The following is a 47,510-nucleotide window of genomic DNA, read 5'->3' on the forward strand; positions in this document are numbered from 1 at the left end:
CAATCGTATCGGTTCTAGATCTGCTACAATAATTTCACGTGCTCCGAAAGCCTTTCCTGCAACAATCGCCATCAATCCGACTGGCCCTACGCCCATGATGGCCAAAGTAGATCCAGGCTGCATTCCCGCTCTCTTGGCGGCATGGATTCCGACTGAGAAAGGCTCATTCAACGCAGCTTCTTCAAAGGTTAGATGATCCGGGATAGGGAACAAAAAATCTTTTCTCATCTTAATGTACTGAACAAAAGCACCATCATAAGGGGGTGTCGCCAAAAAATGCACATCAGGACAAAGATTATACCTGCCCTTCTTACAGGCATCGCATCTCCCACATGTGACCCCAGGTTCAACAGCCACTCTGTCCCCCACTTTGAACTCAGTTACCGCTTTACCAAGTGCAGCAACGATACCGGAGCATTCATGTCCTAAGATAATGGGTTTTTCCACGACATAAGGACCAATTCTTCCGTGTTCGAAGTAATGGAGATCTGAACCGCAAATTCCAACAGCCATGACTTTGACCAATACTTCATCACTGCTGATTTCCGGAACTGGTATTTCTTCAATGGAGATCTGGTAAGGCTTTTGCATGACAGCCGCTCTCATTGTTCTAGGCAATGATGGATTCATAGGAGATCCTCCATTCGATTTTATACATACCGTGCTGTAACCATCTTTTTCCGTGTGTAAAATTCTACTCCATCCGACCCATTTGCATGCAAATCACCGTAAAAGGATTTTTTGAATCCGGAAAACGGAAAGAAAGCCATCGGTGCAGGGACCGCGACGTTAACTCCTAGCATGCCCGCATCAATCCCCTCGCGAAATTGACGAATGGCCTTGGCGTCGTTGGTATATATGCAAGCTCCATTTGCAAATTCAGATTGATTAGAGATTTCAATCGCTTCCACAAGTTCATTGACTTTAATGATAGAAAGAACAGGAGCAAATATTTCTTCTTTCCATATCGTCATCTCAGTTGTAACTTCCGAGAAAATCGTCGGTCCCACAAAGTAGCCCTTTTCTCCGGTCAAGTTGTGAACTCTTCCATCTCTCAACAATTGAGCTCCCTCTGCTATACCTTGGTCTATATATCCAAGCGTTCTTTCTTTATGAGATTCCCTAATGACTGGTCCAAGAAATACATCTTTGTCCATTCCATTTCCCATCTTGATTTCATTCGCCTTGTGGACAAGCATATTGCACAATTGATCCGCTATCTGGCCAACCGCGATCACAACAGAGGCGGCCATACAGCGCTCACCTGCAGAACCGAATGCAGCGTTGATAATATTGGAAGCGGTCACTTCCAAATCTGCATCCGGGAGTACAATCGAGTGATTTTTAGCTCCTGCTAGCGCTTGAACTCTTTTTCCGTATTTGGACGCTTCTACGTATACATATTCGGCAACAGGCTGCGAACCGACAAATGAAATGCCTTTGATTTCTGGATGCTCTAGCATACCGTTGACGACATCTTTGGAACCATGCACCACATTGAAAACACCAGGCGGAAGGCCTGCTTCTGTAAACAATTCCGCCAACCGATTGGCCAAATGCGGCGTTCGTTCAGAAGGTTTCAATATAAAGGTGTTTCCACATGCGATCGCCAAAGGAAACATCCAGCAAGGGACCATCATCGGAAAATTGAACGGCGTGATGCCAGCAACAACGCCCAATGGATAACGATACATCCCCGATTCAATACCGGTAGCAATATCAGGCAAGTGCTTCCCCATCATCAACGTAGGTGCCCCTGCTGCAAATTCTACACATTCAATTCCCCTTTGAACTTCTCCATATGCTTCAACAAAGCTTTTACCGTTCTCAATTGTAATCAGCTCGGCAAGCTCATCCCAGTGGTCAACCAGCAGCTGTTGGTATTTGAATAGAATTCTTGCGCGGCGCGGCACCGGCGTAGCTTGCCAACTAACAAAAGCAGCTTGGGCAACAGTAACCGCTGCCGCCAGATCTTCTGAATTGGAATGGGGAACAAAAGACAATGTTTTACCTGATGCCGGATTCATCACCTCTTCATAGTTTTGTGAGGATGAAGATACCAATTGACCCCCAATATAATTTTTTAACTGTAGTTTGCTCACTCTGACGATCATCCTCTCAATCTCATTAAAATGAATAGTCGAAGGCCTTCCTATACAGCTCAACGATTTCTCCGTGAGTTGGAATTGCTGGCGTATTTGCTGGACTACCACTATCCAGAGCATCCGATGCCATTTTATTCACCTTATGCTCCATCTGATGGCGATCGATACCCCATTGTTTCATATTGACGATTTTTAGATCCCGGAAAAGCTTATTAATCCCATAAATTGTGTCCTCGATACTCCTGGCTGCGTCATTCATGATGCTGCCTATTTTCAGCATCTTTTCCTTACAATCATCTTTCACAAATTCCATTACGGCAGGCAATAACATCGCATTAGATAACCCATGAGGCACATGGAACAAGGCTCCAATTGGGCGAGACATGCCATGCACCAAGGTAACCGAAGAATTGGAAAAGGCAATACCCGCCAACATCGAGCCCATCGCCACCTTTTCTCTTGCCTCAACATTCTGTCCATCCAAAAATGCAATTTTCAAATTATGCGAAATGAGGTCAATTGCTTTTAAAGCATACATGTCCGTAATGGGCTGGGATTTTCGCGAGATATATGCCTCTATGGCGTGACATAAAGCATCTATACCTGTTGCGGCAGTGATATTCGGAGGGCAAGATATCGTTAATATAGGATCGATTATCGCAACTGCAGGGATTAGCATCGGATCCGATATCATCATTTTTACATCCGTTTCCGTATCCGTAATAACCGTTACTTTCGTTACTTCAGAGCCAGTCCCCGCGGTTGTTGGCACGGCTACCACTGGAATGGGCTTGTTTGTAAACCGTTGCTTGCCTGGCAAATAACGATTCAATGCCCCTTCATTCGTTGCCAGAATTCCGACCGCCTTGGCTGTATCAATGCAGCTCCCACCGCCGATGGCCACTATAACATCACAATGTTCATCTCGGCATAGCTTTAGCGCTTCTTTCACGTAAATGTCTGTAGGCTCGGTGCCTACGCCAATGTACCTTACGCAAGACAACAAGGATTCACACAAATACTTTTCACATTTCCCTACCAGTTCAAGCTTCTCCATAATTGGATCACTGATAATGAGAACCTTTTTTCCTATATTTGCTACAATGGAACCAATTGACAAAAGGGCTCCCACTCCATATACAATTTTTCCCGGTATGATTAACTCATTGATCAGCAAGGTCATACTCCTTTCTGGATATCAGCTGTTATCTGGACCATACCAAATTCCTTTCTCATGCTTATACTCCCAATTGTCCAGCGGAATCTTCAACTCTTTTTGTTGCCAGCCATCGTTCATTTTAGATTTCAACACTTTCCATTCAGGAATCTCATCAACCGCTGTAATCCCGGACACACTGCACGCCCCAGTTGCAACAGCTGCGAGCATGGCTTCTTTCAGGCTTCCTTGATGCATCAAGCCAGCAAGAAACCCTGCTATTGTAGCATCTCCAGCTCCGGTCGTCCCTGTCACCTTCACGGAATAGCAAGGAGCAATCATCTCCTTATGAACCCAGTCCCATTCTTTGATCCCCAGGTTTTGTTTTAACCCGGACAATTTAGCGCCTTGTTGGGCTGTCTTCATATATAAGCCATGTTCACCTAATTTGATTCCGACAACCGTAGGACCTAAGTCCAACAGCTCATTTGCGAACTCACTGATAAGCGTCCCATTCGCTAACGAAAATACGTCCTGATTTGCTCCTTTTTTGAAATCGAGATATTCACGTTGACGTAGCATAAAGAAAATCTCTTCAAAACTAGGTACAAATATATCCACATAAGGCAGTATACGTTTCAGGAATTTCGGCCAATCTACTTGTCCCGCTTCCGTATCCGGTTCGACTAACGCCATGTCCAAGGAGATTGTTAAATTTTTCAGTTTAGCCCTGCTAAGCAGTAATTCTAACTGCTTTCCGCCATCTCTGTAGAAACACTCCAACAGTGGGGGATAGCCAAAATGAAAAAGTCGGACGCCTTCGAACATTTCATCTTTAATATCACTTTCGTCAAACGTACAATTTGCACCCATATAATGTAGAATGATACGATCTTCATTCTTCGGATGGATGAGGATTGAATAAGAGGTATTGTCTTCTTCCCCAATAATAATCTCTTTGGTCAAAGCTGCCCCTTGATTGCCAATCAACTTCAGCGTCATATCGCCGAATAGATCGCGTCCGACTTTACCGACTAATCGTGTATCGATGCCTAGTCTATGGAGTGAAACCCCTGTATTAAATACGGCACCCCCACATGTTGCAGACAAAACACCTGCTTCAATAAGCTTTCCAGGGAGAAACAGGTCCTTCACGTTTTCATTGGAATGAATTTCTGGTCTTATGTCCAAACAAAGATGTCCAGCAACTAATATGCCCCCTGGATCACGCATCATAGAACCCTCCTAGCTAAGTAAAACAGTTTGTCCGCTTTTTTGTGATTTCAATGCCGCAGTAAATAATTCATGAGCTTTAACGGTTTGTTCCGGGGTAACGCATTTGACTGATGTACTCACCTTACCATTCGCAATTTCATCGCAGAATGACGCCCACATCTGCAAGATCGAATCTGTAAAACCGAATTCAAAAATAGAGCCTGTAATAGTTTTATATGCCGATTCATAGGGCATATCCGTCTGGTTCCATGCTTGTTCCTGGCCTGGTGTATAGGTCATATACTTAATCTGTTTGGGATATTGTGTCGAGAATTCAGCAGAAAATTTCGTGCCTTTGATTCTTATAAACCAAGTGTTAGCATGTCCCGGGTCAATGCGATTCATGGTCAGTAGCATCGTAAAAACTTGATCCCCCGCTCTCGCTTCACATGCCAATGTAGCATTATCCCATGTTTCACATGGCACCATTTTCCCGGATGAATCCGGCCTTTCATCAACGATTTTGGATAATAAAGACCTGACATTTAGAATATTCCAGTTAAAGAGAAGCGGCAGATGCATAACATGCATCCCTAAATCTCCCATACACCCATATTCACCATTGGTCGCTATTCTTCTTTTCCAATTTATAGGCTTTAATGGATCGAGATCGCTACTATGCAGAAATCCGGCTTCTACTTCAATGATTTTCCCAAACCTATTCTCTTGAACCCATTGAACCAACCTGTGAGCACCTGGATAAAAAGGGAATTCAGATGTACATCTCACTATCGTATCCGGGTGTTCAGCAATCGCTTCGAGAATTTTACGATTTGCCTCCGAATCGATGCCAAATGGTTTCTCACCCAACAGATGTTTACCGCTTTGAATAATATCGCAATAGATTTTCGCATGAAGGTTGTGCGGAACTGCGCAGTAAATCGCATCAATGTCCGGGTTTTGTAACAACTCTTCATAGGTCGTGGTTGCTTGCTTAAGCGTGTGTACATTCTTAGTGAACCACTCCACCGCAGTGGCATTGGTGTCACAAACCCCAATGATTTGGGGTTCGAAATCTAAATCCAAAAGATGACACCATCTTGCAGCAGCACTTGCAAATTCACGGCCCATTAATCCAGCACCGATTATACCGAAGTTGATCTGTTTATTAGCCATCGGTTATTCCCCAATCAATATGGACTTCGCTTTTTCTACCGATACTCCGTCATGTACGATGGCCATCAATGCTTGGGTCATTCTTTCCGGATGTTGATGCTGAATAACATTACGTCCATAAACAATGCCCGAAGCACCCTGCTTCATAATTTCATGAGTACTGGATAGGACGATATCATCGGATGTTCGCCCTCCGCCCCTTACTAGTACCGGAATTCCAGACGCCGCTTCAATGACTTTGTGGTATTCTCCTACATTGTCGCAAGGATCGGCTTTGATCAAGTCAGCACCGAATTCAGCCGCCTGTCTTACAAGGGGAACGATTTTGGTGATATCGCCATCCACCATGTAGCCTCCTGCGATATCATTGGACTGCATGACCAACGGTTCAACCATCAATGGCATGCCATATTTCTCACACTCTCTTTTCAGGGCGAATACATTTTGCACGGATTGATGATATAATTCCGGTTGGTTTGGAACCAACAACAAGTTGACGACAACACAGGCGGCATCCAATGATACAGCTTGCTCCACAGCTCTATCGATTAATTGACTGAAAAGATAGGGAGGCAGTTTTTTGTTATAGAAATTTCCGGCATCCGTACGCATAACTAAGGAAGGCTTACTTTTTCCAGCAATATTTTGAAGATGTCTCGCTTGGCCTACAGTCAGTTGAATGGCATCCGGATTGGCCTCTACGATCTGATTAACGGCCTGAGCAATATTCTCAATTCCTTCCAAAAAGGATAATTCATTAAAAAATCCGTGATCAAAGGCTACGTCGAAGCATTTTCCATCAGTTGCAAACAATCTTTTCATTCTCGGTTTATGTGATATTGTCATGTTATATTTCTCCCTTATTTAATCCCATTCTCGATTAATTTTCTCAATCATTTGCGGGATGCGTAATATTTGTTGAATTTCTGGAATCGAAACGTCCGGCAATGTCGTTGACTTCTTGATCGCAAGTGCAGAGGCGACTCCTGCGGCTTCCCCCAAAGCCATCATCGTCCGAGACAATCGGCAAGAGGATGCTGCAATATGGGAGAACGATGCCCCTCTCGTTGCTACAATCAGGTTGATCATTTCTTTAGGCAGCAAACAGRCATAAGGTATTCCATATGGACCGTCCAATTCTTTGCTGAGTGGATTTGTTACACCTGTCTGTCCATGCGTGTCCAGTGAGTGATCGGCAAAAGCGATTACGGATTCTTTGTGTCTTTGATGGTTGATGCCAGCCCGAACATCCTGCTCGGTTAATACAAATCTGCCAACTAGACGATAGGATTCCCTTACCCCAACCATAGGGAAATGCATTTGAAAGCGATAATTCGTAAAATCCTGCGTGCGCTTGAACCAGTGCCAATGGGCGAGTGCCCTCGTTTCACAAATCGCTCTCGCCCGTTCAGGCGGGAGATCGTGATATTCCTTCCCCTGCATGACTGGCAAGAGATTAAAGCATAAATCGCCGTTGGGATATTCCGTAATAAATGCCGAGCGAATTTGCTCAAGCAGCCATTGTTGCGATTGTTCGTCAACAACAGATTCGTCATAACGGGCATTCTCTTGAGCAAGCTGTTTATCGGTTTTCTCCACACGATAAACAAGGGTAACACCATTTATGTAGGGTTGTGGTGAAGTAGGGGCGGAAGGCTCTTCATAAAGATCGAAAGCATCCTCGCCGAATGCCATTTCACAGCCAGCCTTACTTGCTAGAATGGCTCCCCCGGAACAATCGATATACACTTTAGCATTTATTCTGACTGTCTCTTCAGACCTGGCCTTCTTTACCGTAATGTACTGAATTCGATCCTCAGTTACCGTTGCATCGATCAACCTGGTGCGATAATGAATGCTGACATTTCCTGCATCGAGAAGCATGGACTCAATAATAGAAGCCATTTCTTCCGCTTCAAAATGAACCCTTCGCCTTCTGTCACTAGCTAAATTGCTGCGTCTCAGAGAACTCTCATAGGCTTCGTTCGGATCGATTATCGAAAGACCATAAGGCTCTTGTGGACTATAGTTGTGAACGGTTTTACCCACGCCTACGGCACCGTGCCTCATCAGGCGTTCATATAACTCGTAATGGATCCCAAGCCCGCCAATTCCTGGCTCCCAATTATTAACGCCTCCTACCGTAGAGGTGCCCCCCAGACGATCCATCGTATCGATCAGTTCGATTCGGGCTAGTGGGTTCTCCCTTGCTGCTCGGATAGCTGCTCCGAACCCAGCGGACCCTCCGCCAATAATGACAATGTCCGTATTCAATATATTCAATCGATGCACCCCCTCTGATTATCGGACTGTTCGAAGCTAATCTTCTAAATCCCCGCATTTGAAAGCCGAATCTGTTGATCATCCGATAGGTCGATTTGCAAAGTGCCCAGCGCCTCTGAGAATACTTAACGCGGAATAACTTCTTGGTCAATTCCCCATACGATTAGTTCTTCAATAAATGCTCTACTAGGTAAAGAAGCCATTAGATAAGCAGATTCAGCCACATCTTCAGGCTGCAGCCGATCGTCACCATCTTGATCCAGCACATTCATAGACGTGGCAAATTCCGTCTTTGACGATCCAGGAATCAACGACCCCACTCGAACTCCAAACGGACGAAGCTCGCCATATAAGCAACGAGTAAGTCCTAATAAACCCATCTTCGCAGCTGTATAAACGCTCCAAGAAGGCCAAGCGTGCTTAGCACATACCGACAATACATTAATAATGACTCCTGATTGTTGATTCTTCATTAACGGAATAGCAGCATGACATCCATGGATAGCTGTCATTAAATTAAGATTGATAATGTGTTGAATTTCTTCTTCCGAATAATCATCGAATGGAGTGATTCGGACTCCACCACCCGCATTGTTAATCAAGACATCAATTTTACCCCATAGCTCAACTGCCCGATCAACCACAGTATGGGCATCTTTACTGCTTGTCATGTCTGCTTGGATCCACTCCATTGATCCTTCCATCCGCATGGCTTGGACTTCCCTCATTGTGTTCCGAAGCGGTTCCTCCCGTCTTCCGGTTATAAGAACCTTACAACCAGCAGCTACGAATTTATAGGCCATCGCTCTGCCAAACCCGGTGCCTCCACCGGTAATAATCACAACCTGATCCTTCACTTCTCTCATCCCTTCTCTACCGTTGCCAGTAAGCAACCCAATAATAACAAACCAACTAATAGATTAATCTTAAAGGAGAACACTTTGTGGAAACACCCTGCATTTGTTATGTTTTACCGGAGAGATATAATGGATATCTAAATTGTGTATGAACAACGAAACGGTCACCAATCTTCACGTTTTCGTCAATCTCGACAAGACCTAGTCCCCAATCCCCGATTCATAAGGAATCTGAGCATCTCTCAGCATAGCCTTCATGTCCATTCCCTCTTTATTTTCTCGATGAATTCCGGGATCAACAACTTCTTTTGGATAAGCGGGACAGATACATCCTGGTAGGAGCATTCCGTGCCAAGTGCTATTGCCGTTGCCACTCCAGCCGCTTCGCCCAACGCGATCATGGTTCTGGACAAGCGGCAAGATGCCGCTGCGAACGCAAATAGCAAGCGCCCCCATCTGTGGAAGACTAGGGCGCTGTTATCCCGTCATGGATAAGTCCATTGACGAGGACTGCTATCGTAAGGCCATTCAGACATACGGTTTACCGGAAGCCGTCTACTGCGGCGACAAGAAGCCATTGTGGTTCGTAGATCCAGAGGATTTGGCGAATGCTTTCCTGCACTGCGAAACCCGCAAAGTGGACAAGTCTGGCTGCATCAGCTTCATGGCGGGCTTCAAGCTTATGCAGTTATCCGTACAAAGAAATAAACGGACCGGAGCTGAATTAAACGCTCGGTCCGCTTTTCACTGGTTACAATGAATATCCATCAATCCTCGATGGGCACCAAATGCATTCGCACATAGGTCTCCTGATTCATCGTTCTGCCCCACTCCAAGCGTTGATGTTCGCCGTAAAAAAGTGAGAGTCTGTTCATAATATTCTGCAACGCAATTCCGCTAGTCTCTTTATCATTTGATGTCAATTGTCTTCCAATCTTGAACCCATCTGGGAATCCGGAACCATTGTCCAGAACTTCAATAACAAGCTCCAAATCCATCCGATAAACCTTCAACAAGATCATACCCTGACTTTCGGTTTTTGCAATTCCGTGACGAATCGCATTCTCGACTAAAGGTTGAATCAACAATCTGGGAATTTGCCATTCAAGTACTCGTTCATCGATATCATAGAGCACCACAAAGGAATTTTGCTGACGGAACTGCTCGATTTCCACATAATACTTCACCTGCTCAATTTCTTGCTTTACCGTTACCATACTTTTACCGTGAATCGTTGCCCGAAGTAAACCCGATAGAGACTCAATCATTTCGACTACATCCGAATGCTTGCCTCCGTCTGCTTTCCACTTAATCACATCTAACGTATTATAGAGGAAATGGGGACGAATTTGATAGTTTAAAGCTGCAAACTCAAGCTCCTTTTTCTTCTTTTCCGATTCATAAATTTGTGTAATCTGATCATCCAATCTCCTCACCATGGTATAAAAACTGCGGTATAAGAAGGGGATTTCACCGCGGCCTTTCTGGAGATGGTCAATGAGCACCAAATTCCCCGTGTCTACCTGCTTCATCCAGGTAGCTAAATGGGTAACAGGTTTAGTGATCTTAATGAATAAATAAAATGCCAAGAATCCTCCGAGCAATATGTAGCTTATTAACAGACCAATAATTGTATTTCGAATCACGAGCAAGGAGCCCACTAACGTTGCCTCTGGTATAATACTAAGCACTCGCCAGTTGGTCCCCTTCATCGTGGCTTGTGAGATAAAATACCGTTCTCCTTTATCTGTGACCCAGTCAGATCCATCCTCATGGCCAGTTTGTTGTAAAAATTCGAATTCGACTGGTTTTTTTTCCTCTGCGAACGTATCCGCCAAAACAGTTCCTTCCTCATCAATCAGCATCAATCGCTGATTATCCAGGCTATGAGTCAATAGCATATGTTTTCTAAGCTTTGGAACCGAAACGGAGACACCTATAAAACCCAGAGGTTTAAGCGTTTCCTTATCCTTAAGCAAGCGGTATTGGGTAAGGATCTGCATCGGTTCTATCCCATACTGATAAGTGTATTCCTCAAGCCCCCAGACTGGAATCCCCTCCCTTAAGCGAGAATCATGATACCATTCCTGATTCAAGTAGTCGCGACTCGTAATCCAACCTTTGTATAGTGGATAAGCATCTGGGGTTAATGGGTACCAGTTCACCATTGTAATGTTTTCGGTCGTCTTAATTCCACTCAAAGTCTCCAATAACGTGGAAACAAACAACGTTTCCTCACCTGCATTGGAAGGCTCCATTAAAAGAAGGACAGAAATTTCTTCCGAATCAATGACGTTAAGATGAGTGTGATCAATTTCGACGAACAAAGCCTCTAGATGTTGCTTGCTTTGCCCTATAATATTATCCAACATAATGGAATTATTTTTCAAAATGACACTAGTGGAAACCTGATATTGAATCCAACCCAAGACGATTAGGGGAACGATCGTGAATAAAACGAAGACGAAGCTAACTTGTTGAAAAAGCGTCCCCCTATATCTAAGAAACCTCATGTTTGCCCCCCTAATGTCAATAAGGACCCTTATCAGAAGGATCCTTATTATCTTTATTCTATTATACGTAAAGGTGAGATCAGTTCATAGGATTTAATCTATTGATTGCTTCTGTGACCTCATCAATTTTATTTTGCTTTAACTTGTTTAAATATTCGGCAAATACCTTATCGGCATCAGCGTTTGGATCTAGAATAATTTTGGAAGCTACCTCATCTACAGCAGATGTAATTTTACCCATATTTTCTGTGATAACGGAATCATCTCTGTAAACCGCGTAATTGATATGTGCCTTAGTCTTTGCATCTTGAACGACTTTTGAAGCGTATTCGAAATCATCCGGTTGAATTTGGGCAAAATTCTCCTTGGTAAATTCCAATATCCTCGGCGGGGCAGCCCAGAACACGCGATCCAGCATATACAAATCGTACTTGGGGTTATCCTTCAACACCGCATCACGACCGCGCTTGATCTTCTGACCATCAACAATATCGTATGATTTCCCTTCAACTCCATAGAACATCGTGTCAAATCCGTCCGTGTACTGCCAATTGATCATCCGGAAAATAGCATCAGCTTGCTCCGGTGTCGTCCCCTTCGTGATCACAGTTCCAAAATCCATCGCGTTAGGAGTTACTAGAGTTCCCCCTTGAACACCGGAAGGACCCGTTAAGCTTGTAATATAGCCAATCTTCCCATTAGGATCGACTTGTTGAACTGCTTCGGTGCGAAGGTCAATAAATTGCGGCCAATCTGTCGTAGATCCGGCTGTACTGCCATAAAATTTGAACAAGCCTCTATCTTTCCCGACCATCCATTCACTATCCATAAGTCCTTCCTTACGTAATTCTCGCAAATATAGTAAGCCTTCCTTGAATTCGGGCAAAGTATTGGAAAGCACTAAACGATTCGGGTCTTCTTTAGAAGGCTGCCATGCCAGGTAATCGCTTCCAAAGGCGCTGAGGAATGGAGCTACCCATCCAATTGCATTGTTATTAGGTGTTAAAGGGACTAGCCCGTTTACTTTACCCGGATTTTTATCCTTGAAGGCTTGCAACATTGCTTTATACTCATCTGTTGTTTTGGGCTCAGCAATACCTAGCTGTTCCGCCCAATCTTTACGATACGAAATCGTAGTAGGGTAATCTGCACTCATTTTTGGAATGTAGTAAATTTTACCGTCCTTAGGATTGCGATTGTTCTCCCACATCTCTGCGGAGAATGCATTCTTAACCGCTGGATATTTATCCAAATAGCTGTCAAGCGGGAGAAGTAGTCCATCATCGACATACGTCTGATATACAGCTTCAATCGGCCTAACCGTAATAACATTAGGATAGCTTCCCGAGGCCATGATAACATTTCTTTTGTTTGCATACTCGGAACTTGTACTCTGTTGGAAATCAATCTTCGTGTTTGTCGCATTCTCAATTATTGGCAAATAAGCATTGTCCGGATCCCACGAATCCATACTAATAAAGATGGAGAATTTCACTGGAGTCTGCGGAGTATTACTTTCCTTGCTAGTGTTTGTGCTGCTGTTATCGACTGTAGAGCTAGGACTTGCTTCCTTCGAGTTTCCTCCACAGGCCGACAACAATAATGAAATGGCCAGCACGAGCATCATACCTACTTTCACATTTTTCACTTTCAACATCCCCTCAGCTTTTTTTTTTACAATCCTATATGGAAATGAATTCCCTCTATACGAGGATAATCCCATTCACCCTTTGACTGAGCCTAGCATAATTCCCTTTACAAAGTATTTCTGAAGAAATGGATACACAGCTACGATGGGAAGCGTTGCAGCGATAATTGTCGCACTTTGAATCGTAAGTACATTCAATTTGCCTCGCCCCCCATACATTTGTTGATTGGACATTCCAAGCTCACTCATGTCTGCCTGAGCAACGATGTTTCGCATCAGTACTTGCAGAGGCCATTTTTTCGAATCTGTTATATAAAAGATGCCGCGGAAAAATTCATTCCAGTGCCCAACTGCATAGAACAATCCGATTGTAGCAATTGCTGGCACAGATAACGGAATCATAATCTGGAAGAGGATTCGAAGCTCCCCAGCACCATCTATTTTGGCAGATTCCGTCAAGCTCTCAGGAACACTCCAGAAGAAATTCCTCATTAAGATCAAATTGAACGCCCCAACCATACCAGGCAATATCATTGCCCATACAGAATCAAGCAAGCCTAAGGTGCGAACTAGTAGATATCCAGGAATAATGCCGGCACTGAACAGCATTGTAATCACAATCAGCAGTAGAAATATTGATCCTCCAGGTAGATCTTTACGAGATAACACATAAGCTCCTGACGTGGTGAAAAGTAGATTTAACGCAGTTCCGACTATGGTAATGAAAACGGTGATTCCAGTGGAGCGAATCAGCACGTCGTTGCGGAGAATAAATTTATAAGAGTCCAACGTGAACCCTTTTGGCCACAACATCAAATTTGAACTAAGTACATTTGTGGAAGAACTTAACGAAACACTGAGCACATGCAAGATCGGAATYAACGTGAGCAGTGATAGAACAAACAATATCAAGTAAATGCAACCTTCGATAGCGGAAAATGAATTTCTACGATTCATAATGTTCCCAATCTCCTTACCATAGAGTAGGCTCGCCAAGCTTCTTGATGATTTGATTCGCCGTAAATATCAAGGCAAAACCTATAACACCTTTAAACATACCTACAGCAGTAGCCAAGCTATATTCCGCTTGTCCAAGTCCAACTCGGTATACATAAGTATCAATTATATCGCCTACTTCATAAACAGTCGGGTTATACATGATAAATATTTGTTCGAATCCAGCATCCATAATATGGCCTAAATCCAAGATCAACAAAAGTACAATAACCGAGCGCAAACTTGGAAGAGTTACATGCAACATTTGCCTCCAACGACTTGCTCCATCTATACGAGCTGCCTCGTATAGTGTCGGATCGATACTGGACAATGCAGCAAGATAGATGATCGAACCCCATCCGAATGCTTTCAGCACACCGGTTACAACAATGATTGAGCGGAAATAATCAGTGCTTGTCATCAGATTCGAACCATTGACATGAAATAATTCCAGTAATTTCGGAATGACCCCATTCGGTGTAAGAAAGGTCAGCATGATTCCGCCGAACACAACCCAAGATAGAAAATGTGGAAAGTAAGTAATCGTCTGAATGAATTTTTTAAAGCGAATATGTCTTACTTCATTGAGCAAGAGTGCGAAAATGATTGGCATGGGAAACCCGAATATGAGCTTGTATAAGCTGATGAGCAGTGTATTTTTGAAAACTTGATAAAATTCTGGCAATGTAAATAATTGTGTGAAGTATTTCATTCCCGCCCATGGACTTCCCCAAATCCCTTTACCTGGTGAAAAATCCTTGAAGGCGATCGCAAGACCCACATAAGGCAAATAACAGAAAATTATAAAATAGATCAGGGTAGGTGCCAGAATCAAGTAAAGCACTCTATATTTCCAAATTCGTACAAGCAAGGGTGATCGTCTGGTGCCAAAACTTTTTATATCAATACTGGTGTTCACGCGTCCACATCCGCCTCTCGATTTGATATGTTTATCTTAGCRATTGCTGAATTTTACCGAAACCCGACAGATACTAAGTTCTCCCCTGCATATACAACGACTTCCCCATTCTCAGACATCATGCCTTCTGCCCCCTCAACATCGATGGTATAATCGATAATCATGGACAAAGGATGGGTTCAATGAACAGCAATATTGCTCTGGTCGTTGATGACGAACCGGAAAGCCGCGAAGGGCTGATCCGAATTATTCCTTGGCAAGAAATTGGGTTTGACGTTGTTCTTGAAGCAAGCAATGGCATGCAGGCATTGGAATTGATAGCAGAATACAAACCGGCTCTTATTGTGACCGATCTTATTATGCCTATCTCAAACGGGATCGAACTTATGAGAGAGCTGACTAGAATGAGATTGTCAGCCAAAGTAATCGTGATCTCAGGTTATAACGAATTTCAATATGTCCGTGAGTCACTGCGTCTGGGTGCAGTAGACTATATCCTGAAGCCATTCCGTACACACGAAGTTCTTCCAGTTGTCAATCAATGTGTGGAAGAAATTCGCCTATCTCAGCTCGCCGATCTAAAGAAGCAGAAGGAGCAGGAAAAGTATATTCAAGCTCTTTCCCTACTTCAGGATAAGTTCGTCAAGGAGATCGTCACCGGCTATATGAATAATAGTGATAAAATCCGAAATACCCTTGATCAAGTATCATTAAGCTGGATGCTTCATCATCAAATTACCGTTTTATCGATGGAGATTGACAACTTCATGAGCGAATTTACACCAAGCAATAAGGAATTGATGATATTTGCAATCAGCAATGTTGCCAGAGATTCTATATCGAATCAATTGCCTTTCCATCTGTATTATAATCACTCGGGGCGTTGGATTCTCATTCTTGGAAGCGGCTACAAAGAGAAAGTGAAGTTAGTTGCAATGGAATTAATTGAGAATATTGGTCGTTTTGTAAAGCTTGCTGTTACCATTGGCGCGGGTCCAGTCTGTACTGCTGATACCCTTCCTGTATCCTATGTATCCTCCTTGGAAGCTTTGGAGTATAAAACGATTCTCGGTGGTAATCAGATTCTATTCAGTGATGAAGTGAATCTTCACCCTCTAGGCAACTCTCTACAGAGTTCGCCGAACGAGCAGGAAATGTTGTCAATTCTTAAGACAGGCGCAGTTCTGAACAAGGACGAATTCAGACCAAAGCTAATAGAGCTCCTGCACTCATGGGGAGAACACAAGAAGGATACTATTCAACAGCGGTTATTTGAATGGCTGCTCAAAATGGAGAGACAGCTGAAGATCCATAATTCTAATCTAAATGTTATAGGAAATGAGTCTCTTCTGCACTGGAAGCTCTTCTCCCAGTTCGATACTCGTGACAGTATCATCGATTACAGCTTGCATATCTTAGAGCAAATGACCGTGCAGAATTACAATGTACAAAGCAATCAACTGGGACAGATTACGTCAAGAGCGCTTTATCTAATCGAAGAAAACTGTACTACCAACGGATTGACATTAGCATCCTTGGCTGAAATGGTATTCGTGAGTCCCGTCTGGCTAAGTCATCTTTTGAAAGAAAAAACAGGTAAAACATTTCTGGAAATTTTGACAGAGCATCGGATGGAGCGTGCCAAACAATTGCTGATGGATCTGTCGTTAAAGTCGTATGAGGTAGCTGAAAAAGTTGGTTACAAAGATACGGATTATTTCACGAAACAATTCAAAAAATATACAGCTATGACGCCAGGCGAATTCCGCAATCGATCTTAACAAGTACAATCGGCTGGCGTAATCCTAAGAACGACGAATTAAAATGAGAATCCGTTCGCTAGAGTAAAGGGCTGAGTTTTTTCAGCCCCTCCTCATCAAACCGTACGTGAGGTTTTCCCTCATACGGCTTTCCGATGTTCTTCTTTCATGCGCATGAGACTCCCTTCCTGAGATAACCCATTTCACCTTTCGGGTTTATAGGGCATCTCTTTACAGTTTTTTATCCTGTGCAAGGGCGGGTCTCCCCAGTTCACTGCATTATCTTTCATACCATGCCGATCCCTCTACACCGGAGGACTCTTCACTGTTGTTCCAAGTTCTTCACAGTTTCCTTGGCCTTCATCATTATGTTGGGATTCGGCTTCCTCTTCTCCCTCTTGCGAGGCCTTTTTGACGATGCGGCAGGATTCACTTGATGTTACGGCCTGATATGTCGTTCGCCCTGTCTCTGACASGTACTTTCGTCGATGCACTTTTACGCACAGATTTCTCCATACGCAAGCATCCTAGCTACAAGAGTGTCTTAGTCCCTCTCTTGGTTGGACTTTCACCAACTAGATAATGCGTGCCTCTGGGTACGCAAAAAAGGAAAAGAAGCCTTAACGATCAAGGCTTCTCTTAATTGTAAGTTTGTTATGCTGCAGACTCTGCATTTCTTGCTCGGGGGCGAATTCTTCGCGAACGGAGTCTTGATCGTATTTGACCGGATCGGATCTAACAGCTTCCAAAAGCGAAAGTGCTTTAGCGGGATCTTCTTTTAACTCAGCAATATGTTTAGCCCAAACGCCTTGGGGACGCATCAATTCGATGGCAAATCTTCTGATATTCGCATCTTCATCGCAAACCCAATCTTTCAAAAAATCGAACGATTTCATTAATTCCTTGGAGATTGACACTCTTACGGACATCCATGCAATCTCGCGCACCCCAAACGCATCAAGTGATCCGCCGATACATCACAGCATATTCCATTGGATTAATCCCTGCATGCTTCTTAAATACTTGGCTAAAATGAGCCGGATCCTTGAAGCCCACTTCGTAGGCAACCTCAAAAGACTTCTTATCACCGGAGGAGAGAATCCCCTTCGCGACCTCAATCCGGTAGCTCCACAGCATATCACGAAACGATTTTCCGGATTTCTGTTTCAGAATCCGACTCAAATAAGAATAGTTCATATACAACCGCTCTGCGATCATCTGCAGCGTAATCTCTTCATGGTAATGGGCTTTAATCATGTATTGCACTTGCAGCACAATGCGGTACTGGGGGTCCTTCATTTGCTCCCGAATTCTTCCCGCCAGCTGCTTCAATTGCTCTTCCAAATACCGGAGTAAATCGGAGAGAACGTTGAATTGCATCGCGGTATTGTGAATTATAAACCAATTGTACTCTATCGAGTATTCTCTTGAAATACGCTCAGAAATTTCCAACAGTTGCGCAGCCATTCGCTGAACCTGCTGCCTGTTCATCCCCTTCTGTAGCGATTCCTTGTAGCATTTTCGAATGAAATCCGAAATATCTGCATCTTCTCCTGAAGTATATAGTTGCTGAAGCTCAATCAGATTCCATTCACGTTCGCCCATATTTCCCAACTTTTCCGCACCGATAATCGCTTCGTAGGAAATAATAGAGCCCTTGCCGAGCAGAACGCGATAATCCATGCATTGTCGTGTATCCACCATCGCTTCTTTGATTTGAAGAAGGGATGGGATCAAGCGGCTGATCCCAATGGACACGCTATAAGCAAATTGCTCGCTGCACAGCTTCAACAATTGCCTGGAAGCTTCGAATAACGAATTCCGAAAGGTCTCCTCTGTTAGATCAGGATCGTAAAAAGCAAATACTTGCAATCCTTCCTGAGAGATCACATTCCAGGTGGAGATCTGGTGCGAATTCATAATTTGCAATACGACTTCTCTAAGCGCCAGTTTAGAAAACGGCAACCCCTTATGATAGAGAAGCTCAATATTATCGATTTCTATTGCCAGCATTGTTACCGGTCGATGGGCCAGCCCAATGTCCGCAAGTTTTTGTGCTTTCTCATCGCAGCTCAGTTCCGGGTTCTGCAATTTCTGCACGATTTCTTCCTGCTTAATATACTCGCTGTCGCTCTCCAGGTTCCTGTTCCTGATATAACGAACGCAATCAATTAACTCAGTCGGGAGAAACGGCTTCGTAATGAAATCACTGACTCCCAGCTTCAGCGCCTGCTTGGCATAATCAAATTCGTTGTATGCGGACAGAAGAAGCACGGATAAATTCGGTTTGATCCCCTTTGCTCTCCGTATAAGCTCCAAACCATCCATTCCCGGCATGCGAATATCAGTAATGAGCAGATCGACATTGTGCTCGGCCAGCAGTCTCAGCGCTGTCAATCCATCCTCTGCCTGCCCTACAATGGAGCAGCCCAGCGACTCCCAATCAATAATCTCTACGATATGATTTCGAATCAGATGATCGTCGTCTACAATGATAACGTTCATTCCGCCCACCCCACTCTATGTATTCGAAAACATAATAGGCAAACAGAATCTGGCCACCGTATGGCCCTTCTCGTTGCGCAGCAATTCCAAGCCGTATTCATCCCCGAAGTGGAGACGAATTCTGGATCTGACATTAGCTAATCCTGTTCCAGTTCCCGTAGCCTTATAAGCCCCCTGATCTTCAGGTCCTGGTCCATTGTTCGTAATGTCGACATAAACGCGATAGTCCCTCTCGTAAGCTTCGATTGCAATTTCTCCATTGTTCGGCAAATGGTCGATCCCATGAATAAATGCATTCTCAATTACCGGCTGAAATATTAATTTGGGTACGAGAATCCCTTTTAACTCATCTGCAACTCGAATGCTGTACTTCAAACGATTTTCATACCGGTGCTGATGGATTTGCAAGTAAACCTCGCTGAATACCAACTCCAGCTCTAAAGTAACAAAGGGCTCGTCCGATGAGATAGAAAAGCGGAAAATCCGAGAGAGCTTGTGGATAATAGGAGGAATCTCTTCACTTTGCCCTTTCTGAGCCAAAATACTGACATACTCTAATGTATTGTATAGAAAATGCGGATTGAAGTGGATTCGAATGGCCTTTAGCTCCGCTTCTTTCTGCTTGATTTCGCTCTTGTACACCGTTTCAATAAGATGCTTCGTTCTCACAATTAACTTGTTGTAGCTACTAGAAAGAATGCTGACCTCATCGATAGTATTAATATTTTCGATCAATTGGTAATTCTCTTTCTTGGCAAGCTCCATGAGCCGACTTAGCTTAAGAATCGGCCTCGTAATTTTCCGAAGAATAAAAAAGGTAATGAACATAACGAGAATCCATGCCCCAATCGTGATGCTGACCGAAAACCAGGCTTGGCGGTCGATTTCACGAATCGCTGAGTCCTTCTCCTCCAGGCCGACATAGTGAAAATCGGATACTGCAGACTGGTAAATATGCTCGATCGTATTTTTATCGTTTGCCGCTCGGTACAATCGACCTATCCTCTGAGGGTCTTTGCTGTACAAAATAATATTGCTCCTCGTAATGATGTGGAAATCCCCAGGGTAATCGACAAATAGCTCGTGTACCTTCTCCATGTTCAATGCAACTGCGAGGAGTCCAATTTCATCTGTTTGCGCCTCGTATTTTTTCACGGCAGCAACCATTCTTCCCCGATCGAGAAAAAAAGCCCATTCCGGCTCTTCCAGGCTGTCATAGGGCATGAGTTCCAGTGCCGGTCTGTACTCAAGACTCCATAACGGCTCAGGCGAATAGGCATTGCCTTGCTTATTATATAAAATAACAGCATCCACTAAATCTTTAATATTCGTTCTCATATTATCATATTCGACCGCCAGCAGCTCCTTTACCGTCGTCTCCACGGAAGTCCGCTCCTGCTCGTCCAGCGGGTATCGCTCCGACATGGAAACATTGCGCAGGAGGCGAATTACAGATGCATGACTGACGATATCCTTCATCTTTTGTTCATGTTGAAGCAGCAGCCGGTCGAACATCTCGCCCAGATCAGTTACGAGCTGATTAGCCGTCTGAGACTGGATGACACCCTTCTCGACGATTTCCTTCGAGCGCAAATAAAACGTCGAGCTGACCACGATCAGCGGAACCAGGGTGAGCAAGGAGTAAACGATCACCATCTTATAAAGTAGCCTGGAACGTATGCGATGAAAGATTGTACTCACCTCCTTGTCACAACTTTAACCCTTGATCGCGCCAACGACAAGACCTCTGAAAATATATTTCTGCGTAAAAATAAACAATACGAACAAGGGGACAGATGCGATGACACTAAGCGCAAAGACTGGACCGTAATCGATGGACTGATTGTTCGCCTTGAACTGTACGATTTGCGACATCAGCGTCATCTTGTCCGGATCCTTCAAGTACAGCAGCGGACTGAACAAGTCGTTCCAAAATCCGTAAATATTCAAAATGAAGACTGTGCCCGTCGCCGGAAACAGAAGCGGAAAAATGATCTTCCAAAATGTTCTCCACCTTCCGCAGCCGTCTATGCTCGCGGACTCTTCGATTTCTCGCGGGATCGATTTCGTGAAGCCCGTATAAATAAACGCGGCGAACGGAATCGCCCCGGCCGTGTACAATAAAACCAGGAAGGTTCGGGTATCGATTAAATGCGTGGCCACTGCCAATTTGAACAAAGGAATCATGCCGGTTTGAAGTGGAATAACCATGCCGGATAAGAAGAACAGCAGCAAGCCTTGAAAAAATTTATGCCTGGAACGCGCGATCATATACCCTGCCATGGATGAAACAATCACGATCAAAATCAAGGCTCCGGATGTAACGATCACCGTATTGAAGAGCCCTTGCCATACATCGACCTTCGCGAAAGCTTTCTCGTAATGGCCCAAATAGAGCGACTTGGGCAGAGAAAGCGGATTGTAAAAATCTTTGGGCGATTTGAAGCTGGCCATGATGAGATAGAAAATCGGATAAAGGAATAAGAGAGCGACTGCGATCATGAGCAATTCAGTAGCAAGACCCGCTTTATTGCGGCCTGAAGTGGATGCTAAGCCCATTATAATTCAACCTCCTTCTTGCGGGTTATGCTCAGTTGAATAAAGGTGACGATCATAATGAAAATCATAAGTACAATACCGGCGGCCATTGAATAACCGTACGTATTTCCCCGAAAAGCGGCATTATAGATGGCCAGTGTAATCGTGTACGAAGCCGTGCCAGGCCCCCCATTCGTCATGACGTAAGGAATATCGAAAAATTTCAATCCGCCGACAATGGTCATGAATGTCACGATCGTAATTGAAGGCATAAGGAGCGGAAACGTAATATGCCTGAACTGCTTAAAGCCGCTAGCACCGTCTATCGTGGACGCTTCGTAGATATCACCAGGAATCGTTTGCAAGCCGGCAAGGTAGACAACCGCGCAATAGCCGAGCGCCTGCCACTGGGAGAGCAGCACGATAGCTGGGAAAACCGTCTTAATATTTCCAAGCCAATCCTCCGTCCAAGCTTCCAGGCCTATCGCGTTCAAGACGGCATTGATGACCCCGTCGAATTGAAACAGATTGCCCCACACGACTGACGTTACGACAAGACTGACGACCACAGGCATATAGAAGGCGACTCTCAAAAATGAGCGGGTTCGGAATGTGCGATTGAGCAGCAAGGCTAGCAACAAAGCGAGTGAGTTCTGAATCAAAATGCCGAATACGGTCAACATCAGCGTGTTTTTCGCCGCCTGCTTCATCTTGGAATCCTCAAACAGGAACGTGTAATTATCCCAACCGACGAATTTCGGCGGACGAATCGAATCCCATTCCGTAAAAGAATAATAAATACTCTGTACGAAAGGATAGTAGACGAACAAAGTAAATAAAACGGCAGCGGGCAGAACGAACAATAAACTGGTTAACCATGTTTTGCGATTCATTGCGTATGATCATCACCTTTACGGACAAGTCCGGTCAGCGGAACCGACCGGACTTGTTATTATTCATTCTGGTGGCAAGACGACGACACCCTTATCTTTCTCCAGCGTTTTCTGGGCTTCCGCCAGATCGCTTGCATTGAATTTGACGCCAGAGACGATCTTCGTAACCGTTTCGGTCAGATACGTATCGACGGAAGGTGGAATGTAAGATCCGACCCCATAGGCGGCATCGCCTTTGTTCACCGCATCCAGCAAATCGTTATAAGCCGGAATCGGATACGTCACTTCGATGCCTTTTATCGCTGGAATGTTGCCGTTTCCTACGTTATAAGGTCCGTAAATTTCCTGGCTTGCGATCGTCGCGATCAAATCCTTGGCAGGCTGCATCAATTCTGTCTTGGCATTGATCGCCAGGGAAGCATCGGCCCCAAGCGCCAAATTGTAATAACCAGAATCCGATGCGAGAGGCATATATCCCACTTCAAACGAGGCGTGCCCTTTCGTGTTGAAGTTTTCGGCTGCGGTACCTGGCATCCATGGTCCTTGCGCGATCATCGCCGCTTGTCCCGACGTGAACAACTCTGCGGACTGAGGCCAGTCGAGGCTGAGCGCCGTTTTGTTGAAATAGCCTTTTTGCGCCATTTCCTGAATGTTGTTCATAACGGCTTGCACTTCGGGACCGTCAATCTTTTTGATTCCGTCATACAGGTCTTTACCGTATGTTTTGCTGCTATCATAGCCATAGGATTGTAGCCAAAGGCCGTAGAACAGGGATGCGGTCCAAGCATCCTTGAAACCTGCCGCAACAGGTGTAATGCCCGCCGCTTTGATTTTCTCGGCCACCGCTAGAAACTCTTTCGCGTTCGTCGGTACGGAGATGCTTAAATCGGTGAATATCTTTTTGTTGTACCAAACGCCGCTCGTGGCTAGACCCATCGGCAGGGCATACGTTTTGCCCTGGTACATCGCGTCTTTTTTGCCGCCTGGCTGCAGTTGGCTAGCCCATGGCTCATTGGACAAATCGGCCAAATAACCGGCATCTACATACTGCGCAGGTCCCTGAAGGAAGATGACGTCAGGTGCAGTTTGGGAGGCGAACTCAGCTTTCAGCTTATCGAAATAAGTCGCTCCAAGCAGAATGTCCCATTGAATCGTAGCGTTCGGATATTTCGCTTTGAAGCTCTTATCGACATCTGTTTTAAATTGCTGCATGTGCGGGCGATCGTCGATAAACCATGCGCCGAGGCGAATCGTAAACGCTTCTTCGTTCGCCGTAGGGCTTTCCGGCGCTGCGGATTCGCTCGCAGATGTTGTGCTTGTAGGTGCTGTGCTCGTCGCTGCCGATTCATTTCCGTTATTGTTCCCGGCGCATCCCGCAATAACGCTGATCAGCATCATGAGCGAGAAAAACATGATTAATGATTTTTTCATCTTCTTAAAGACCTCCCAGGTTGTTTTCAAAATATAGGAAAGTATAAGTTACACGCTTATACGAATGCCTATATTTCATCGTGAAACGAGCTTTTTCCTCCAAAGGACGGCGACAGCCGTTTACACTTGTTCAGGCTCATGATCTAAGCATCATATCTACCTTATTTCTAGAATAACCCCATTTGCCCTAGCGTTGAATTCGCTCATTTTACTATTCCTAGGCTGAATTTTTCTTAATGTCTAAAATAGATTGTTCAGAAGTTTCATAGCCTTGCGGTCCTGCGTTTCCAGCCTGCTCGAGAAATCCAACCAGTCAGTCCGATGCTCCACATTCCAGACTCTCTCAACCATCGTCGGGACACGAAGATGGAGAAATTCAATCTCGTTCTTCTCTTCATTTTCCCAGGAGCAGAACATGGCTCCGATTACGTTTGCATTTTCATCCAATTGAATGGGCTTCAGATGCGCTTGCGATTTCTCCCACCAATGCTCCCAACGCCTCACGTTCCAGCCGTAAATATGCTCGGGAGACCAGCCCGCGTTCGATGTCACATAGAGCGGCTGCCACGATGCGTTGATCAATGGAYATCCTGAAGATGCCAGATCGTCTGCGGTATGATAATAAGACTCCCAGGCGACAACCGTCGTATCTTTCGGAATCTCGATCCCAGGTTCCGGAGAGAACCCTTCCCAGACGATCGGTTTCCTGCCGTTGCGCTTAACCATATCGATTGCGCGCACAAGGAAAGAACGCAGCAATCCTTCTGGATTCGCCATATTCAGTTCCTTCATCCGTTCGCAGCATACCGGGCAGTTATCGAAGATGTCCATCTTAGACTCGTCACCGCCAAGATGAATATACCGGGAGTGCTTGAACACCCCACACAGCTCGTCCATTATTTTTTCAACGGCTTCGTATACTTCTTCATTCCCCAGACAGATCGCGTTCTCATGTTCAGCACCTCTGCCAGATGTGAAGAGATCAGGTTTAGCCTGATTCAGAATCTCGGAATGTCCAGGCAGGTCGATCTCCGGAACAAGTTCAATGCCGCGTTGATGTGCGAACTCGACCAGATCCTCCAATTGCTCTTTCGTATAGTGTCTGTCGGTCGTCGCAATATTAGGAAAGCTCTCCAGCGGAAAAGTGAAAGATTGATCGTCCGTTAAATGAAGCTGCAGATGCGAAAGCCTGTAAAAACGGCATAGCTCGACGGCCTGCTTCACACAATCGATCGAATGCCAATGTCTGGCCAGATCGAGCATTAGCCCTCTGTACGGCAGATCCGGTTCGTCTTCAATGACACCATACGGCAAATCGCCGCATTCGTTCACCAGTTGAAGCAGCATTGCCGTGCCGCCCGCTACGGCCGAATAGCTTCCGCCAGTAACAACGACGTTCCCGTCAATCGCGACTCTCACCTGTTCTTCTCGAAACGTATCGTCGATCCGCAGCACTACCGTCGTATAGTGATCATCTAATTTAGTCGGGATCGCGCCTTGCAAAATTTCAAGCTCCCGTTCGAATACAGGAATGATTGCCGTTAACCGCTCATCCGCCGCCACGATGCAAGCGTTTCGCAACGAAGTCGTGCCTTGATTCTGTTGAACCGATTTTGCGACCGGGATTAAATTAAACATGTCCATCCCCCGCTTGCTCATAATATAATTTTACTTCGGCATTTCCGGTGAAATTTTCAATGCATATCACTTCCCGTTCGTCTTTATAAACGCCGCCTTCGGCATGTATCGGCTTCTTTCCTTCGGGATGAGGCAGCCGGATACTTACGGAATGCGGCTTTCTAGCGTAATCGCATTCGATTCGAGCAGTAATATACCCATCTTCGAGACGAGATTCGACATGGAGCGAAAATGCGCCGAAATAGCTTCTCACGTTCCGAATGTCGATTTTTTCGCCGTTCTTCAGCCATTTTCTTGGAATGCCGGGCAGCAACTTCAGTGTATCCGCTTCCTCCATATAAAGCATCCAGCGGGTTTGCATCAGAAACCACGCTTCCTCGTGCGTCTTGTGCGGACTCGCGTGCCAGAAATGTTCCCAGAACGTATACGTTTCACGATCAGCCAACCCGGCTACCGCGTTGTAATAAGCTTTCAGAAACGGCTTGACTTCCCCTCGCTTCAAATGCGTCCAAGGATGAACGCTGTAGTAGTGCTGGCTCAGCGCGACATTCCGAGAACACATCAACTCGTTATGGTAATTCAGCATATAGCTGACCGATGATTCGTCCGGCTTCAGCACTTCATGGAAGACTAGATAGAGAGGTCCCAACAGCGAATCCCTTGACACAGCTGATCCGTGCGTCAGCCACTTCCCGCCCCCGGCGAACAGGCTCAGAGGTCCGCGATACTCGACCCAAGGCGCTGCCGTAGGCACCCAAGTTCCGTCGCCGATCGGCACGACGGGCGATTGAATGACGTTTCGCTCGAATGCCGTTCGGATTTGTCGCTTGAAGTCTTCCGCTTCTTCAAGAATGGTTGCGGATAGGTCCGGATCGGACGTCTTGAATATTTCAGCCAAACGGCTTAATCCCATATAAGCATATCCGTTCAGCATGAAGGAGTGGAAGGGATCCTCGGGATCAGCCGTTTTGCCGTCGATCATCCCGTAGCCGCGATCGATAAAATTATCGGTTTTGTTGCGGTTTCTCCATTCGACAATGTATTCGTATGCCTTTAATAGTTTCAGTTTATATTTGTTTATCCAATTGTCGTCCCCGGTATAACGGTAATGCTCCCCTACACACCAGAGAAAAGCACCCGTTTCCAGCATATAGCCGTTAAAGTTCTGGATAAAGCCATTATCGTGCTGCTTGTCGAGGAAAAATTGCAACGATCTTGCGGCGATGTCTCCCCAACCAAAGGAGTCCATGAATTGGATGATCGGCGCGCTTTCCGAACCGATTGCCGTATAGACGCCTATCGTCGGCAATAAAGTACCTTCCGGCTCGGTTCCGTACGTTATCAAATCCAGATGAAGCAGTCCAGCCTGAATCATCTCTTCCAGCCTTTTCTCCGGAAGTCTAACTTGCGCCGCGCTGGAGAGCTTGGACTTCCAGTACTGCCGGCATTGCTCCAAGCGTTCTTCGAAAGGCTGCGCGATTAACGCGGCGGCCCTGTTCTCGGATATCGGCCGATGCGGTACGAAAAACTCGAACACAACCGTTTCCCCTGGCAGCAGCAGCACCGCCGTTTCTTCAGCGCTCAGCGGAGCCCCGTTCTGCCGGGTTACGCAATAGACGCGATCGGCCGCATGCATCGCAAACCCGGTCTCGCCCTCGAACGTGTACGGCATGCTCTGGGCAAGCACGTTCGCGTTCGGGATCGGGTTTTTGAACCACGCGTATCTCGGGACGGACGAATGATTGGTCACCTTAGCTTGGTTATAGAGCACCGTCTCTTCCTCCGCGTTCAGGACATCGTCGAGCTGCCGCAAACGCTCGGCTTTTTGCTCTTCCGTATGCATAAACCCGTGTCCGTAACCGTCGGCCACTAGATAAGGTGTGCCTTTCACGTTGGCTGCATACAGCTCCTGATATTCCAAGGAAACGAAAGATGTCGTCTCATACACCACCTCATCGTCCACGATCCGACCGTGTAATATCGGATAAACGCCCTCGTCCAATTTTCGGGATACGGCATGCTCGTGCCCGATTCCGCGTCCAAGCATGTAGTGGTATCGCACTTGCTTTCCTTCGTTCTCGGGCAAAGCTGCCGGTTCCCCATGAAATCGGGGTTGTATCCAGTCCCATAGCTTTTCCGTATCATCCACGTTCCGAAAGCCGACTTCGAAAATACGCACGTCTCTGGATAGGCCAAGCCATGTCGGAGCAGTAAGGCTTCTTGCCGTGGCGGCCGCTTCCGTGAACGACTCCTCCGGTTCCCGCTCGATCTTCTGCAAATTCGTCAGCAGCTTCTTACTCTCGATACGGCGCTCAATTTCTTCGTAAGTGCTGAAATCGCGGGCTTCGGTAACGACGACGCCGTAGTCCGGAATATAGATGGGGTAGTCACCGTTCACGTCTTGCGCGAAAAAACTGAACGAATGGCGATCGGCAATAAAAGTGATGATCGGTTTATCCGATGCCACACCAGATGCGGATTCGACCTCTAACTCCAAGCGGAAGGAGCTTCCTTCTCCGTACAAAAGCCGGCCGTCCGCGAATTTCGCGTCGCCCTTTGTAAACTTCCCGCGTAGGATCTTCCCCGAAAGAAATAGAATTTCGCCTTTAACCGGATTGTAATTCCATTCGATGGCGATTTTGCTATTCATAGATATTGCCTCCCTTGACTCTGATCCTCATGCATATACAATGATCAGCTTATAACATGCCGACAAAATAAAGAATCGCTGCGTTTTACTACATCTAGGCTCTTTTTTGGTTTTTGACAAAGGTCAGACATCCATTTCTTGCAGGCGCCTAAGCAACAATCATCCGGAGCACAGCCTATAATTCTGAATTTGTCCGTTACGATCCTCATGTACCATGAGTATATAAACTCAGTACTTCCGCAGGGGTTAATGCTTGACCATAGACTCTTACCTGGTCGATTTTCCCCTTCAGGAATTCGGTATTGCTGCCGTACTTGTACCCGAGCCGGATAGGCGACGTTTCGTTCACGATGCTGCCGGAAATCGGCTGCGTACCCGTGCCTTCCAACTGCCCGTTGACGTACACCTTTACACTCGATCCATCATAAACACCGACCAGATGGACCCAAGTATTCGGAGTCAAGGCGGTCGTGAAATCAGCCACCGTGCCGACGCTGTACCAGCCATTGTTTGCCGTGGCGACGACGAAATGCCCTTGCCCCGCGGAATTGATCACGAAACGATAAGCACCGCTTATGGACGCTTTATCGACAGGGAGATAATGCGTCATTGGCAGTTGGGACAAGTTAACCCAAGCCGCGATGGTAAAGCTGCTCATACCGTCTAAGTTGCTCCCGTCCGGAATGTCAACGTAATCGTCCACGCCGTCCAAGCTTACCGCGGCGTTCCGAATGCCGGACGTCCAGGAAGCGCCGCCAACAAGCGTACCCGTATTCCCGTACCCTGACGAATCGCTTGTGGTCGCCCCCGTGCCTTCATCCAGCTTCCAATATGCGTTCGCGGGCCGCTCGCCGTATACGCGGAATTCCCTGCTCGTTGCCCAGTCGCCGGTCGAAGATTGGGTGACAATCAGCTTTACGTATCTTGCCGAGCCGTTAACACTTTCGATAATATCCGTTCCATTTACGCCCGCCCCGGTTCGGTCTACCAGCGTGAAATAAGTGATGTCGTCGAGCGAACCTTCGATCTTATACTTCCAAGTCAAATTCGGCGTATAGAAGATCTGGTTAATATAAGTCAACTCATACGTTTGACCCAAATCCACCTTCAGCCATTGCGGCATCGTTCCGCTTGTCGCGCTCCAATAAGTGACAGGATTTCCGTCCACAGCCTTTGAAGCTTCCGCCCCGGGGTTCGCGGTCGAGCTCGCGACCGTTTTGCCCTGCGAGAGAAGGATACCCGGGATTTTTTTGCCGTATAATTTGAATTCCTTACTCGAGGCCCAATCACCCGTGGACGATTGCGTGAATGTCAGCTTCACGTATCTGGCCGAGCCGCTCAGGCTTTCCGCGATTTTCGTCCCACGAACGCCGACGGCCGTACGGTCAACAAGTGTGGTATACGTCATATCGTCGAGCGAAACTTCGATTCTATATTTCCATGTTAAATAAGGAGTCACAAACGTTTGTTCTGCGAAGGAAAGATCGTAAGCCGCTCCCAAGTCGATCTTGATCCACTGCGGCATAGAGCCGCTCGCAGCCACCCAAGATGTCGACATGTTTCCATCAATCGCTTTCGAAGCCTCAGTGCCCGAGTTCGCCGACGAAGCGGTCACCGACTTGCCTTCGGACAGTAAATCCGAAGAGAGAATGATATACTTTTGTGTCATCGCCTGACTACTCGCATGGCCTCGCTTCTTCACGATCGTCTTTAAGGTCATCGTCCTGTCGATGACGATCGGCGATTGATAGTTCAATCCGTTCGTATCCGTCGGCGTGCTGCCGTCGAGCGTATAAAAGATTTGCGCATCGCTCTCGCTGGTCGATAAGGCTACAGTTTGCGCGGTCGAATAAAGGCCCCCACCAACGTTTGCCGACGGCGGCGAATCGACCCGCTTCGCATAATATTCCATCGTTACGACGCTGATCGCCATCCCCGATTTGACGGCGATCGCTTTAAGCGTCTTCGACTCGCTTATACTAATGGCCGATCCGTACGGCGTACTGCTCGTCGTAGGAGACGAACCGTCGAGTGTATAATAAATCGAAGCGCCTGAAGTCGAAGTCGTCAACGTAATCGTCGCGTTTCCGGAGAACGTTCCCCCGGAAACGCTGGCAACAGGCTGAACAACCCTGTTCGTTATTTTCTCGACGATCAGTACCCAATCTTCGGTAGCGCTAGGCTGTGCAGGAACGCTCCATTGCCCTGAACCGCTCGGTAAAAAACTTCCGTTAATCGTCGTATATTTCCCGTTCCTTGTATTGAACCATCGCGCCATATACGTGGTCGACGGGGACAACCCGCTGAGCATTCCGGTATAGGTGCCGTTATTCGAAGGCAAGTAAGCCAGTACGAGAGACCGGTCTCCGTTCGCCAACTGGGCGGGTTCTTGTGATCCCGCTGGCGCCCCGCTCCATGCGATTGCCGTTACGGGAGTAAGGGACGGCCAGTCGATGCCGGCGAACAAGTCCTTCAAATAACGCATCTGCATGCCGGCTGCGTTATCGATCGCCACGTACCATGGCGCCGGGCTATTCTGGCTCGCCTGCCATTCGTCCTCAGGGTTCCATGTTGCTTGCCAAATGCCGTTGGCGCCATAGACATATCCCGCTGCTCCGTTAAACAGCGATTTATACGCCACTTCTCTCGTATAGGAGGTCGGGAGATCCATGATGTTCTCGTAGTTGAATTCGGCTTCGATTATCGGTTTGGTCGGCGTTTCATTGTATTGGCCCAACCAGTAACTGTTTGCTTTTAAGTACCCGTGCCCGCCTTGCAGGTAATCGATATCGTAAAACGTTTCGTTGCGGTAGCGGTTGTTATTATTGGCCGTGTTATGGAGCGTAATCGCCCGATTGTAAGCATCGTTCGATCGGATATGGGACGCGACTTCTTTCCAGCCGTCGGCATATCCCAAATCGTACTCGCCAGCCGTGTACCACATGACCGGGTAAGCGCCGTAACGCGCTGCGATGTATTTTGCGATTATCTTGTAATCAACTGTGTTGGCCGCCTCCAGCATCCTTCCCCAATCTACGCCCAGAGCGGAAATCAGCCCTTTGTCCGCGAGATATTGGATCCTTAAATCGGCATTTTGCCAGAAAGAAGGATTCAGCTCCTTAAACAATCCTCCGTTATTTATCACTTGACTGGCGGAGTCGTAAACCTTCAGCTCCTTGACTGATGCGGTGGAAGCTCCAGACCCCGTAATATACAATCGGACATACCTTGCGGTTGCCGTCGTCGTGTCTGTGAACGTATCGCCGGACACGCCGACCGTTCTGTCGATGATCGTAGAGTAGGCGACGCCGTCGGACGAACCTTCTATTTTATATCTCCACGTATCGGAATTTCCGAACTGAGTTTCCACTTTGCTTAACGTCTTGTTTTGTCCCAAATCGATGTAAATCCATTGAGGAAAAGTGCCGTGCGATGCGACCCACTTCGTTCCCGTATTGCCGTCGAACGCTTTATAGGCGGTATATACCCAACCATCGGACGATGCGGAGGGCAGCTGGAACGAGAAAGAAGATTGGCCATACAGATACCCGGTACGGTTCCAAGGGTGTCCGCCTTCATTCGTCGTTCCGTTTGTGACGATATCGCCGGCTTCGCCCGAGAAGAAATTCATCTGGTATACAGTGAAGCCTTGAGCAGCTCTCGTGTCCGCCATGCCTTTGAACTCAGAAGCCCATCTTCCGTCGTTGGATGCGAACAACCTTTCCCTACCGGACAATCCCATCCAATGCGTATCACCAAGCCAAAAAAAGGGCGTCCCGTCCGCATAAGTCAAATGACGGTTACTCGAACTCTTCTTCAAGCTCCATCCGTGCTTGTAAATCGGCAGATTGCCAGAATAGGCGCTGCTCTCTACGGTTCCGGTTTGGCTATGGAGCCCTGTGTTCGTCGCATCCGAGGATGAAGTCGCATATGTCCAAGTCCCGGTCAGTGTAGGCGCAAATCTGATTTTCCACGTATTGTCCCCGTCCCAGAAGCCGGGAACGGTCATGACGGTGCTGCCAGGGCCAGTAAATGTAGCGCTTACATCCACGTCGAGATAGGGGTTTGCATACGTTTTACTGCTTGTCAGCGTAATTTCGACTGCTTTCCAGTTCTCTGTCGTGAAGGAAGCCGCATAAACGTCGGATCTGGATGTAACACTGGACACGATAAACAAGAGAGCAGCCAACAAGAGCGAGGATACAACCGTGGTGATCGTCTTCGTGAAACGTTTCATCATTCCCATCCCCTTCTGCTTTGTAAATTTAAGCAGCAATTTCTGCCTGCTTAATCTCCATTCTAGAGCGTACGCACCTATTATCAATGCAGCAATTTTACTTTGTTAGGTCTGATCTTTACTCGTAAGTTGCGGTCACTGCAATGTAATTTCTGATGTTCATGTGAATACGGCACAAACCGTCCGGGTTTTTCCCCGGACGGTTCCGCTAATGCCTTCTTAATACAAATACGTGAACAAACGATGGACCATAACGGCGGCCTGCGCTCTGCTCGCTTGGCTTTTGGGCGCAAACTTACCGTTTCCTTGCCCCTCGATCAGCCCCAATTTCTGTATCGCCTGCACCGCTTCCGAAGCATAAGGTGATATTTCGCTACCATCGGAGAACGGCGCTGCGTTCGAATTCCCACTGGCTTCGTGCTTCAAAGCTTGCAGCGCTCTGTATGAGATAACCGCCATATCCTGTCTCGTAATAGGATCGATACAGCCGAAGCTGCCGTCGGACTTGCCTTTGGCGATTCCGAGCTTATGAGCTGACGCCAGACTGTTATAGTACCACGCTCCCTCCGTAACGTCGCTGAACGTAAGCTTTTTGCCGCCATCAACGAGATCCAGAGCCTCCATCAGCATTTTCAGAAACTCTGCCCGCGTCACTTGATCGTTCGGTTTGAACTGCTGATTACCGTTGCCCGCTAACATTTCTCTTGCCGCCAGTGCTTCAATGCTGATTTTCGCCCATGAAACAGATACTGCGTCTCTGAAGATCACTTCGTTGCTCATCGCGCCATATTTGCTGAAATGTTTCGGAGAAAATACCACCTGTCCAGTCGCGGTATTGTACTTACCATTTTTCACAATTTCGAGCTTGCCGCTATCGTTAATAAAATATACGACCACTTGATGCGGATTCTCACCCGGTTTAAGTGCATAATCAATCGCAACTTTGACAGATTTAGTTTTGAATTGATCCACGGTTTTGCCATCCAGTTGTAAGCTGAAGTCATAGACCGCACGGTCTCCGAGCCGCCGCTTGACTTGCTCAGGCAGCGTGGACACGTCGACTTTGGATACGGACACTTCCAAATCACCAGAATCCGATTCCGATTGCGTCCCCACGAGAAGACTGTCAACTGCAAAAATCAGCTTCACAGAGCCGATATCTACAACAACCGTATTTACTCCGGTAAGCAAACCGGCTTTCAGCTGCTTTACGGGTATCACTACCGTTATTTGTTTGGCCGCTTCCGCACCGGACACTTCAATCGTTACTTCGCCATTGGCGGCGTGACTTACGGCATTACCGAACGTAGCGCTGTCGATCCGAATCGCTGCCGTGCCGCTTTCATCAGCCACTGCTTTAACCTTAATGATGGCCGATTGTTCCGGCGTCGATGTCGGTGTCGTCTGCTGCCCGGGATCCGGCGTCGTTGCAACGGTAAAGTTGATCTTGTACTCGGCAACCGTTGTTCCGTCTTCCGCGGTAACCGTGATAACAGCTTTTCCTGGCAAAGAAGGTGCTTGCGCGATTGAAACCTGGGCCCCGCCGTTCATCGTCGCAGCCGTAACGGTAGGACTTGCCGTCGTCCCTGTCGGCAGCACCACGTTATAGCTTGTAATGCCCGGATCAAAGCCGCTTAGCGCTTCACCACCGATGGAAATTCCGCTTAGTCTCGCATCGTGGGACTGCGCATCCCGGTATACTTCGATACTGCTAATGCGAGTGATGCCAAGCCGATCTCCCAAGTAGCAGATGACCCTGATCTTGCTTGTCGTAATATCATCTGTTAAGACCGTTGCAGATGATAGTAGATTATCTTTAACGGAATATATCGTCACCCACTCATTGCCGTTCCAGTATTGAATGTCATAATCTCTCATTTGGAAACCGTTAGGACCCGATCCAGTCGAATACACTTCGACATGATTAAAGGTCGTTGGCTGCGCAAAGTCGACTTGCAGCCATTGCGGATTGGCATATGAGGTCAACCCCATAATCGTGTCGGACGCCCAGCCTGCCCAATCGCCGTGCTGGCTCGTAATCGCTTTGGCCGGACGGTAGCCGTTGCCGTAATCCGTCGTCGATGCGGTGACTGTGGCTCCCGTTAACAACGGATTCGTGATGACGTCGTTAAACGGCGGAATGGTGAAATCATACGATGCTTTAAGGCCCGAACCGTCCAGAGCGGTTGCAATGACGCGAACCGTTCCTTCGTCAATTGGTGTAACGACACCATATTCACTAATGTGTGCCTTGTTCGTGGGCGTCTGGCCATCCGATTCGTATACTTCCCACGACACCCGCTGGTCTAACGTATTTCTTGGCTGGAAATAAGGCAACAGTTGATTGCTGACCCCATCTCGTTTGATCGTAAGGCTTTGCGCTTTCGCAGGCGGATTCGGATTGTCTTGTCTGACGATAATAACCGTTTTAGAAGCCTTCCGTCCGTCATTCGCGGTAGATGCCACCACCCTGACAATTCCGTTATTCATCGCCGTCAATAGCCCATGTTCATCGATTGCGGCGAGGTCCGTAGCCGTGCCATCCATATTTTTAACTTCCCAGGTTACATCTTCGATGTTTGCATCCGCGATCGCGGCCGACATCTGCAGCGTTCCGTCTTGTGTGAAAATCGTCGTTGCGTTGCCCTCGCTAGATACAACCAAATTTGAAACAAGCGCCGATTCGCCCGACGTAGCCAATAACACCCAGTCCTTGCGATCCGACCTTTCCGGCATACTCCACTGTCCGTTCACTGGCGTAATTTGATCGGAGATCAGCGTATATTCGCCCGTCCTTGTGTTAAACCACTGCGCTTTATAGACGGTGTCCGCCATATTTTTCAAAATACCCGTTTTCTTAGAATAGCTTGTGAAATAGGCGACGTACGTCTTGTTGCCGTCCGTAGTCACATAGGAGTTCGGGCCATCGTCCAATTCGGCATAGGTCGTATCGTTAAAAGTAGGCGTCAGCTTCCACCACGCGAGGCTGGAATAGAAATTTTTGAAATGCGTCATCTGACTTCCCGCAGGCGCATTCAACCCGTCGAACCACCGATAATAAGGCCCGTAACGGAACCAGCTATCCGGCGAATTATTGAGCGCCCATATGCCTTGTACGCCATATCCGTAGCCGAACGAGCCATTCCCGAACGCTCTATAAGCGGCTGCGCGAGCATCATCAGACGACCTATTGTTAAACTCATAACCCGTTTCATAACTGACAAACGGCTTCGTAATGGGATAGTTCCAGTAGTATTCGAACACATCCTTCGTGGTCACGACCGTTTGCCCCGCGAACCAGGAGTGATAGTCTTTATCTCCCCATGCGGTAACGGGCGTTAAAAGCGTCTGCATATGCGCGCTAAGCGGATGATTATACGCGTCGCTATCATGCAGCGCTTCCGCTAGCGTCTGCCAATATTGCGGATCGATTTCGCCGTAAAAGTTCGGATCGCTTTCCTGGGCGACCGTCCATAGTACCGGATAAGCCCCGTATCTCGCTTGCCAATATCGGCCGAGCTTCTTAAGCAGTTCATGATCCGTCACATTGAGCACTGGCGTGAACGTATACGAAGCATTGGCATGAACAAGCCCGGCATCAGCCACGTATTGAAACTTCCTGTCGATATTGTGAAGGAACGCAAGATCTCCCTCGCGTATGCCTTGCGTAACGTCCATTCCGATGCTCGTCATATTAAGCGGCTCCGATTGATAAACCGTATACCCTTGGCTTGCGCGATGGTCAACTCCGTATTTGAATTGCGAGTCGATGCCTTCCACGTTGGAGGCTTCAAAATCCTCTGCAGGCATAAACCAGTGCGTATCCCCCAAATAGAAGAAGGGTGTTCCATCTTGATAAGAGAAATGATGCTCGCCGGGCACGGTCTGAATAAAACCTTTCTTGTAAATGTCCAGCGCTCCGCCGTAAGGTACACTTTCGAAAGCGATCGGCGCGCTGACGTTCAGTCCGGTGTCGGTTTCATCGGTCGCTTGCGTTGTGACTGTCCAATTCCCGACAGCCGTCGGCGCAAAACGCACCTTCCACGCATTGCCGCCGTCCCAGAACGCGGGACGCGTCAGCACTTCGCCGCCTGGCCCTGTAAAGGTTGCCGTTACTTCCACGTCCATGAACGGATTGTTGTACGTATTGGAACTGGTCAGTGTAAATTCCATGGTGCGCCAAATCTCAGCGGCTGAGCTGATGTGCACATCCGTCGTGCCAACAACTCCGGAGCCGTCAAGCGCTGCCGCTTGAACCGTCACGATACCGGGTGCGATCGCGGTCAGCAGCCCGGTTCCCTTGTCAATCGAAGCTTCGCCGGTTGAACCCGAAGGCGCATAGACGCTCCAAGTAACACTGGTGTTTTCTGCGGATACGTTACCACCACTTGCAGCTACGGATATTCCATCCCTCGTTTTAACTCCAAAGCTTGCGGCAGACTCATCTTGCGAAAGCAAAGCGGAACCGATAATCGGTGATAATAAATCCACGATCTTTTGAATTCCACTATCATTTGGATGAATGCCATCCAAGTAATCTTCCGAGTTCAACCAACCGGTCGTATCCACGTAATGAACGTCTGGATCTCCGGCCGCGATTCTGGCATCGACGGCACTGCTGACGAACTGCTCTTTTTGTCCGCCAAATGGCCTTATCGCATAGATCGAAGCGCTTGGATATTGCGCACGAATATTACTAAGCAGGGTGACGTACGAACATTGAAATTCACTATCGGGTACCCCTGCCATCGCATCATTCGTACCGATATTCACCACAACTGTTCTAGGCGTATACGTATTGAAGTCCCATGGAGCGGATGATTGAACTTCGATATTTTGCGATTTAAAAAATGCGGTTCCGAGTCCTGTCGTATTGATGGTGTTCCGATAGCCACCCGGCAAAGAAATGCCGCCATGGGCGATCTGAGTATGCTCTGCTCCGATCCGCTCTGCAACAAGCCACGGATAGCTTTTTATCGGGTAATCCGAAGCACCGTATCCGACGGTAATTGAATCTCCGGCAAACTCGATAATCGAAGGGCTTATCGAAGGAATTTGCGTAGTTGCGCCGTCCTCCAACAGGAAACCCCGAAACTGAAAGTTCCTTTGCCCGTCCCCTTTTGGTACGAGCAGCATGGAGTGGACGCCCTCACTTAACGGCGTAGGCGTTAAATCGATCGTTGCACCGGGAACTGCTGTAAAGTCGACAAAATTGCCATCATCAATTTTCACCTGGAATTCCGTCGGCGTATTTCCTAAAACCGCCTTTATGGTCGTGCCTGTGAAGTCTACTTTCAAATAGGCACCCGACCAGTAGCCCGTTGAGAAATCAGTAGAATTGCTTTTATCCCATCTTCCAAAATATTTAATGTTGGAATCGCCCGGAGAGCCTGGAGGCGTTTTTAAGCCGTACTGAACTTCCGCATTCATTTGCATCGAAAATCCTGTTAGAAGTTTCCCGTTTACGGGGCCTGTTATTTTAATATGGCTTGCATCCAACTTTTTCGAAGAATAAACTTGTACCTCATAAATATTTGCCCAATCTTTAGTTGTGAATCTAACATATCTACCAGAAGTATTAGCCGGCAGGAGCGCGCCGAATTCGTTCGGTTGCGTCATGCTGTCCGTGGCCGACGTATCTTTCAAGTACTCGTTCGCGGCTCCGTCACCACTGACGATTTCAGTCCAATTCGCGGAGTCATTGGAGACGTAAACTTTGTTCGTTCCGTCCCACAAACGATTGAACAAAATTTTGACGTATTCCAGCGGAATGTTTCGGCCCAAATCGATATAAAAATCAACCGCTCCGTATCCACCTGCCATCGTACTCTGATTACCATCCGTTAAATTGTTAGGAGTGCCATCGTTAAACTGCATGCCATTATATCCCGTTACAGCCATGCCCTGCGAAACCAGGTTTAATCCGTCGGGCTTATCCGTATAGACTTTTCCAACGCTCTCGCTGGAATAAACTTGAATTTCGAAAAGATCCACGTACCCCGCTGACGTGGTGAACCTTACGTATTGTCCGGCAGTATCTACAGGCAGCAAAGCGCCGAGCACGTTAGGAGTCATGATGTCCGTGGCAGCGGTATCCTGCAAATACTCATGCACGCTGCCGTCCCCGCTGACGACTTCCGTCCAAATTTTCGCATCGTCGGAAACATACACCTTATTCATACCATTCCATAAGCGCTTAAAGTGAATTTCAACGTATTCCAGCGGCATTTTTTGGCCCAGATCGATATAAAAGTCGAGCCCCCCGAGTCCTCCGGAAAATGTAGCCAGATTACCATCCGTCAAATGTTCCTTAGCCCCGTCCATATTGCCTTGCGCCGGATCATTGAAAACCATTCCGTTGTAAGCGTATACAGAAGATCCAGACGAAATCAGACTTAATCCGTCGGGCTTCTCTACATAGGATTTGTCAGCAGATGCCGTTACGCCTTCAATAAAAGGCAGCTGGAATACCAGACACATTACCAACAGGCTACACATTAACGGTTTCAATTTCAACTTCATGACCTCACTCCTCATTTTTGAAATACAACCCTGATCGTGAACCAAAGTAACTCAATCTTTATTCTAGCGGATACTGGATGATTGCAAATGCGTGGATTTTACTTCATCTGGTCTGATCTTTACCTCTTGTCGTTTACTTCATTCTGATTTTTTACATATCGGTCAGCGGGACATCGAGTGACAAAACTGCTCAAGAAATAGGAAGGTAAGCACCGCCTACCTTCCCTTCCCCATCTACCTGCATCTTTTCAACAACGACCTCAATCGATACCTTGCCGCTCGCCGATTCCCACCGAATCGTATCACGCTGAGCAACAAAAAAAACACTTCCTTTATCGGCATATTCGTACCGTAAGAAAGTGGTTTAGGTGAGCAAAAAAGGGTTCTGGTTAGCCCACTAGATTTCTAGGCTTCCCAAAACCCTTGAAAGTGCTTTAAGGATGCGGCCAAGAGGACTCGAACCTCCACGGTTGTTACACCACTAGAACCTGAATCTAGCGCGTCTGCCAATTCCGCCATGGCCGCATGATACATAAGGGCTTTCGCCTATTTATAAACTAAACTTTCATTAACACATAAAATAATATATAGTGTTTTTAAATCGGTGTCAAGTTATTTACATATCTTTCAGAAATAAAGCCGAAGACCGACCCTATGGATGGCTTTAGCTTCTTGCTGTGTTCTAATCACAATGAGTAAACGTCAGCTTTTGATGGCGATTAATATGACTCAGCATACTGTTACGATTAACAGCATGCTCGATATGTAAGCCGCTTGCGAACTTATTGTTCGCTAAGCGGCTCTTTTTCTACAACTTATAGTATTCAAAACGGTGGTTAGCCAATAAATTCTTGAACCCATTCTCCGTTATAATAAGCTATCCCGATTTGGGTAAAACTATTTTTCAGAATATTGGCTTTGTGTCCTGGACTGTTCATCCAATCATTCATAACTTGAGTAGGGCTGCCTTGGCCTTTTGCAATATTTTCTCCTGCTGTGGTATATGTGATCCCAAACTTCTTCATCATATCGAATGGAGACCCATGTGTCGGAGAATTATGATCAAAATAATTGTTGTCGTACATATCCTTTGCCTTGACCATCGCCATATTCGACAATTTACTATTCATACTAAGCGAGTTCAACCCCACTTTAGACCTTTCTTTATTAACCAAATCCAAAACCTGCTGTTCAAATTGAGATGCATTATTTGTTTGATCTGCTGGCTGTTTTGCCGGCGTTTGATTCGTTGGTGTTTGATTCGTTGGCGCTTGATTGGTTGGTGCTTGAGTAATTGGAGCTTGATTGGTTGGTGTTTTTACCGGTAACTGACCATTTAACCAATCAAACCAGTTTGAAGGATCAATTGGTGCTTGTTTCATCATAATAGATGATTTCCCTACCCGATCCGATGCTGTTGAAGATGCCTGTGTTAAGATTGAATTCGGTGTAGCAGTGTGGGCATGCGTTTCAATACGTGTTTGGTGTATTGGCTTAGGGGGCACTTGATTAGGGGTCACTTGCTTTTGTGTCATGTTGCCATTACTCGTACAACCAGTTATCAGTAATAGTGCTGCTAATACGATAATTCTTAACATTAATCCTACCTCCTCGATTATCAAACAGTGACGCTATCGAGTTTAAGGTTCGCTTCAGGCTCTTTATTTATTCCTTCATTGTCACTCCCTAAATATCCTTTATCTGAAACGATTAACCATTCACATTACTCCGGATAGTAATGACTTTAAGGGTTATGATAAGTTAATCACTTAACAAAGGAGTGCTTCCAATCATAAATTTTTTATTATAATTTGACTACCGTGTGTTCGAACTACATGATCATTAATACACTGTTATCTATATTTGTAGTCTTAATTACTCGAATGCAAAATATCCCTCACCTGCTAATGTCCCATGATAAATCACATTAATCCTACATATTTATAGCATACATTGCCTTCTTATCACTTTATGTAGAATAAACACTTACATCTATTTAGTTCATTATACACTTCCATATATACCCAATATACATTATGTTTACATAAGACGACTTGTACACGGCGGACACCTCACTAGAAAGGTGGAGGTTGTAAGCATGGATATATTTCAAGCTCTTTCAATCATGTTTGCATTTGGGTTATTTATACTCACACTGTTAACCTATATTGACAAGAGGAAATAATCTCATTTGGCACTAGTTTTGGTTTGAAACCATACTATATAAAACCGCCATTTACAAGCCTCCGTCGTACAGGTCAGGTCATCAATTGATCTGACTTTTTTTTATATGTAAGCAATAAATCATATGAATTATAACTTTTTTACGCATATGTTTAAAACTTGTTCTATACGTTTATCCTTATCGAATAACCCTTCACTCATTACTATCTTCATTTAAGGAGAATTATTAATCCGTGGATTCAACCCTGGACTTATTAATAAAAAAAGCATATGCCAATCCTAGTTTGAGACAAAACATTCTGAATAAAGGTATGATGTTCCTTTACTGCGATTACGCTGGCTTTGTTACACATAATGATTATGGTGTAGCTTGCTGTATAGTCTACAATCGAACTATAAATGTTACCTCCAAGAAACTTTTAATCGAACAAGACGGAGGTTCAAATTATGGCGAATTACTTGCTATCGTTTACAGTCTTGAATTACTCACTAAAGCATTAGAAGAACATCGACCGAAAGCTGCAATCATATTTACTGATTGTAGTTCTATAACCCGAATTTTATCAAAAGACTACTTTCCACAATCGCATCTTGAAAATGCAAGAGATGAAATATTATCTTCTCTAAGTAATTTGAATAATAGGTTTCCAGAAGTTGAAGTTAGTGTAAAGTACATTAGCAATCACAAAAAGAATAATCATTTACACAGGATCGCTCATAATGCGTCTAGACAAGTTGCAAATATGTAATTCCACACGTTAATAGCTTAACTAGCTGCTCACTCCGTTCGTTATCCCTCTATATTTGGTTATAAACGCGTTAACTTAAATCGAATGTGGTCCAACCAACGTTAATAATGTCTTGTCTTAGCTTGGAGAATTTACGATAAGGATTAAGGCAAAATAATGAACGTGGGAAATCAAATTTTATTCGAGGGTCACTTAAGAATTCAATGTACATCGGCCTCGCTGTTACATCACGCCAAGCTACAGTTTTACTACGCTGCTTCAAGTCCTCTGCTTCTTCAATTGATATGTTATTTTGTTCTACCATGTATTTCACAAATCTACTATTACATATTTCAAAATCAATAAACTTCTCATTGTGATCATTATCCTTGTAGTACAATCCTTGTTCATCAATCTTCACGATATCTTTATACTTCAAAATGATCATCCTTTAGATATCCCACCAATATTGTCTAGACTTCTCTTTTTCGTCAGGTATTCATCCTGCAAAAAGTATATTTAAACCTTACTTTGCCTTCTAGATATGAAGTGTTCAGTTCTCTTAACCTTCTCAACAGAAATTCTACCTGTAACACCTTGAAGCCATCTATCTTGCGTCCCACACCAATAAGGATCTCTGTTTCTATTTAATTCTAATATCCGATTCCAGCTATCCTCTTTTGTTATATTTAATTTGCCATCATAATATTCATCATATTCTACTTCATTATCAGCGTTAAAAGAATCATTTAGAACAGAATGCCAATCTACAAAATCAGAAACCAAAAMATCCTTTTCATCTAATTCTATCCGCAGTCGAACACAGGATGTGTTACTCATAAAATGACCAGAAGACCGCATATCGGGTTTAATTAACCATAACCATATTGGGAATTCTCCTTTATAATTTGAGAGCCTTAGTCCCATTTGAGCCATCATCCATTGATATTCCTTGGGAAACATGGCGTATTCACCAGTTCCTTCTAAAAAACCTTGGTTCTTAAACCTTTCCCAGAAGTATTCAGTCTGGAGTGACCAGTATGTGGTCATTTTACCTCACCTTCTTATATAATTGACTATTCATTTGAACACTGCTCTCTTTTCCAAGTCATAATGAACTCTTTAGCAGAAGTGTTTTCATCCATTGATTCTCCTGAAATATTAAATCCATTTTTCAAATAAAATCCAAGAGCCTTTTCGTTTTCTTGATATACTTTTAATTCCAAATATTCTTTTTGATCTTTAACTCCCACCTAACATCGAGTTATTCAGTTTCGTAGTTTTTGAGTTTCGAATTCCTCCACACATTTGCTACAAATACAGACTTTATTTCTTAGTTCTACTGGTATCCGATCTAGCAGCTCTTGCGGCACCTTTGTGTGAAAACACCAACATTCCCCGCTTTGGACACTACAATGGTTCTCTCGTTCACACAATGGGCATAGGCGCTCATCTAAACGTCCAATTTCATTATTCAAATTTCGTCACCTCAAAATAAAATGATATGCTTTTTCATTAATACATAACGAATAAAGAGAATTCAGTCAGTTTAAAATTCCGCTGTTTCCTAATGAATGTTAGCTTTCTTTCTATACTTACCAGCCGAACTACTAAAGCCATAATCAAAAAAGTCAGAGTAATCGTTGAGATTATAATCAGCTGCTTGGCTTTTATTTTGAAAAAGACAAGTTTTAATCCCTAATTTTTGAGCTGGTAAAATATCAATCTCCCGGTCACCAATTGCTAAATGAATATAGTGTTTTTTATGCAAATATTCATAAGCTGACGTGTCAGGCTTTCGATGAAAACCGTCATCAATGGTTACTATATCAATAAAATATTTATCCCAACCGTAATGTTCCAATATAGCTAAAGCACCTTTTCTATCTTTATGTGTCATGATTACATTTTTGCTTGCAAATTTCAAGACTTCTTCAACTCCAACAAAGGGCTTTATCTGAACTGCAGACAATTCACTTTCTAATCTATCAATCTCTTTAATTTGCTTGGCAGTTAGTTTGTAAAATTCAATTGCATTAGAAAATGAAATTTTTAATTGAGCATAGATTTCATCACTATCAGCTTCTACTGCTAAAACTTGTTTTAATATCTGTGTATATGCAGGATACGTATCAAAAAGCGTGCCATCGAAGTCCCATAGAATATTCAACTATTGTTCCTCCTTTTAAAATAACAAGGCAGTTTGCCCAAAAGGATTAATACCTCCCATGAATAGTACTTTCATGTAAACTTGATTATTTCACCTGAACATTCACCAAGCTTCACATAGGCATACTGGATGGCATTATCCTCATTCTCAACCGCTTGCTCATATATCTCTTTATAACGTTGTTCTTCAGGTACCCATATATAAACTGTCAAAGTATAAGAACCATTCATAAATTTATCAACAATTACCTTATAATTCTCACTTGGTGATTTTATTACCTTTATTGTTTCTCCCTCATCTATTGAATCTTCACATTTATCAAATATACTTTCAAAATGATCTTCAGCGATTAGATGTTCTATCACTTCCTCAATGCGAGTACGACTACATTCATCAACAAGCAGCATATCACTGCTCCAATAATATTTACCTTGTAAACACTCGCCAGTTTGCCGATTCTCTTCAACAATTGTTTGAATGTACTTATATGTAAAAAATGATGCAACCCATCTTGACCCATCCTCAAATTTTACGATTACATCAGAAGTAGCATCGTGTATGTCCCATCCCGCTTCCCATTCTTCAGCTTCAATCCAGATAGAATACTTCATTTATTGTTCCTCCATCTCAGATAAGATCCATTTCCCAGCGTTTAGCCCAGCCCCTCCTATATAACAAAAATCCAACTAGATAGGTGATACACTTTACTTACTATAAAGAATCATCTTTTAACTAGACTCTGAGTCATCGAATCCAAAATGGAATGTCATTTCCCAAAGCCAATGGTCGATAAAACTTTCGATTGTCATTGACCGCATCTCATCATGAAGAGAATGCTTACAAAATAAGCGTTGCGAATGACTGTCCGCTTTTATATCTGCTAAACCTTTTAGTTTCAATATTTGATATTAAATAAGGCTACAAAAGGATGAGCTTCGATTTAGTTTCAGTGGATGAACTAAATCGCTGGATTCGATAGCTCCACCCCTCTTTCCAGCGAATTAGGTGCATTTTCTGAAACTAATTCGTCTCTAATTCCGCATTTACTCTCATTTATTTCACAAAGTGAAACTAAATGATCATAACCTCCAAGCCGTAAGATGAATATGTACTTTCAAAGTGATATCCTATCTATTTACCTATACTTGTCATCCCACTTTTGTTATTTGCCTCGGCTTAAGCTTCCAAGGGCAAATATATGTCAATAGTGCCCTCTTCTTGTTCAAGCGAATCCCTATTAACCCAATACTCGAAATCAAAAGACCGAGAACTGCAGATTCCTTTATCTCGGATTGAATCATAGGTATCTCCTATTGTGGATTCGGTTCCCTGATGAGTAACCTTCACATATTTCCCATCCGGAATAGTATGCTGAACTAATCCCTCAGGGATATGGGCAAAAACACTAACTTCTACCGCAACAATACTTACGAACGGAACATCAGRCGTCCATTCATCATCTGAGTAAACTTGAACTAAGTAAATCCCTTCATTATCTAATTGGTTTGCAATCTCATGTCGCTTGCCAAAAAGTTCTTCGCGTAATCTTCCAATAATTCCGGATTCTAGATCTTCGTTTAACGAAGCGGTTACCGAGTACCCAACCAATTTCGTTTCCTCTCGTTCCAGCGTTTGCACTTGTTCCATTGTCATTTATGACACAACTCCTTATTTGTAACTATGAACAGAGCCATAGACTATTTTTAATCGATTATACTATACAAGTAGACACTTGGAAGTCATTTCAAATTCCCGTCGAATAGAAAGGGGAACACATATATAATTTTAAAAAGGAAAATAAAGAAATAGAAAAAAAGGCACCTCTATAAGAGATGCCCCAAAATCTACTCAACAGTAATGACTATAAATCGATATTGCATCTTTGGAATCATTGCTTTTAATAATACCCAATTTATATATCTCTTCCACGTAATATGTTGTAGGTTTAACTTTGAGATCGTTTAATATATTCAAGAATCTTGTCATTCAATTGGCTTACTCTTGAGTAGTGAGAGATTCCGGATTGAAATCCAACTCGATGCCCCAGTCATGGGGCAGATTTACCTGCCTCCATGCTGCATCATTATAATCAGGCTGCTGCGCCCCAGCAAGGGAGCTGTCAAGCTCCCTTTGAAAACGCCAATTATCGTTTATATTAAGTCTTCTGCCCAACTAAATAACCTCACTCTCAGATTATTGCTTAACGTCAGCCTCTTGCCAGAAGCGGCGTAAATTGTCCATAGCTATCTTGGAAGCGGATTTACATTCTTCCATACCTTCGAATTCTACTGTTATATTGCCGTCGTAACCTGATTCCTTGATCAGTTTCACGATTTTTCGAATCGGAATGTCACCGTGCCCTACGATCGCTCCGCGCAGGTAGTTTCCATGAGTTGTAGAAAACCATACCCCGTCGCCAGGATTTTCGTCATACGAACGGAAATAAAAATCTTTGAAGTGGACGAGTGACGCATACGGCAAGTTTTTCATTACCCCGATAATCGGGTTTTCATCTACGCACATGAAGTTCCCGATATCAAGCGTCGTCTTGAAGTTCGAACGATCTACCGCATGAAGGACACGTTGAACGCGGTCGCTCGCTTGCACGCTGAAGCCGTGGTTCTCGATCGTAGTCGTAATACCGAACTGTGCGGCATAATCGGCAATGATCTGACTCCCATTAACAATCAGAGGCAAGCTTTCCTCAAACCATGCGATCGTCATACATTCCTTCGGCAAAGTAAAGGCTGTTACATCGTGGCGCATATGCTTAATACCCATCCGATTTACGACATCGACATGTCTTTTCACACGTGCCATTTCTTCCTCGAAGGCTTCTTCTGTTGGCTGTACGAAGTTAGCTGGCATGGAATAGTTGGACAATTCAATGCCTACTGATTTCGCTTTTTCACGGATTGCATCCGCTAACTCAACATTATCCTCGACTGTATAACCGTAAGGGACAAGCTCCATGTGCTCACCGCCATTATCAGCAATCCATTGGACAACGTCCAAAATTGTCATTTCCTCTGACTTTAAAGCGTTCAACAAACTATATGTGCTAAGACCTACCTTCATCGCTTCCACCTATCCTATCATTCAAATTTGATTTCACTAGAGCTGCTAATAGCTACAAGATATATTGAAGTTTCAAAAGCTATAAGAGTTACAAAAAAACTAGAAGAGTTACAAAATACCTTTCAACATTGCATGGTTAACGAGCTGCGAAAAGAGACTGTTCGACCATGCAAACCATTTTCGTGTAAATTGGCTCGGATCATCAGAATGAAAACCCTCATGCATAAAACCAGTATCCGCATCGGTCACTTCCAATAGGTCAATCATCTCTCGCATTTCCTCATCGGTCGCTGCGGTTAGGCCTTGCA

38 protein-coding genes and 1 tRNA gene are annotated in these 47,510 nt (G+C 45.3%); 4 read left to right on the forward strand and 35 right to left on the reverse strand.

Going from position 1 to position 47,510, the window contains the following annotated elements:
- The 9 genes from AC1DWN_RS04690 to AC1DWN_RS04730 form a co-directional block, all read right to left on the reverse strand.
- The coding region (locus AC1DWN_RS04690; protein WP_477557780.1) for an alcohol dehydrogenase catalytic domain-containing protein at nt 1-630 on the reverse strand (630 nt) is incomplete at its 3' end.
- Between the two features lie 20 nt (nt 631-650).
- The gene (locus AC1DWN_RS04695) at nt 651-2,102 is read right to left on the reverse strand and encodes a CoA-acylating methylmalonate-semialdehyde dehydrogenase (protein WP_477557781.1); all 1,452 of its coding nucleotides are present in this window, start codon (nt 2,100-2,102) and stop codon (nt 651-653) included.
- Nucleotides 2,103-2,127: 25 nt separating this feature from the next.
- Nucleotides 2,128-3,288, reverse strand: coding sequence for an iron-containing alcohol dehydrogenase (locus AC1DWN_RS04700; protein ID WP_477557782.1), 1,161 nt, complete (start codon nt 3,286-3,288; stop codon nt 2,128-2,130).
- Nucleotides 3,289-3,303: 15 nt separating this feature from the next.
- On the reverse strand, nt 3,304-4,497 hold the full coding sequence (locus tag AC1DWN_RS04705; protein WP_477557783.1) for a carbohydrate kinase family protein: 1,194 nt from the start codon (nt 4,495-4,497) through the stop codon (nt 3,304-3,306).
- A gap of 9 nt (nt 4,498-4,506) precedes the next feature.
- Nucleotides 4,507-5,652, reverse strand: a complete 1,146-nt coding sequence (locus AC1DWN_RS04710) for a Gfo/Idh/MocA family protein (RefSeq protein WP_477557784.1) — start codon at nt 5,650-5,652, stop codon at nt 4,507-4,509.
- Between the two features lie 3 nt (nt 5,653-5,655).
- Nucleotides 5,656-6,498 carry a class I fructose-bisphosphate aldolase gene (locus tag AC1DWN_RS04715; protein ID WP_477557785.1) on the reverse strand — a complete coding sequence of 281 codons (843 nt, stop codon included), beginning with the start codon at nt 6,496-6,498 and terminating at the stop codon, nt 5,656-5,658.
- An 18-nt stretch (nt 6,499-6,516) separates the two neighbouring features.
- Nucleotides 6,517-7,935 carry an FAD-dependent oxidoreductase gene (locus tag AC1DWN_RS04720; RefSeq protein WP_477557786.1) on the reverse strand — a complete coding sequence of 473 codons (1,419 nt, stop codon included), beginning with the start codon at nt 7,933-7,935 and terminating at the stop codon, nt 6,517-6,519.
- 125 nt (nt 7,936-8,060) lie between these two features.
- Entirely contained in the window at nt 8,061-8,801 is a 741-nt protein-coding gene (locus tag AC1DWN_RS04725; protein ID WP_477557787.1) for an SDR family oxidoreductase, read from the reverse strand.
- A gap of 245 nt (nt 8,802-9,046) precedes the next feature.
- Nucleotides 9,047-9,193: a hypothetical protein gene (locus tag AC1DWN_RS04730; protein WP_477557815.1), complete on the reverse strand. Its 147-nt coding sequence runs from the start codon at nt 9,191-9,193 to the stop codon at nt 9,047-9,049.
- Between AC1DWN_RS04730 and AC1DWN_RS04735 the strand changes: the two genes are divergently transcribed.
- Complete coding sequence (locus tag AC1DWN_RS04735; RefSeq protein WP_477557816.1) at nt 9,148-9,552, forward strand: hypothetical protein; 405 nt, start codon at nt 9,148-9,150, stop codon at nt 9,550-9,552. The genes AC1DWN_RS04730 and AC1DWN_RS04735 overlap by 46 nt on opposite strands.
- Nucleotides 9,553-9,559: 7 nt before the next feature.
- On the opposite strand, the gene AC1DWN_RS04740 is transcribed toward AC1DWN_RS04735, so the two are convergent.
- From AC1DWN_RS04740 to AC1DWN_RS04755, 4 genes are all read right to left on the reverse strand, one after another.
- The gene (locus AC1DWN_RS04740) at nt 9,560-11,305 is read right to left on the reverse strand and encodes a sensor histidine kinase (RefSeq protein ID WP_477557788.1); all 1,746 of its coding nucleotides are present in this window, start codon (nt 11,303-11,305) and stop codon (nt 9,560-9,562) included.
- Between the two features lie 79 nt (nt 11,306-11,384).
- Nucleotides 11,385-12,953, reverse strand: a complete 1,569-nt coding sequence (locus AC1DWN_RS04745; protein WP_477557789.1) for an extracellular solute-binding protein — start codon at nt 12,951-12,953, stop codon at nt 11,385-11,387.
- 75 nt (nt 12,954-13,028) lie between these two features.
- Nucleotides 13,029-13,910, reverse strand: coding sequence for a carbohydrate ABC transporter permease (locus AC1DWN_RS04750; RefSeq protein ID WP_477557790.1), 882 nt, complete (start codon nt 13,908-13,910; stop codon nt 13,029-13,031).
- Between the two features lie 16 nt (nt 13,911-13,926).
- Nucleotides 13,927-14,868 carry an ABC transporter permease gene (locus AC1DWN_RS04755; RefSeq protein WP_477557791.1) on the reverse strand — a complete coding sequence of 314 codons (942 nt, stop codon included), beginning with the start codon at nt 14,866-14,868 and terminating at the stop codon, nt 13,927-13,929.
- Between the two features lie 182 nt (nt 14,869-15,050).
- On the opposite strand from AC1DWN_RS04755, the gene AC1DWN_RS04760 reads away from it, so the two are divergent.
- Nucleotides 15,051-16,649, forward strand: coding sequence for a response regulator (locus AC1DWN_RS04760; protein ID WP_477557792.1), 1,599 nt, complete (start codon nt 15,051-15,053; stop codon nt 16,647-16,649).
- Between the two features lie 599 nt (nt 16,650-17,248).
- Here the strand turns inward: AC1DWN_RS04760 and AC1DWN_RS04765 are convergent.
- From AC1DWN_RS04765 to AC1DWN_RS04820, 12 genes are all read right to left on the reverse strand, one after another.
- Nucleotides 17,249-17,557, reverse strand: a complete 309-nt coding sequence (locus AC1DWN_RS04765; protein WP_477557793.1) for a hypothetical protein — start codon at nt 17,555-17,557, stop codon at nt 17,249-17,251.
- 28 nt (nt 17,558-17,585) lie between these two features.
- Nucleotides 17,586-19,133 carry a response regulator gene (locus AC1DWN_RS04770; protein ID WP_477557794.1) on the reverse strand — a complete coding sequence of 516 codons (1,548 nt, stop codon included), beginning with the start codon at nt 19,131-19,133 and terminating at the stop codon, nt 17,586-17,588.
- Between the two features lie 15 nt (nt 19,134-19,148).
- Complete coding sequence (locus tag AC1DWN_RS04775; RefSeq protein ID WP_477557795.1) at nt 19,149-20,789, reverse strand: sensor histidine kinase; 1,641 nt, start codon at nt 20,787-20,789, stop codon at nt 19,149-19,151.
- 60 nt (nt 20,790-20,849) lie between these two features.
- Nucleotides 20,850-21,692, reverse strand: coding sequence for a carbohydrate ABC transporter permease (locus AC1DWN_RS04780; RefSeq protein WP_477557796.1), 843 nt, complete (start codon nt 21,690-21,692; stop codon nt 20,850-20,852).
- Nucleotides 21,692-22,564 carry a carbohydrate ABC transporter permease gene (locus tag AC1DWN_RS04785; protein WP_477557797.1) on the reverse strand — a complete coding sequence of 291 codons (873 nt, stop codon included), beginning with the start codon at nt 22,562-22,564 and terminating at the stop codon, nt 21,692-21,694. Before AC1DWN_RS04785 ends, AC1DWN_RS04780 begins: the two co-directional genes overlap by 1 nt.
- 63 nt (nt 22,565-22,627) lie before the next feature.
- Nucleotides 22,628-23,995, reverse strand: coding sequence for an ABC transporter substrate-binding protein (locus AC1DWN_RS04790; protein WP_477557798.1), 1,368 nt, complete (start codon nt 23,993-23,995; stop codon nt 22,628-22,630).
- 240 nt (nt 23,996-24,235) lie between these two features.
- Nucleotides 24,236-25,633: a family 20 glycosylhydrolase gene (locus tag AC1DWN_RS04795; RefSeq protein ID WP_477557799.1), complete on the reverse strand. Its 1,398-nt coding sequence runs from the start codon at nt 25,631-25,633 to the stop codon at nt 24,236-24,238.
- Entirely contained in the window at nt 25,626-28,157 is a 2,532-nt protein-coding gene (locus AC1DWN_RS04800; RefSeq protein ID WP_477557800.1) for a glucosidase family protein, read from the reverse strand. Before AC1DWN_RS04800 ends, AC1DWN_RS04795 begins: the two co-directional genes overlap by 8 nt.
- 331 nt (nt 28,158-28,488) lie before the next feature.
- Nucleotides 28,489-32,523: a discoidin domain-containing protein gene (locus AC1DWN_RS04805; protein WP_477557801.1), complete on the reverse strand. Its 4,035-nt coding sequence runs from the start codon at nt 32,521-32,523 to the stop codon at nt 28,489-28,491.
- Nucleotides 32,524-32,739: 216 nt separating this feature from the next.
- Nucleotides 32,740-39,042: an S-layer homology domain-containing protein gene (locus tag AC1DWN_RS04810; protein ID WP_477557802.1), complete on the reverse strand. Its 6,303-nt coding sequence runs from the start codon at nt 39,040-39,042 to the stop codon at nt 32,740-32,742.
- Nucleotides 39,043-39,483: 441 nt separating this feature from the next.
- Nucleotides 39,484-39,567 (reverse strand) — tRNA-Leu (locus tag AC1DWN_RS04815).
- A 311-nt stretch (nt 39,568-39,878) separates the two neighbouring features.
- Nucleotides 39,879-40,640, reverse strand: coding sequence for a CAP domain-containing protein (locus AC1DWN_RS04820; protein WP_477557803.1), 762 nt, complete (start codon nt 40,638-40,640; stop codon nt 39,879-39,881).
- 500 nt (nt 40,641-41,140) lie between these two features.
- Between AC1DWN_RS04820 and AC1DWN_RS04825 the strand changes: the two genes are divergently transcribed.
- Nucleotides 41,141-41,227, forward strand: a complete 87-nt coding sequence (locus AC1DWN_RS04825) for a putative holin-like toxin (protein ID WP_268760193.1) — start codon at nt 41,141-41,143, stop codon at nt 41,225-41,227.
- A 232-nt stretch (nt 41,228-41,459) separates the two neighbouring features.
- Nucleotides 41,460-41,975 carry a hypothetical protein gene (locus tag AC1DWN_RS04830; RefSeq protein WP_477557804.1) on the forward strand — a complete coding sequence of 172 codons (516 nt, stop codon included), beginning with the start codon at nt 41,460-41,462 and terminating at the stop codon, nt 41,973-41,975.
- Between the two features lie 70 nt (nt 41,976-42,045).
- On the opposite strand, the gene AC1DWN_RS04835 is transcribed toward AC1DWN_RS04830, so the two are convergent.
- The 10 genes from AC1DWN_RS04835 to AC1DWN_RS04880 all read right to left on the reverse strand — a co-directional run.
- Nucleotides 42,046-42,393: a hypothetical protein gene (locus AC1DWN_RS04835; RefSeq protein ID WP_477557805.1), complete on the reverse strand. Its 348-nt coding sequence runs from the start codon at nt 42,391-42,393 to the stop codon at nt 42,046-42,048.
- Nucleotides 42,394-42,473: 80 nt separating this feature from the next.
- Nucleotides 42,474-43,004, reverse strand: coding sequence for a DUF3841 domain-containing protein (locus AC1DWN_RS04840; RefSeq protein WP_477557806.1), 531 nt, complete (start codon nt 43,002-43,004; stop codon nt 42,474-42,476).
- 26 nt (nt 43,005-43,030) lie between these two features.
- Nucleotides 43,031-43,207: a GNAT family protein gene (locus tag AC1DWN_RS04845; protein ID WP_477557807.1), complete on the reverse strand. Its 177-nt coding sequence runs from the start codon at nt 43,205-43,207 to the stop codon at nt 43,031-43,033.
- A 15-nt stretch (nt 43,208-43,222) separates the two neighbouring features.
- Nucleotides 43,223-43,432, reverse strand: coding sequence for a cysteine-rich CWC family protein (locus AC1DWN_RS04850; RefSeq protein ID WP_477557808.1), 210 nt, complete (start codon nt 43,430-43,432; stop codon nt 43,223-43,225).
- 89 nt (nt 43,433-43,521) lie between these two features.
- A complete protein-coding gene (locus AC1DWN_RS04855) occupies nt 43,522-44,124 on the reverse strand; it encodes an HAD-IA family hydrolase (protein ID WP_477557809.1) in 603 nt (200 codons plus the stop codon).
- A 71-nt stretch (nt 44,125-44,195) separates the two neighbouring features.
- Entirely contained in the window at nt 44,196-44,735 is a 540-nt protein-coding gene (locus tag AC1DWN_RS04860; protein WP_477557810.1) for a hypothetical protein, read from the reverse strand.
- A gap of 565 nt (nt 44,736-45,300) precedes the next feature.
- Nucleotides 45,301-45,777, reverse strand: a complete 477-nt coding sequence (locus AC1DWN_RS04865) for a GyrI-like domain-containing protein (protein ID WP_477557811.1) — start codon at nt 45,775-45,777, stop codon at nt 45,301-45,303.
- 342 nt (nt 45,778-46,119) lie between these two features.
- Nucleotides 46,120-46,296 carry a hypothetical protein gene (locus tag AC1DWN_RS04870; protein ID WP_477557812.1) on the reverse strand — a complete coding sequence of 59 codons (177 nt, stop codon included), beginning with the start codon at nt 46,294-46,296 and terminating at the stop codon, nt 46,120-46,122.
- 21 nt (nt 46,297-46,317) lie between these two features.
- Nucleotides 46,318-47,202 carry a sugar phosphate isomerase/epimerase family protein gene (locus AC1DWN_RS04875; RefSeq protein ID WP_477557813.1) on the reverse strand — a complete coding sequence of 295 codons (885 nt, stop codon included), beginning with the start codon at nt 47,200-47,202 and terminating at the stop codon, nt 46,318-46,320.
- A 108-nt stretch (nt 47,203-47,310) separates the two neighbouring features.
- On the reverse strand, nt 47,311-47,510 hold a 200-nt coding region (locus AC1DWN_RS04880; RefSeq protein WP_477557814.1), incomplete at its 5' end, for a glycoside hydrolase family 125 protein.

It is taken from the genome of Paenibacillus sp. P4_A7 (assembly GCF_056402455.1).

What these genes read in the sequence shown, in the direction of transcription:
- AC1DWN_RS04715 (WP_477557785.1), bottom strand. Translation starts at nt 6,498, where the DNA reads ATGACAATATCACATAAACCGAGAATGAAAAGATTGTTTGCAACTGAT.
- AC1DWN_RS04790 (WP_477557798.1), bottom strand. Translation starts at nt 23,995, where the DNA reads ATGAAAAAATCATTAATCATGTTTTTCTCGCTCATGATGCTGATCAGC.
- AC1DWN_RS04805 (WP_477557801.1), bottom strand. Translation starts at nt 32,523, where the DNA reads ATGATGAAACGTTTCACGAAGACGATCACCACGGTTGTATCCTCGCTC.
- AC1DWN_RS04705 (WP_477557783.1), bottom strand. Translation starts at nt 4,497, where the DNA reads ATGATGCGTGATCCAGGGGGCATATTAGTTGCTGGACATCTTTGTTTG.
- AC1DWN_RS04825 (WP_268760193.1), top strand. Translation starts at nt 41,141, where the DNA reads ATGGATATATTTCAAGCTCTTTCAATCATGTTTGCATTTGGGTTATTT.
- AC1DWN_RS04810 (WP_477557802.1), bottom strand. Translation starts at nt 39,042, where the DNA reads ATGAAGTTGAAATTGAAACCGTTAATGTGTAGCCTGTTGGTAATGTGT.
- AC1DWN_RS04860 (WP_477557810.1), bottom strand. Translation starts at nt 44,735, where the DNA reads ATGAAGTATTCTATCTGGATTGAAGCTGAAGAATGGGAAGCGGGATGG.
- AC1DWN_RS04770 (WP_477557794.1), bottom strand. Translation starts at nt 19,133, where the DNA reads ATGAACGTTATCATTGTAGACGACGATCATCTGATTCGAAATCATATC.
- AC1DWN_RS04785 (WP_477557797.1), bottom strand. Translation starts at nt 22,564, where the DNA reads ATGAATCGCAAAACATGGTTAACCAGTTTATTGTTCGTTCTGCCCGCT.
- AC1DWN_RS04820 (WP_477557803.1), bottom strand. Translation starts at nt 40,640, where the DNA reads ATGTTAAGAATTATCGTATTAGCAGCACTATTACTGATAACTGGTTGT.
- AC1DWN_RS04710 (WP_477557784.1), bottom strand. Translation starts at nt 5,652, where the DNA reads ATGGCTAATAAACAGATCAACTTCGGTATAATCGGTGCTGGATTAATG.
- AC1DWN_RS04875 (WP_477557813.1), bottom strand. Translation starts at nt 47,202, where the DNA reads ATGAAGGTAGGTCTTAGCACATATAGTTTGTTGAACGCTTTAAAGTCA.
- AC1DWN_RS04700 (WP_477557782.1), bottom strand. Translation starts at nt 3,288, where the DNA reads ATGACCTTGCTGATCAATGAGTTAATCATACCGGGAAAAATTGTATAT.
- AC1DWN_RS04760 (WP_477557792.1), top strand. Translation starts at nt 15,051, where the DNA reads ATGAACAGCAATATTGCTCTGGTCGTTGATGACGAACCGGAAAGCCGC.
- AC1DWN_RS04740 (WP_477557788.1), bottom strand. Translation starts at nt 11,305, where the DNA reads ATGAGGTTTCTTAGATATAGGGGGACGCTTTTTCAACAAGTTAGCTTC.
- AC1DWN_RS04775 (WP_477557795.1), bottom strand. Translation starts at nt 20,789, where the DNA reads ATGGTGATCGTTTACTCCTTGCTCACCCTGGTTCCGCTGATCGTGGTC.
- AC1DWN_RS04765 (WP_477557793.1), bottom strand. Translation starts at nt 17,557, where the DNA reads ATGTCCGTAAGAGTGTCAATCTCCAAGGAATTAATGAAATCGTTCGAT.
- AC1DWN_RS04780 (WP_477557796.1), bottom strand. Translation starts at nt 21,692, where the DNA reads ATGGGCTTAGCATCCACTTCAGGCCGCAATAAAGCGGGTCTTGCTACT.
- AC1DWN_RS04725 (WP_477557787.1), bottom strand. Translation starts at nt 8,801, where the DNA reads ATGAGAGAAGTGAAGGATCAGGTTGTGATTATTACCGGTGGAGGCACC.
- AC1DWN_RS04730 (WP_477557815.1), bottom strand. Translation starts at nt 9,193, where the DNA reads ATGATCGCGTTGGGCGAAGCGGCTGGAGTGGCAACGGCAATAGCACTT.